At 73.8% G+C, this 57,105-nt stretch carries 47 protein-coding genes (1 of these 47 only partly in view); 23 read left to right on the forward strand and 24 right to left on the reverse strand.

The annotated features are described in order from the left end of the window. Both AB0P24_RS16225 and AB0P24_RS16230 read left to right on the forward strand, forming a co-directional pair. Positions 1–971: GTP-binding protein (locus tag AB0P24_RS16225; RefSeq protein ID WP_365794336.1), on the forward strand; the 971-nt coding region annotated here is incomplete at its 5' end. 242 nt (positions 972–1,213) lie between these two features. Beyond that, positions 1,214–1,666: an ATP-binding protein gene (locus tag AB0P24_RS16230; protein WP_365794338.1), complete on the forward strand. Its 453-nt coding sequence runs from the start codon at positions 1,214–1,216 to the stop codon at positions 1,664–1,666. 77 nt (positions 1,667–1,743) lie between these two features. Here the strand turns inward: AB0P24_RS16230 and argF are convergent, their stop codons facing one another. After that, positions 1,744–2,751 (reverse strand): ornithine carbamoyltransferase, encoded by a 1,008-nt coding sequence (gene argF / locus AB0P24_RS16235; RefSeq protein ID WP_365794340.1) that lies wholly within the window; start codon positions 2,749–2,751, stop codon positions 1,744–1,746. 161 nt (positions 2,752–2,912) lie between these two features. Then, positions 2,913–4,136: an arginine deiminase gene (locus AB0P24_RS16240; RefSeq protein ID WP_365794342.1), complete on the reverse strand. Its 1,224-nt coding sequence runs from the start codon at positions 4,134–4,136 to the stop codon at positions 2,913–2,915. A 153-nt stretch (positions 4,137–4,289) separates the two neighbouring features. Here AB0P24_RS16240 and AB0P24_RS16245 point away from each other — a divergent pair, with 153 nt between their 5' ends. Then, positions 4,290–5,423, forward strand: coding sequence for an SPFH domain-containing protein (locus AB0P24_RS16245; protein ID WP_365794344.1), 1,134 nt, complete (start codon positions 4,290–4,292; stop codon positions 5,421–5,423). Beyond that, the gene (locus AB0P24_RS16250; RefSeq protein WP_365794346.1) at positions 5,420–6,319 is read left to right on the forward strand and encodes a hypothetical protein; all 900 of its coding nucleotides are present in this window, start codon (positions 5,420–5,422) and stop codon (positions 6,317–6,319) included. The genes AB0P24_RS16245 and AB0P24_RS16250 overlap by 4 nt, the downstream gene beginning before the upstream one ends. Before the next feature lie 9 nt (positions 6,320–6,328). Here AB0P24_RS16250 and AB0P24_RS16255 read toward each other — a convergent pair whose 3' ends face one another. The 8 genes from AB0P24_RS16255 to AB0P24_RS16290 all read right to left on the reverse strand — a co-directional run bounded on the left by AB0P24_RS16255 (position 6,329) and on the right by AB0P24_RS16290 (position 15,138). Beyond that, positions 6,329–8,875, reverse strand: a complete 2,547-nt coding sequence (locus tag AB0P24_RS16255; protein WP_365794348.1) for a polynucleotide kinase-phosphatase — start codon at positions 8,873–8,875, stop codon at positions 6,329–6,331. Continuing rightward, positions 8,872–10,347 carry a 3' terminal RNA ribose 2'-O-methyltransferase Hen1 gene (locus AB0P24_RS16260; protein ID WP_365794350.1) on the reverse strand — a complete coding sequence of 492 codons (1,476 nt, stop codon included), beginning with the start codon at positions 10,345–10,347 and terminating at the stop codon, positions 8,872–8,874. The genes AB0P24_RS16255 and AB0P24_RS16260 overlap by 4 nt, the downstream gene beginning before the upstream one ends. A gap of 210 nt (positions 10,348–10,557) precedes the next feature. Continuing rightward, a complete protein-coding gene (locus AB0P24_RS16265) occupies positions 10,558–10,728 on the reverse strand; it encodes a hypothetical protein (RefSeq protein ID WP_365794352.1) in 171 nt (56 codons plus the stop codon). Positions 10,729–10,827: 99 nt separating this feature from the next. Continuing rightward, the gene (locus AB0P24_RS16270) at positions 10,828–11,751 is read right to left on the reverse strand and encodes an LLM class F420-dependent oxidoreductase (RefSeq protein ID WP_365794354.1); all 924 of its coding nucleotides are present in this window, start codon (positions 11,749–11,751) and stop codon (positions 10,828–10,830) included. Between the two features lie 406 nt (positions 11,752–12,157). Beyond that, positions 12,158–12,616 (reverse strand): DUF6099 family protein, encoded by a 459-nt coding sequence (locus tag AB0P24_RS16275; RefSeq protein ID WP_365794356.1) that lies wholly within the window; start codon positions 12,614–12,616, stop codon positions 12,158–12,160. Positions 12,617–12,810: 194 nt separating this feature from the next. After that, a complete protein-coding gene (locus tag AB0P24_RS16280) occupies positions 12,811–13,140 on the reverse strand; it encodes a nucleotide pyrophosphohydrolase (RefSeq protein WP_365794358.1) in 330 nt (109 codons plus the stop codon). Beyond that, positions 13,137–14,426: an ATP-binding protein gene (locus tag AB0P24_RS16285; protein ID WP_365794360.1), complete on the reverse strand. Its 1,290-nt coding sequence runs from the start codon at positions 14,424–14,426 to the stop codon at positions 13,137–13,139. The genes AB0P24_RS16280 and AB0P24_RS16285 overlap by 4 nt, the downstream gene beginning before the upstream one ends. Before the next feature lie 322 nt (positions 14,427–14,748). Further along, entirely contained in the window at positions 14,749–15,138 is a 390-nt protein-coding gene (locus tag AB0P24_RS16290; RefSeq protein ID WP_181807701.1) for a cell division protein SepF, read from the reverse strand. Between the two features lie 292 nt (positions 15,139–15,430). Between AB0P24_RS16290 and AB0P24_RS16295 the strand changes: the two genes are divergently transcribed. Beyond that, positions 15,431–17,128, forward strand: coding sequence for a hypothetical protein (locus tag AB0P24_RS16295; RefSeq protein ID WP_365794362.1), 1,698 nt, complete (start codon positions 15,431–15,433; stop codon positions 17,126–17,128). A 20-nt stretch (positions 17,129–17,148) separates the two neighbouring features. On the opposite strand, the gene AB0P24_RS16300 is transcribed toward AB0P24_RS16295, so the two are convergent. Then, a complete protein-coding gene (locus tag AB0P24_RS16300; RefSeq protein ID WP_365794364.1) occupies positions 17,149–17,664 on the reverse strand; it encodes a YceI family protein in 516 nt (171 codons plus the stop codon). A gap of 100 nt (positions 17,665–17,764) precedes the next feature. Between AB0P24_RS16300 and AB0P24_RS16305 the strand changes: the two genes are divergently transcribed. The 4 genes from AB0P24_RS16305 to meaB all read left to right on the forward strand — a co-directional run bounded on the left by AB0P24_RS16305 (position 17,765) and on the right by meaB (position 23,335). Beyond that, positions 17,765–18,262: a MarR family transcriptional regulator gene (locus tag AB0P24_RS16305; RefSeq protein WP_365794366.1), complete on the forward strand. Its 498-nt coding sequence runs from the start codon at positions 17,765–17,767 to the stop codon at positions 18,260–18,262. Between the two features lie 113 nt (positions 18,263–18,375). Further along, the gene (locus tag AB0P24_RS16310; RefSeq protein ID WP_365794368.1) at positions 18,376–20,181 is read left to right on the forward strand and encodes a methylmalonyl-CoA mutase family protein; all 1,806 of its coding nucleotides are present in this window, start codon (positions 18,376–18,378) and stop codon (positions 20,179–20,181) included. Continuing rightward, positions 20,181–22,340, forward strand: a complete 2,160-nt coding sequence (scpA, locus tag AB0P24_RS16315; RefSeq protein WP_365794370.1) for a methylmalonyl-CoA mutase — start codon at positions 20,181–20,183, stop codon at positions 22,338–22,340. The genes AB0P24_RS16310 and scpA overlap by 1 nt, the downstream gene beginning before the upstream one ends. Further along, complete coding sequence (meaB, locus tag AB0P24_RS16320) at positions 22,337–23,335, forward strand: methylmalonyl Co-A mutase-associated GTPase MeaB (RefSeq protein WP_365794372.1); 999 nt, start codon at positions 22,337–22,339, stop codon at positions 23,333–23,335. The genes scpA and meaB overlap by 4 nt, the downstream gene beginning before the upstream one ends. 230 nt (positions 23,336–23,565) lie before the next feature. Here the strand turns inward: meaB and AB0P24_RS16325 are convergent, their stop codons facing one another. From AB0P24_RS16325 to AB0P24_RS16345, 5 genes are all read right to left on the reverse strand, one after another. Continuing rightward, positions 23,566–24,324 (reverse strand): hypothetical protein, encoded by a 759-nt coding sequence (locus AB0P24_RS16325; RefSeq protein ID WP_365794374.1) that lies wholly within the window; start codon positions 24,322–24,324, stop codon positions 23,566–23,568. A gap of 84 nt (positions 24,325–24,408) precedes the next feature. Beyond that, entirely contained in the window at positions 24,409–25,134 is a 726-nt protein-coding gene (locus tag AB0P24_RS16330) for an alpha/beta hydrolase (protein WP_365794615.1), read from the reverse strand. 352 nt (positions 25,135–25,486) lie between these two features. Continuing rightward, positions 25,487–26,458 (reverse strand): alpha/beta hydrolase, encoded by a 972-nt coding sequence (locus tag AB0P24_RS16335; RefSeq protein ID WP_365794375.1) that lies wholly within the window; start codon positions 26,456–26,458, stop codon positions 25,487–25,489. Positions 26,459–27,104: 646 nt separating this feature from the next. Next, positions 27,105–28,847 (reverse strand): pyruvate dehydrogenase, encoded by a 1,743-nt coding sequence (locus tag AB0P24_RS16340; protein ID WP_365794377.1) that lies wholly within the window; start codon positions 28,845–28,847, stop codon positions 27,105–27,107. Between the two features lie 116 nt (positions 28,848–28,963). After that, the gene (locus AB0P24_RS16345) at positions 28,964–29,308 is read right to left on the reverse strand and encodes a GNAT family N-acetyltransferase (protein ID WP_365794379.1); all 345 of its coding nucleotides are present in this window, start codon (positions 29,306–29,308) and stop codon (positions 28,964–28,966) included. Positions 29,309–29,472: 164 nt separating this feature from the next. Here AB0P24_RS16345 and AB0P24_RS16350 point away from each other — a divergent pair, with 164 nt between their 5' ends. The 3 genes from AB0P24_RS16350 to AB0P24_RS16360 all read left to right on the forward strand — a co-directional run bounded on the left by AB0P24_RS16350 (position 29,473) and on the right by AB0P24_RS16360 (position 32,605). Beyond that, positions 29,473–30,708 carry an MFS transporter gene (locus AB0P24_RS16350; protein ID WP_365794380.1) on the forward strand — a complete coding sequence of 412 codons (1,236 nt, stop codon included), beginning with the start codon at positions 29,473–29,475 and terminating at the stop codon, positions 30,706–30,708. Between the two features lie 349 nt (positions 30,709–31,057). Further along, on the forward strand, positions 31,058–31,657 hold the full coding sequence (locus AB0P24_RS16355) for a DNA starvation/stationary phase protection protein (protein WP_365794382.1): 600 nt from the start codon (positions 31,058–31,060) through the stop codon (positions 31,655–31,657). A gap of 78 nt (positions 31,658–31,735) precedes the next feature. Next, complete coding sequence (locus AB0P24_RS16360) at positions 31,736–32,605, forward strand: LysR family transcriptional regulator (RefSeq protein WP_365794384.1); 870 nt, start codon at positions 31,736–31,738, stop codon at positions 32,603–32,605. 108 nt (positions 32,606–32,713) lie between these two features. Here AB0P24_RS16360 and AB0P24_RS16365 read toward each other — a convergent pair whose 3' ends face one another. From AB0P24_RS16365 to AB0P24_RS16385, 5 genes are all read right to left on the reverse strand, one after another. Further along, positions 32,714–33,178, reverse strand: coding sequence for a DUF5709 domain-containing protein (locus AB0P24_RS16365; protein ID WP_365794386.1), 465 nt, complete (start codon positions 33,176–33,178; stop codon positions 32,714–32,716). Positions 33,179–33,739: 561 nt separating this feature from the next. Further along, positions 33,740–34,699 carry a helix-turn-helix domain-containing protein gene (locus AB0P24_RS16370; protein ID WP_365794387.1) on the reverse strand — a complete coding sequence of 320 codons (960 nt, stop codon included), beginning with the start codon at positions 34,697–34,699 and terminating at the stop codon, positions 33,740–33,742. Beyond that, entirely contained in the window at positions 34,693–35,721 is a 1,029-nt protein-coding gene (locus tag AB0P24_RS16375; RefSeq protein WP_365794389.1) for a helix-turn-helix domain-containing protein, read from the reverse strand. Before AB0P24_RS16375 ends, AB0P24_RS16370 begins: the two co-directional genes overlap by 7 nt. A 75-nt stretch (positions 35,722–35,796) precedes the next feature. Beyond that, complete coding sequence (locus tag AB0P24_RS16380) at positions 35,797–36,765, reverse strand: alpha/beta hydrolase (protein WP_365794391.1); 969 nt, start codon at positions 36,763–36,765, stop codon at positions 35,797–35,799. Between the two features lie 31 nt (positions 36,766–36,796). Then, positions 36,797–39,559 carry an AAA family ATPase gene (locus AB0P24_RS16385; protein WP_365794393.1) on the reverse strand — a complete coding sequence of 921 codons (2,763 nt, stop codon included), beginning with the start codon at positions 39,557–39,559 and terminating at the stop codon, positions 36,797–36,799. Positions 39,560–40,149: 590 nt separating this feature from the next. Here AB0P24_RS16385 and AB0P24_RS16390 point away from each other — a divergent pair. From AB0P24_RS16390 to AB0P24_RS16400, 3 genes are all read left to right on the forward strand, one after another. After that, the gene (locus AB0P24_RS16390; RefSeq protein WP_365794395.1) at positions 40,150–42,927 is read left to right on the forward strand and encodes a LuxR family transcriptional regulator; all 2,778 of its coding nucleotides are present in this window, start codon (positions 40,150–40,152) and stop codon (positions 42,925–42,927) included. Between the two features lie 317 nt (positions 42,928–43,244). Continuing rightward, positions 43,245–44,582 (forward strand): GAF domain-containing SpoIIE family protein phosphatase, encoded by a 1,338-nt coding sequence (locus tag AB0P24_RS16395; protein ID WP_365794397.1) that lies wholly within the window; start codon positions 43,245–43,247, stop codon positions 44,580–44,582. A gap of 103 nt (positions 44,583–44,685) precedes the next feature. Beyond that, positions 44,686–45,708, forward strand: coding sequence for an MASE1 domain-containing protein (locus AB0P24_RS16400; RefSeq protein WP_365794399.1), 1,023 nt, complete (start codon positions 44,686–44,688; stop codon positions 45,706–45,708). A 42-nt stretch (positions 45,709–45,750) separates the two neighbouring features. Here the strand turns inward: AB0P24_RS16400 and AB0P24_RS16405 are convergent, their stop codons facing one another. Further along, on the reverse strand, positions 45,751–47,349 hold the full coding sequence (locus AB0P24_RS16405; protein ID WP_365794617.1) for an SDR family oxidoreductase: 1,599 nt from the start codon (positions 47,347–47,349) through the stop codon (positions 45,751–45,753). Positions 47,350–47,819: 470 nt separating this feature from the next. Then, positions 47,820–48,452, reverse strand: a complete 633-nt coding sequence (locus AB0P24_RS16410; protein WP_365794401.1) for a type III effector protein — start codon at positions 48,450–48,452, stop codon at positions 47,820–47,822. A gap of 126 nt (positions 48,453–48,578) precedes the next feature. On the opposite strand from AB0P24_RS16410, the gene AB0P24_RS16415 reads away from it, so the two are divergent. The 3 genes from AB0P24_RS16415 to AB0P24_RS16425 all read left to right on the forward strand — a co-directional run bounded on the left by AB0P24_RS16415 (position 48,579) and on the right by AB0P24_RS16425 (position 51,595). After that, the gene (locus AB0P24_RS16415) at positions 48,579–49,010 is read left to right on the forward strand and encodes an Hsp20/alpha crystallin family protein (protein ID WP_365794403.1); all 432 of its coding nucleotides are present in this window, start codon (positions 48,579–48,581) and stop codon (positions 49,008–49,010) included. 425 nt (positions 49,011–49,435) lie between these two features. Further along, positions 49,436–49,873, forward strand: coding sequence for a DUF2267 domain-containing protein (locus AB0P24_RS16420; protein WP_365794405.1), 438 nt, complete (start codon positions 49,436–49,438; stop codon positions 49,871–49,873). Positions 49,874–50,326: 453 nt separating this feature from the next. Continuing rightward, positions 50,327–51,595, forward strand: a complete 1,269-nt coding sequence (locus AB0P24_RS16425; protein ID WP_365794407.1) for an MFS transporter — start codon at positions 50,327–50,329, stop codon at positions 51,593–51,595. A 49-nt stretch (positions 51,596–51,644) separates the two neighbouring features. Here the strand turns inward: AB0P24_RS16425 and AB0P24_RS16430 are convergent, their stop codons facing one another. After that, the gene (locus tag AB0P24_RS16430; RefSeq protein WP_365794409.1) at positions 51,645–52,553 is read right to left on the reverse strand and encodes a LysR family transcriptional regulator; all 909 of its coding nucleotides are present in this window, start codon (positions 52,551–52,553) and stop codon (positions 51,645–51,647) included. A gap of 120 nt (positions 52,554–52,673) precedes the next feature. Here AB0P24_RS16430 and AB0P24_RS16435 point away from each other — a divergent pair, with 120 nt between their 5' ends. The 5 genes from AB0P24_RS16435 to AB0P24_RS16455 all read left to right on the forward strand — a co-directional run. After that, the gene (locus tag AB0P24_RS16435; protein WP_365794411.1) at positions 52,674–53,657 is read left to right on the forward strand and encodes a fumarylacetoacetate hydrolase family protein; all 984 of its coding nucleotides are present in this window, start codon (positions 52,674–52,676) and stop codon (positions 53,655–53,657) included. Further along, the gene (locus AB0P24_RS16440; RefSeq protein WP_365794413.1) at positions 53,654–54,616 is read left to right on the forward strand and encodes a cyclase family protein; all 963 of its coding nucleotides are present in this window, start codon (positions 53,654–53,656) and stop codon (positions 54,614–54,616) included. The genes AB0P24_RS16435 and AB0P24_RS16440 overlap by 4 nt, the downstream gene beginning before the upstream one ends. A 144-nt stretch (positions 54,617–54,760) precedes the next feature. Next, positions 54,761–55,933 carry an FAD-dependent oxidoreductase gene (locus AB0P24_RS16445; protein WP_365794415.1) on the forward strand — a complete coding sequence of 391 codons (1,173 nt, stop codon included), beginning with the start codon at positions 54,761–54,763 and terminating at the stop codon, positions 55,931–55,933. Further along, complete coding sequence (locus AB0P24_RS16450) at positions 55,930–56,937, forward strand: amidohydrolase family protein (protein WP_365794417.1); 1,008 nt, start codon at positions 55,930–55,932, stop codon at positions 56,935–56,937. Before AB0P24_RS16445 ends, AB0P24_RS16450 begins: the two co-directional genes overlap by 4 nt. A 13-nt stretch (positions 56,938–56,950) precedes the next feature. Next, a protein-coding gene (locus AB0P24_RS16455; RefSeq protein ID WP_365794419.1) for a VOC family protein crosses the window boundary here: on the forward strand, positions 56,951–57,105 show its 5' end (the start). 784 nt of this gene lie beyond the right edge of the window; only the first 155 of its 939 coding nucleotides appear in the window; its start codon is at positions 56,951–56,953; the stop codon falls past the right edge of the window.

Consider the following 57,105-nt stretch of genomic DNA (forward strand, 5'->3'; position numbering starts at 1 on the left):
TCGCCACCCCGAAGCGCCGCTTCATCCTCGCCGACACCCCCGGCCACGTGCAGTACACCCGCAACATGGTCACCGGCGCCTCCACCGCCGAGCTGGCGATCGTCCTGATCGACGCCCGCAACGGGGTCGTCGAGCAGACCCGCCGGCACGCGGCCGTGGCCGCCCTGCTCCGGGTCCCGCACGTCGTCCTCGCCGTCAACAAGATGGACCTGGTCGGCTACGAGCGGGCCGAGTTCGAGCGGATCGTCGCCGACTTCACCGCCCAGACCGCCGAGCTGGGGCTCCCCGAGGTCACCGCGATCCCGGTCTCGGCGCTGGTGGGCGACAACGTCGTCGACCGTTCCGCGCACATGGACTGGTACGACGGCCCGGCGCTCCTGGAGTTCCTGGAGAACGTCCCGGTGGCCGCGGACGCGGCCGACGCCCCGGCCCGCTTCCCGGTCCAGTACGTCATCCGGCACGGGGACATCCGGCACTACGCGGGCCAGCTGGTCTCCGGCTCGCTGCGGGTCGGCGACCGGGTCACCGTCCACCCGTCCGGGGAGACCTCCACGATCGCGGCGATCGACGTGCTCGGCACCGGGGTCGAGACGGCCCACGCCCCGCAGTCCGTCGGGGTGCGCCTGGCCGACCAGCGGGACGTCTCGCGCGGCGACATGATGACGGCGGGTCCCGAGGCGCCCGTGCTCACCAAGGACGTGACGGCGGCCGTGTGCCATCTGGCCGACCGGCCGCTCAGGGTGGGCGACCGGGTGCTGCTCAAGCACGCGACCCGGACCGTCAAGGCGATCGTCCGGGACCTGGCGGGCGCCACCTCGCTGATCGCCAACGACCTGGGCCGGATCACCCTGCGCAGCGCCGAGCCGCTGCCCCTGGACGCCTACGCGGTCTCCCGCCGTACCGGCGCGTTCATCCTGATCGACCCGGCGGACGGCGCGACGCTGACGGCGGGGATGGTCGAGTTCGGCTGACCCCCGCCGCCGCGAAAGAGCCCCCGGACACCGGGGGCTCTTTTGTATGTGCCGTGTCACAAGGTCACAGCGCGTCAATAGCGCGGTAACAACGGAGCCGGATGTGCGAGCGGGGCCCAGGGCCGGGGTAAGCCACCCGTTACCGGGACGAAGGTCCCGCCAGGGGGGCGCCGATGGCCTCTGGGACGGGACCCGTACCATTCCTACAGTTGAAAGCAGGACAAGCAGTGATCGCCTGCGCCATGAACGGAATCGCCGTGTACGAACCACCTTCCGCAGCCGCCTCCTGGCGTATCGCGCTGCCGCACACCGTCGCGGCCGTGCCGGTCGCGCGTGCTCTGGTGCGTTCGGCGATGGAGGAGACCGACCACGCGGCCGATGCCGACACCGCCGAGCTGCTCACCGCGGAGCTGGTCGCCAACGCCGTGGAGCACACCGCCGGCCGGGGGACGATAGAGCTGGTCGTCGAGCTGATGCCGGGGGGCTGCAAGGTCGAGGTGCACGACCCGGACCCGGCGCCGCCCGGCCATCTCACCCGTCCGGTGATCGAGGAGCCCGACCCCATGCAGGAGGGCGGGCGCGGCCTGCTGCTGATCCGCGCCCTGAGCTCGTCGTGCGGGCACCGCCCCACCGAGTCCGGCAAGGCGGTGTGGTTCAGGCTTCCCGTGGTACCGCGTCAGTGGCGTCCGGCGTGACCGCGTCGTTCCCGGCCACGGCCGGCGTGGAGTTCCGGCGCCCGTGACCGACGTAGCGGGGCAATGACCGGGGCTGGTCAGGCGAGCGTGGCCACCAGGACCGCCTTGATGGTGTGCATCCGGTTCTCGGCCTCGTCGAAGACGACCGAGTGCTCGGACTCGAACACCTCGTCGGTGACCTCCAGCTCGGTCAGCCCGTGCCGTTCGTGGATCTCGCGGCCGACGACGGTGCCGAGGTCGTGGAAGGCCGGCAGGCAGTGCAGGAACTTGACGTCGGCGTTGCCGGTGGCGCGCAGCACGTCCATGGTGACGGCGTAGGGCCCGAGCAGCGCGATGCGCTCGTCCCAGACCTCCTTGGGCTCCCCCATCGACACCCAGACGTCGGTGGCGACGAAGTCGGTGTCGCGCACGCCGTCCTTCACGTCCTCGGTGAGGGTGATCCGGGCGCCGGACGCGTCGGCGAGTTGCTGGGCCAGCTCGACGATGGTCTCGTCCGGCCACAGCAGCCGGGGCGCGACGATCCGGACGTCCATGCCGAGCAGGGCGCCGGTGACGAGGTAGGAGTTGCCCATGTTGTAACGGGCGTCGCCGAGGTAGGCGAAGGCGATCTCCGCGAGCGGCTTGTCGCAGTGCTCGGTCATGGTGAGCACGTCGGCGAGCATCTGGGTGGGGTGCCACTCGTCGGTGAGGCCGTTGTAGACGGGCACCCCGGCGAACGCGGCCAGCTCCTCGACGACGCCCTGGCCGTGCCCGCGGTACTCGATCGCGTCGTACATCCGGCCGAGGACCCGGGCGGTGTCCTTCACCGACTCCTTGTGCCCGAGCTGCGAGCCGGCCGGGTCGAGGTAGGTGGTGGAAGCGCCCTGGTCGGCGGCGGCGACCTCGAAGGCGCAGCGGGTGCGGGTGGAGGTCTTCTCGAAGACCAGGGCGATGTTCTTCCCGCGCAGGTACTGCGTCTCGGTCCCGGCCTTCTTGGCCGCCTTCAGCTCGGCGGCCAGCTCGACCAGCCCGCGGAACTCCTCCTGGGTGAAGTCCAGCTCCTTGAGGAAGTGGCGGCCGGCGAGGGCGGTCGGGACAGTCGCCATGGGGCGCTCCAGCGGTAGGGGTCATCAGCTTCAGGGACTTTGGAAGTATATACGATGCTTCACATTTCTATACAGGCACTTCCCTGGGGTGGCCCTGTGGAATGTCACACGTCACGCGTCACACGACACGCGTCACACGACACACAACACCCCGTCTCGCGTCACACGGCATCCCGCTGCACCGGACAGCTCATGCACCGCGGTCCGCCCCTCCCCCGCCCCAGCTCGCTGCCCGGGATCTCGATCACCTCGATGCCCTGCTTGCGCAGATGGGTGTTGGTGGTGGAGTTGCGTTCGTAGGCGACGACCACACCGGGTTCGACGGCGAGGACGTTGCAGCCGTCGTCCCACTGTTCGCGCTCGGCCGCGTGCACGTCCTGGGTGGCGGTCAGGACCCGGATCTCACTGAGGCCGAGGGCGGCGGCGATCGCCCGGTGCATGTGCTCCGGCGGATGGTCGGTGACCTTGAGCTCCTTGTCGTCGGTACCCGGTTCGATGGTGTACGACCGGAGCATGCCGAGCCCGGCGTACTGGGTGAAGGTGTCGCCGTCGACCATCGTCATCACCGTGTCGAGGTGCATGAAGGCGCGCCGCTTCGGCATGTCCAGGGCGACGATGCTCCGCGCCGAGCCGGCCGCGAACAGTTCGTGCGCGAGCATCTCGACGGCCTGCGGGGTGGTGCGCTCGCTCATCCCGATCAGGACCGCGCCGTTGCCGATCACCAGGACGTCGCCGCCCTCGATGGTGGAGGGGTAGGCGGCCTGCCCCTCCGACCAGACATGGAACGTTTCGCCGCGGAAGAGCGGGTGGTGCCGGTAGATCGCCTCGAAGTGCACGGTCTCGCGCTGCCGGGCGGGCCAGCGCATGGCGTTGATGGAGACGCCGTCGTAGACCCAGGCGGAGGTGTCGCGGGTGAAGAGGTGGTTGGGGAGCGGCTGGAGGAGGAAGTCGTCGAGGTCCATGACGTGGAAGCGGACCGAGGTGGGCTCCTCGTGGGCGGCCAGGAACTCCCGCTTGGTCATGCCGCCGACCAGCGCCTCGGCCAGCTCGCGCGCCGGCATTTTCTCGAAGGCGGCGCGCAGGTGGTCGGTGGCGAGCGGGCCGTACTCCTTCTCATCGAAGACCCGGTCCAGGATGAGGGTGCGGGCGGCCGGGATCGCCAGCGCCTCCTCGAGCAGGTCGCCGAAGAGATGGACGGCGACGCCGCGGTCGCGCAGCACGTCGGCGAACCCGTCGTGCTCGGCCCGGGCCCGGCGCACCCAGAGGACGTCGTCGAAGAGGAGGGCGTCCTTGTTGCTCGGGGTGAGCCTTTTGAGCTCCAGATCCGGCCGGTGCAGGATGACGCGGCGCAGCCGCCCGGCCTCGGAGTCGACATGGAATCCCATGCCTCCATCCTGACCACCGCGGCCCGTGTTCACCCCCTGCTCGGCCGTTTCTTGTCCCGGCCGCCGGGCCGATTCCTCTTCTCGTCCTCTTGACGACAAACGATGCGGGCGCGATTATTGTCATACTGACTCTAAATCCCGAGGGGGGACTCCATGGCCGACATCACCCGGCGCCTGGGCTGGCGGCATCTGCGCGGCGCGCCGACGGCGCACGTCAGACACCACCGGGGCGAGAAGCTGCTGCACGACGGTCCGGGGCTCAGTTTCTGGTTCCGCGCGCTGACCGCGGCCATCTCCGAGGTGCCGGTGGACGACCGCGAGCTGACGATGACGTTCCACGCCCGCACGGCCGACTTCCAGGACGTGGCGGTCCAGGCGACCGTCACCTACCGCGTCGGCGACCCGGCCGTCGCGGCCGCCCGCCTCGACTTCTCCATCGACCCGGACACCGGTGTCTGGCGCGGCACCCCCCTCGAACAGCTCGGCACCCTGCTGACCGAGACGGCCCAGCAGCACGCGCTGGACGTGCTGGCCCGCACTCCGCTGGCGCGGGCGCTGGTGGACGGGGTGGCGGTGGTCCGGGAGCGGATCGCGGCCGGCCTGGCGGCGGAACCGCGGCTGCCCGCCACCGGCATCGAGGTGGTGGCCGTCCGGGTGATGGCGCTGCGGCCGGAGCCCGAGGTGGAGCGGGCGCTGCGCACCCCGGCCCGCGAGCAGATCCAGCAGGAGGCCGACCGGGCGACGTACGAGCGGCGCGCGGTGGCCGTCGAGCGGGAGCGGGCGATCGCCGAGAACGAACTGGAGAGCCAGATCGAACTGGCCCGCCGCGAGGAGCAGCTGGTCGAGCAGCGGGGCACCAACGCGCGGCGCGAGGCCGAGGAGCACGCGGCGGCGGACTCCGTCCGGGCCGCGGCGGAGGCGACCCGGACGGTGAAGCTGGCGGAGGCGGAGGCGGCCAGATCCGTGAAGCTGGCGGACGCCGAAGCGGCCCGCACCCTGCGGCTGGCGGAGGCGGAGGCGGCCCGGTCCGTGAAGCTGGGCGAGGCGGAGGCGGCCCGGGCGGTCACGCTCGCGCGGGCCGAGGCCGCGGGGGCGCGGGAGGTCGGCGAGGCGCGGGCCGCGGCGCAGGCGGCCTGGCTGCGGGTGCACGGCGAGGCGGACGTGGCCACGCTGCACGCCCTCACCGGCGCGCGGCTCGCCGAAAACCTGCCGCGCATCGACAGCGTGACCGTGTCGCCGGACGTGCTGACCGGGCTGCTGGCCAGGCTGGGCGGGGAGCGGGAGTGAGCCTCGCGCCACGTGCCGTGCTGGTCCACCGGACCACGGAGTACGAGGAGTTGGTGGCCCGGCACGGCACGCACGGCCAGGCCGCCTTCTTCCTCGCCTCCCGCGGCCGGGACATGGCCGAGGTCGCCGAACGGCACCGCCGCACCCGGCGGGCGCTCGCCGAGGTGACCTCGGCGGTGCCGCCGGCCTGGCGCCAGGCCCGGGTCGAGCGGGCCGACCTGGACCGCTTCCTGTTCGCGCCGGAGGACGTGGTCGTGGTGGTCGGCCAGGACGGGCTGGTGGCGAACGTGGCCAAGTACCTGGACGGCCAGCCGGTGATCGGCATCGACACCGACCCCGGCCGCAACCCGGGGGTGCTGGTACGGCACCGGCCGCGGCGGGCGGCCGTACTGCTGGCCTCGGTCACCGCCGCGGCCACGGGTGCCGACGAGCTGACGATGGTCGAGGCGGTCGCCGACGACACGCAGCGGCTCGTGGCGCTCAACGAGATCTACCTGGGTTCCGCCGGTCATCAGACCGCCCGATACCGCCTGGGCCTCGAGGACGACGGGGGTGCCGTCGAGGCCCAGGCCTCCTCCGGGGTGCTGGTGGGCACCGGCACCGGGGCCACCGGATGGCTGCGCTCGGTGTGGCAGGAACGCGGCGCCCGGCTGCCGCTGCCCGCCCCCACGGAGGACCGCCTCCTCTGGTTCGTCCGGGAGGCCTGGCCCTCGCCGGCCACCGGGACCGCCCTGGTCGCCGGCGAGCTGACGGCCTCGGCGGCGCTGACCCTCACGGTCGAGTCGGACCGCCTGATCGCCTTCGGCGACGGCATCGAGACCGATGCCCTGGAGCTGACCTGGGGGCAGACGGTCCGGGTGGGGGCGTGCGCGCGGCGGCTCCGGCTGGTCGGCTGACGCCGCGGCTCACAGCCGCGGGTCGACCGGCTCCGACTCCAGGGCCAGGACCGCGAAGACCGCCTCGTGCACCCGCCACAGCGGCTCGCCGTCCGCGAGGCGGTCCAGGGCCTCCAGGCCGAGGGCGTACTCGCGGATCGCCAGGGACCGCTTGTGGTTGAGGAAGCGGCCCCGCAGGCGGGTGAGGTTGTCGGGGCGGGTGTACTCGGGGCCGTAGATGATCCGCAGGTACTCCCGGCCGCGGCACTTGATGCCGGGCTGGACGAGCCGGCCCTGCGCGTCGCGGACCACCGCGCCGGCCGGCTTGACGACCATGCCCTCGCCGCCCCGGCCGGTCATCTCCAGCCACCAGTCGACGCCGGCCCGCACCGACTCCGGGTCGCCGGTGTCGACGTGCAGGCGGCGGGTGGTCTGCAGCAGGCCGGTGGGGTCGTGCTCCACCAGCCGGTCCAGGAGGGCGAGTTGCTCGTCGTGCGGGAGCGCGGCGAGGCTGCGGCCCTGGACCGCGAGGATCTGGAAGGGGGCGAGGCGCACCCCGTCCAGGCCCTCGGTGGTCCAGCAGTAGCGGCGGTAGGCGTCGGTGAACGCGGCCGCGTCGGCGGCGCGTTCACGCTGCCGGGTCAGCAGTCCGGTGACGTCGACGCCGCGTGCCGCCGCGCCCTCCAGCGCGGCCAGCGCGCCCGGGAAGACCGCGCCGGAGGCGGCGCCCACGGCCGCGTACTGGGTGCGCAGCAGCCCGGAGGCCTTGAGCGACCAGGGCAGCAGCTCGGCGTCGAGGAGCAGCCAGTCGGTGCCGAGTTCGTCCCAGAGGCCGGCCGCGTCGGCCGAGGCGCGGATCCGGGCGAGGATCTCCTCGGTCACCGGCTCGTCGGCGAAGAACGGGCGTCCGGTGCGGGTGTAGAGGGAGCCGGTGGGGCCGGGCGCGACGCCGAAGCGCTTGTGCGCGACCTCCGCGTCCCGGCACACCAGCGCCACCGCCCGCGAGCCCATGTGCTTCTCCTCGCAGACCACCCGGGCGACCCCGTCCGCGGCGTACTGGGCGAAGGCCTCCGCCGGGTGTTCGAGATAGCCGTCCACCCGCGAGGTCCCCGTCGGGGCCATGGTCGGCGGCAGGTACGGCAGCAGCCGCGGGTCGATCGCGAAGCGGCTCATCACCTCGAGGGCGGCGGCCGCGTTCTCCTCGCGGACCGCGATCCGGCCCTGGTGGCGCGTCTCCACGACCCGCCGGCCCTGCACGTCCGCCAGGTCCAGCGGGCGTCCGTCCTGACCGCCGGGCGCCTCGGTGCGCAGCGGCCGGGCCGGCTCGTACCAGACCCGCTCGGCCGGTACGTCGACCAGCTCCCGCTCCGGCCAGCGCAGCGCGGTCAGCTTGCCGCCGAAGACGGCACCGGTGTCCAGGCAGACGGTGTTGTTGAGCCAGGTGGCCTCCGGGACCGGGGTGTGGCCGTAGACGACGGCCGCCCGGCCCCGGTAGTCCTCGGCCCACGGGTAGCGCACCGGCAGGCCGAACTCGTCGGTCTCGCCGGTGGTCTCGCCGTACAGCGCGTGCGAGCGGACCCGGCCGGAGGTGCGGCCGTGGTACTTCTCGGGCAGCCCGGCGTGGCAGACGACCAGCTTCCCGCCGTCGAGGACGTAGTGGCTGACCAGTCCGTCGATGAACTCCCGTACCTGTGCCCGGAACTCCTCGCTCTCGCCGTCCATCTGCTCGATGGTCTCGGCGAGTCCGTGGGTGTGCTGGACCTTGCGGCCCTTGAGGTACCGGCCGTACTTGTTCTCGTGGTTGCCCGGCACGCACAGGGCGTTACCGGATCCGACCATCGACATGACCCTGCGCAGCACACCGGGGCTGTCCGGGCCGCGGTCGACGAGGTCGCCGACGAAGACGGCGGTACGGCCCTCGGGGTGCACGCCGTCGGTGTAGCCGAGCTTGGCGAGCAGGGTCTCCAGTTCGCTCGAGCACCCGTGGATGTCGCCGACGATGTCGAAGGGGCCGGTGAGGTGGGTCAGGTCGTTGAACCGCTTCTCGGTGACGACGGTCGCCGACTCGGCCTCCTCGACACCGCGCAGGACGTGCACCTTGCGGAAGCCCTCGCGCTCCAGGTGGCGCAGCGAGCGCCGCAGTTCGCGGATGTGGCGCTGGATGACCCGGCGCGGCATGTCGGCACGGTCGGTGCGGGCCGCGTTGCGTTCGGCGCACACCTCCTCGGGCACGTCGAGGACGACGGCGATGGGCAGCACGTCGTACTGCCTGGCCAGGTCGATCAGCTGGCGCCTGGACTCCTGCTGCACGCTGGTCGCGTCGACGACCGTGCGGCGGCCGGCGGCGAGCCGCTTGCCGGCGATGTAGTGCAGGACGTCGAAGGCGTCCTTCGTGGCGCCCTGGTCGTTCTCGTCGTCGGAGACCAGGCCCCGGCAGAAGTCGGAGGAGATGATCTCGGTCGGCTTGAAGTGGCGCCGGGCGAAGGTGGACTTGCCGGAGCCGGAGGCGCCGACGAGGACGACCAGGGAGAGGTCGGTGACGGGGAGGACCCGGCCGGTGCGCTGTGTCTCGGTCATGCCGCCTTCTCCTCCTTCGCGACGACGGTGGCTGTGCCGGTGTGGAAAACGGCCATCTGGGTGGGTGGGCCGACCTCGGGGTCGTCCGGGCCGATGGAGATGAACTCGACGTCGTAGCCGTGGAGTTCGGCGACCCGGTGGGCCCAGGCGCGGAACTGGACGCGGGTCCACTCGAAGCGGTGGTCGCCGTGCCGGGTGTGGCCGGCGGGGAGGGTCTCCCAGCGGACGTTGTACTCGACGTTCGGGGTGGTGACGAGGACCGTGCGCGGGCGGGCGGCGCCGAACACGGCGTACTCCAGGGCGGGCAGCCTCGGCGGGTCGAGGTGTTCGATCACCTCGCTGAGCACGGCCGCGTCGTACCCCTTGAGCCGCCGGTCGGTGTAGGCCAGCGAGCCCTGGAAGAGCTTGACGCGGGCGGCCTGCCGCTCCCCCATGCGGTCCAGCTTGAGCCGCCGGGAGGCGATGGTGAGCGCCCGCATCGACACGTCGACGCCGACGATCTCGGTGAAGGACGGGTCCTTCAGCAGCGCCTGCACCAACTGGCCCTGGCCGCAGCCGAGATCGAGGACGCGGGACGCGCCGGACCGGCGCAGCGCCTCGATGATCGCGTCCCGTCGCCGCACGGCGAGCGGGGTCGGCTTCTCCTCCGCCTCCGTCTCCTCCTCGACCGCGTTGTCGATCTCCTCGACCTCGCTGTCGTCGGCCTCGGCGAGGCGTACCAGCTCCAGCCGTTCCATCGCCTGCCGGGTCAGCGACCAGCGGCGGGAGAGGTAGCGGCTGGTGATGAGTTTCTGCTCGGGGTGGCCGGGCAGCCAGCCCTCGCCGGCGCGCAGCAGCTTGTCGACCTCCTCGGAGGAGACCCAGTAGTGCTTGGCGTCGTCGAGGACGGGGAGCAGGACGTAGAGGTGGCGCAGCGCCTCGGAGAGGGTCAGGGCCTCGGACTCCAGGACCAGGCCGACATAGCGCGAGTCGCCCCACTCCGGGAACTCGGTGTCCAGCGCGACCGGTTCGGCGGTCACCGTCCAGCCGAGCGGCTCGAAGAGGTGCCGTACGAGGCCGGGGCCGCCGCGGGCGGGCAGCGCGGGCACCTCGACCCGCAACGGCCTCGGCTGGGCCGGGGCTTCGGGGCGGGCCTTGCAGACGCCGCGCATCGCGCTGGAGAAGACGTTGCCGATGGCCACGGCGAGCAGTGAGGAGGCCGCGTAGGGGCGGTCGTTGACGTACTGCGCGAGCGCCGCGTCGGGTGCGCCGCCGCGTCCCTTGCCCTTGCCGCGCCGCACCAGCGCGACCGCGTCCACCTCCAGGAGCAGCGCCGCCGTGCAGCGCTCGGCGTCCGCCTGGGGGTAGAAGACGTGCGCGACGCCGTAGGACGTCGTGAACGACTGCGCGTTGCCGGGGTGCTTGTGCAGCAGGAACCCGAGGTCGGTGGCCGGGGAGGCGGCGGTGCCGCTCGTGGAGATCGTCAGGAACACCCGTCCGATTCTTCCCGGCCCGCCCCGCCGCGACCAACGGTTTTCCCGGGTGCGCTCCTGTGGCGCCTCCGCGGTCCGGACCGGCCCCGGCCCGTGGCCCCGCGGGCCGGGGCCACGGTGGAGGTCGCTTGCGAAAGCGCTGGTCGTGCGCTTGTGCGCGGTTCCGGTGTGCGGAGGGCCGCCGAGCGGGGCCGGGGAGTGCTTCCCGCGTCACCGGTCGGCCCGCTTCCAGGCGCCGACGCCGAGTCTCCCCGTGGTCCCGAGGGGTGCCGGCCCGGCCGCGCCCACGCCACCGCTCGGGTCCGCGTGCTCCGTGCCGCAGGCCGTGGCCGGCAGAACGACGACGGCAGGGGCGAGGAGACGGGGGTGTGGTCTGCGCATCCGGTCACCTCATCGGGGCGAGCCCCCAACGACCGCGACGGAAGCCATAGTTCCGGTCACAGCCCGGTCACGGCCGACCGGATGCGCGACCCTGCCCGGTTACGGCAGCTGCGACTTGACCCGGTCGGAGATCAGCTCCAGGTGGTCCAGGTCGGAGAGGTCGAGGATCTGGAGGTAGAGGCGCCGGGAGCCGATCTCGGCGTACCGGCCGATCTTCTCGACGACCTCGGCGGGGGTGCCGGCCAGGCCGTTGGCCTTCAGCTCGTCGACCTCGCGGCCGATCGCGGCGGCGCGGCGGGCGACCTCCTGGTCGTCCTTGCCGACGCAGACCACGAGGGCGTTGGAGTACGTCAGCTCGTCCGGGCCCCGGCCGGCCGCCTCGGCGGCGGCGCGCACCCGGCCGAACTGCCGCTCGCTGTCCTCGACCGAGGCGAACGGCATGTTGAACTCGTCGGCGTAGCGGGCGGTCAGCTCGGGGGTGCGGGTGGCGCCGTGGCCACCGATCAGCACCGGGATCCGCGCCTGGGCGGGCTTGGGCAGCGCGGGCGAGCCGGTGAGGTCGTAGTAGGTGCCGTGGAAGTCGAAGGTGTCGCCGGGCTTGGTCCCCCAGAGCCCGGTGACGATCGCCAGCTGCTCCTCCAGGCGGCCGAACTTCTCCTTCGGGAAGGGGATGCCGTACGCCTTGTGCTCCTCCTCGAACCAGCCCGCGCCGAGGCCGAGTTCGACCCGGCCGCCGGACATCTGGTCGACCTGGGCGACCTGGATGGCGAGTACGCCGGGCAGCCGGAAGGTTCCCGCGGTCATGAGGGTGCCGAGGCGGATCCGCTTGGTCTCGCGGGCGAGTCCGGCGAGGGTGATCCAGGCGTCGGTGGGGCCGGGCAGGCCGTCCACGTCGCCCATCTTCAGGTAGTGGTCGGACCGGAAGAAGGCGTCGAAACCGAGGTCCTCGGTGGCCTTGGCGACGGTGAGGAGGGTGTCGTAGCTCGCGCCCTGCTGGGGTTCGGTGAAGATACGAAGGTCCATGCACCCATCCTGCACGGCCCCCGCCCCGTCAGCCGCATCGGCACCGCCCGCCACGGGCCTCCGCCCTCGGGTGACTGCCGTCACCGGCGGGTCCGCGGGGCGCTGACCGGCCTCCGCGGTGATCGCCGGGTGGGAGGGAGCCGGACCGTCCGGCACCCGCGCCGAGCGGTCTTCGTCGCGGCGCGTCGTTCGTGGCCCGCCGCAGACGGCGGGCCGGGGGGGCCGAGGAGGCCGTATTGTCCGGAGAGTCCGTTCCACGGGAGGGTGGCCCCGCATCCGGTCCGCCGAAGGGGCTGCTCCAGCAGACGGAGGAACTCATGGCGGCGTCGAACGCGGACCTCTCCGCCCCGGACGCGGGTGCGCAACGGCCCCCGGGAAGAGGCGACCTCGGCCGGACGGCACCTCCCTAGCCGTCGCGGACCTCCTCCCGGGCCGCCAGCTTGCGGAGCATCTCCAGCACCCTGTCCCGGGACTCGTCGGCCGCGTCGATGGCCTCCATGCACTGCCAGTACACCCCTTCGTCGGCCGCCGCGCTGGCCATGCCGACCAGCGCGATGCCGACCTCGCCCAGGAGGCCGCCGAGGCCCAGCAGGGTCCGGCGGGCGTCGTCCAGTTCGGTGAGCTGGGCGGCGCGCAGGGCGCCGGGGTCCAGGTCGGGGGTGCCGAGCACGCCGCAGCCCCGGCCCGCCAGCTCGGTCAGGCCGAGGGCCTCGCCGCGCAGCTCGGGCGGGCCGGAGACGGCCAGCCTGCTGCCGATCGCCTGGGCCAGGGCCTGGGCCTGCCACACCTCGGTCATCATCTCCGTGGCGCCCGCGCCACGCGCCAGCGCCCGTCTGCTCACCCCTATGAGCCGCATCGCGTCCATCCGTCGCCCCGTCCCCGTCCGTTCGAACTGCCTTGCCGCGCTCAGTAGTTCACTACCCAGAGTGAGTGTTCCTGAGACGTCGAGCCAGAGGAAGACGGAAATCTGTGGACAACAATTCGGATTCGGGCGGCATTTTGGCTACACAGCGTTAATCCGGAGGGCCGCGCTCCCCGCCCGGGTCCGCCCCCGGGCCGTCAGGCGGGCGGAAAGCGCTTCTCGTTGCGGTCGATCTTGGCGTCCAGCGCGGCCAGCGGATCGATGCCCAGGACGTCACAGAGCTGGAGGAGATAGGCGAGGACGTCGGCGACCTCGTCCGTGACCCGGTGCGCGGTGCCGGGGTCGGCCATCACCCGGGACGACTCCTCCGGGGTCAACCACTGGAAGATCTCCACCAGTTCGGAGGCCTCCACACTCAGGGCGGCCACCAGGTTCTTGGGGGTGTGGTACTGCCGCCAGTCGCGGGCGGCGGCGAACTCGGCCAGCCGGCGCTGGAGTTTTACCACGTCGAGGGGTTCGTCGGTCACGCGTCCAGGTGTACCACCGTGACCGCCTCCGCTCCGCCCGCCCACGAGGCGTCGCTCACCGCGCCGACGAGGCGGATGTGGCCGCGCTCGCCCATCTGGACGGCCGTGCGCAGGAGTTCGGCGCGCTGGCGCGGGTCGAGGCAGCGGTCGAAGCCGTCGGCGAGGACGGTGAGACCGCGCATGGCGTCGGGAACCTCGCCGGGCGCGTCGACCGCGAGGACACCGGGGCCGGTGAAGAGGACCAGGGCGAGGGCGAGGTAGCGCAGTTCGCCGTCGCCGAGCCGCTCCAGCTCGGTGCGGTGGCCGTCGCCGCGGTCCAGCAGCGCCCGCACCGTGCCGTCGCCGAGCGGCTCGGCGAGCAGGTCCGTCACGGGGCCGGCGCAGCCGGTGCGCACCGCGTCGACGAGCCGGGCGTGCCGGCGGCCGCACTCGGAGCGGGTGCGCCACACGACGTCGGCGAGGTTGTCGCAGCCGCGCAGCAGCCGTCCGGAGCCGGTGAGAACGGGGGTGCGCATCCCCTCGGGCCGCGGGTCGCAGGGGAAGACCGACCGCAGGGCGACGACCATCTGCTCGGCGGCGGCGAGGACCTGCCGCTGGCCGTCCGTCTTCCCGGCGACGCGCAGCGGCAGCAGGGCGGTGCCGAGGCGGTCGTCGGGAAGCGGGGCCCGGGTCACCGGCGCGGAGCCCGCGGTATGCCAGGCGGCCTGTACGGAGGGCCGGCTCGGGTCGCGCAGCGCGGTCTCCAGGAGCACCAGCCCGCCCGCGGTCAACCGCTCGCCGACGACGCGCAGTTCGGGTTCGGCCTGCACGGCGACGTCGAGCCGCACCGGGCCCTCGGCGCCGTCCGCCGTACACCCGATACGGAAGCCCCGCCGCCGTTGCGCGTCGGGCCGGGCCCGCTCCGGCACCAGCGCGCCCGGGTCCGGGAACACCTCCGCGAGCGCGGCCCCGCCCCCGAGCCGCGCGAGCGCCTCGTAGGCCGCGAGCGCCGCGCTCTTCCCGCTCCCGCTGGGCCCGGCGAACAGCGTGACCCGCCCGACGGGGAAGTTCGCGCCACGGTGCCGGGCGAACGCGGAGAGCCGCAGCTCGGTGACGCGGGGACGGGGGTCCCGACGGTGCGCGGGGGCGGGGGCCGGTGCGTCGGCCGGCGGTCCTGCCCGGCTGCCCGAGCGGGCGGGCGGAACGGTCTCCGGCGGCCGGGCCGGCGTGCCGGAGCCTGACGGGCGGGGCCGTCCGGGTGGCGGGCCGCCGGTTCCCGGCGGCGCGCTCGCCGTCCCCGACGGCATCCCGTCCTCGGGCGACGGCGACGGGACCGGCGCATCGCCCGAAGCGGAACGGGCGGAAGGGGAAGGGCGGGACGGGGACGAGGCGAAGGGCACGGCCATATGCGGACCGTAGGCCTCCGGCCGCCCGGCGAACCGTTCCGCCGTGGGGACCTTCCTACGATCGGGGGACGGACTCTCGACCGCCCGCGATCGGCGCCAAGGCCGCGACGCGGCCGCAGACGCCCGCCTCTGCGCCACAGAGCCCGCCCCGGACCGCCGAAACGCCCGCTCGCCGCCGGTCGCCGGGCCGGCGAAGGCACCCGCCCGCGGGTCGACCGGGCCCTCAGCCCCCTGACACCCCCGCCCCCTCCATCAGCCCGCTGACCTCCGTGCCCGGCGGGGTGAGCAGGAAGACGTTGCGGTCGACTCGGTGCATTCCGCTGGCCAGGCCGAAGACCACGCCCGTACTGAAGTCGAGGACGCGCTTGGCGACCTCCGTCTCGGCGCCGGTCAGGTCGAGCAGGACCGGTATCCCGGCCATCAGCGTCTCGGCGACGTCACGGGCGTCGGCGAAGACATTGACCCGCAGGACGACGAAACGGCGGCGCGTCTCGGTCTCCGCGTCCGGCAGCGCACGGTGGCCCACCGCCGACGGCCACGCGTCGCGGCCCCGCAGCGGTACGACCTGGGCGAGCCCCTCCCACTGTTCATCGGTGACGTCGTAACGGCTCACCGGCTCCCCCCGACCTGACTCGCACTCGTTGCCTGCACCGGCCAATTCTTACGCCAAGTCACCCGTTCGGCCCAACAGCGACACGATGCGCGAACGTTTCCGGACGCCCGCACGCGAAAGAAGTAATCTTGTCGACATTCAGTCGATTGACGCGCATTAGGGGCTTCTTACCACCCTCACACCGGACTCTTCTCCTTCCGTGACGCCTCGCTCACCGTCCGCGAATACCGTCCGATCCGTGCACTTGGCAGAAACACAACAGGTGACACCCGGCCGGCGGACACAGTCGGCGGTGTCCGCCGCTCCCGGCGATGCCGGAGCCCCCCTCCCCTGGCACCGCGTCCTGACCCTCCTCGCCGACATCGGCCTGTTCATCGGGACCCGGTCGGTGTGGACCCAGGCGGCGACGCACCACCTGGTCCTGGCGGCCCTGATCTCCCTCTGCTACGTCTCGATCCTGGTGACCGGCGTACTGACGCTGACGGTCCGCAGCACCCGCTCGCTGGCCCGCCTCGACCTGGTGGTCCTGGTCACGGCGGTGACGCTCGCGCTGTGCGCCTGGGCCCTGAACCACAGCGGCGGCGACGAGGGCGCCCTCACCACCCAGGCCGCCACGGAACTGGTCGCCGGCCACCCCGTCTACGGCCAGGCCTGGCCGTGGCTGTTCCACAACACGGGCATCGCCGTCACGCCGACCATAGGCGGCGGGTACGACTACACCTACGGCTATCCCCCGCTGGCCCCGCTGCTGACCACCCCGCTGCTGTGGCTCGGCCACCACGGCGCCCCGGCGACGGCGGCGTGCACCGGCGCCCTGATCGCCGGCACGGTCGCGCTGTGGCGGATGCTCCCGGTGCCGTGGCGGTCGGCGGCGACGCTGGCCTGCCTGGGCTTCGGCTTCCTGCCGACGTACGCCCGGGTCGGCTACCCGGCGGTCATCGCCCTGGCGCTGCTGATCCCGGTGGTGGTGCGCTGGCCGCGGATCGGGCAGGGCGGCCGGCTGGGCGCGGCCGGGATCGCGCGGGCGGCGTGCCTGGGGGCCGCGTGCGCGGCGCAGCAGCTGCCGTGGTTCGTCACGCCGTTCCTGCTGGCCGGGATCTACGCGGTGCGGCGCGGGGAACTCGGCGGCCGGGCCGCCGCCCTGGTGGTCCTGCGGGTGGCCGGCGTGGCCGTCACGGTCTGGCTGCTGATCAACACCTACTTCATCGTGTCCGAGGGGGGCCGCTGGCTCCGCGGGATCGCGCTGCCGCTGATCCAGGGCGCCGTGGTGCACGGTCAGGGCCTGGTGGACATCACCCTCTACTACACGAACGGCAGCGACCGGATCGACTGGTACTCGCACGCGAGCATGCTCCTGGCGGCGGCCCTGCTGGCCCTGTTCGTGCTGTTCGTACGCCGCCTCGGGCCGGCCGCGACCGTGCTGCCGTGGCTCGCCTTCTTCCTTGCGACCCGTTCCCAGGACGGCTACTACCTGCTGATGACCCCGCTGTGGCTGGCGGCGGCCGTCACCGTTCCGCTGTCGGAGTTCGAGCGGGCCTGGCAGCCGCGCCCGGCCCCGCTGACCGGCCCCCGCCGCCGTCCCGCCCTGATCGCGACGGTCGTCCTGCTGCTCACCCCGGCGCTGGTGAGCGCGGGGCTCGCGGTGTCCGGCAAGCCGCCGCTGCGGATGGAGATCACCGCTGTGCGGCGCGCCAGGCATCAGGCCATGGTGGTCCGGGAGATGACGCTGAAGGTGGTCAACACGGGGAGCGTGCCGCTCACTCCGCACTACACGCTGACCACCGGCCAGGGCATGAGCATGTACTGGCTGCGGGTGCGGGGTCCGGCGACGATTCCCGGGCACGGCACGGCGAGTGTCGAGCTCAAACCGGCCAACGGCCGGTTCGGCATCCCCGCCAAGCCGAGCACCCGGATCCGGCTGCGCGCCTTCACGGCGGATCCGCAGACGCTGTCCAGCCAGGACGTCGAACTCCGCCGGACGGTCCGCTAGGCCGCCGGACGGTCCGTCCGTCAGGCCGCCGCGCGGGTGAAGCGCAGGGTGGCGGTCACGGTGGTCGGGCCGCCCATCATGCCCATCTGGTTGAACGTGATGCCGAACTCCTCGCGCACCACCGTGAACTCCGCCTCCAGCGTCAGCCCGTCGGCGTCCGCCGAGACCAGCTTCGCGGTGACCTGCTGCGGCCTGCTGACGCCCCGGACGGTCAGCTGGCCGTCGACCTGCACGGCGTCCCCCGCGCCCCGCTCGGCACCGCGCACCGCGAAGGTGATCTCCGGGTGGTTGGCGGCGTCGAAGAAGTCGGCCGAACGCAGGTGCTCGTCGCGCTTCTTGTTCTTCGTGTCCAGCGAGGCCGCGTCGAGCACCAGGGTGCCGGTGGCGGTGCCGTCGGCGGACACCTCGCCCCGGCCGGTGACCCCCGCGAAGGTGCCCTTGACGGCGACCAGGCCCCAGAAGGTCTTGTGCCGGACGGCGACGGCGGAAGCGGTCGGGTCGAGCTGCCAGAGGCCGGTTTCCACGGTGACGGTCATGGCCGTGCTCCGATCCATTGATGGTCCAAATTTGGATGACTGCGGTACGGCTGCACGCTAGCCCACTATCCAAATTTGGACAACAGGTAGACTCGATGCCATGGCCGCCGCCCAGGAACAACCCGCCGAGCTGCCCGAATGCCCCTCCCTGAAGGGCGCCGGGCTGCTCCCGGCCGAGCTGCGCGCCTGGATGCTGCTGCTGGCCGCGACCGGTGCGGTGGAGCAGCGGCTGCGGTCGGTCGTGAAGGAGACGCTGGCCGTCTCGCACGACGAGTTCCTGATCCTGTGCCTGCTGGCCGAACAGCCGCGCGAAGGCCTGCGCATGACCCGGATCGCCGAGCTGCTGGGCCGCCCCAAGACCCGCCTCACCTACCAGATCGCCTGCCTCCAGCACGCCGGCCTGGTCACCCGCAGGGCCGCCTGCGGCGACAAGCGGGGCATCGAGGTCGCCCTCACCGACAAGGCCCGCCGGCAGATCCAGGACGCCTCCGACACCCTCGCCGGGACCGTCGCGCAGGCGGTCGGCCACGTCATCGGACCGGAGCAGCGCGAGGCGCTGTGCGCGCTCGTCCCCAAGCTCGCCGACGACACGCCCTGACCGTACGAATCCGGCCACTCCACCACCGGGAGGCGCAGGTCACAGCCACGGAGAGGGCAAGGTCACAGCCCTGCCAACGGTGCGGTTCAAGCGGTCTGCCCTAGCATCCGAGCATGACGGTCCTGCCTGACGACGGGCTCTCACTGGCCGCCGAGTTCCCTGACGCGACGCACGAGCAGTGGCAACGCCTGGTAGAGGGTGTGCTGCGCAAGTCGGGCAAGGAAGTCTCGGGCGAGGCCGCCGAGGACGCTCTGTCCACGACGCTGGAGGACGGGCTGCGCACCCGTCCCCTGTACACCGCGCGCGACACCGCGCCCGACCCCGGCCTGCCCGGCTTCGCGCCGTATGTGCGCGGCGGCCGTCCGGAGGGCGGCGTCACCGGCGGCTGGGACGTACGGCAGCGGCACGCGGCGGCTCCCGACGGCGCGGTCCTGACCGACCTGGAGAACGGCGTCACCTCGCTCTGGCTGCTCGTGGGCCGGGGCGGCATCCCGGTGCCCGGCCTCGCCCGCGCCCTCGACGGCGTCTACCTCGACCTGGCCCCGGTGGTCCTGGACGCGGGCCGGGACACCGAGGCGGCGGCGGCCGAACTGTTCCGGCTGTACGACGAGAAGGGCGTCGACCCCAAGGCCGTACGCGGCAACCTGGGCGCCGACCCGCTCGGGTACCAGGCGCGCACGGGTGAGTCCCTGGACTTCGCCGCCTTCGCCGCGCTCACCCGGCGCGTGGCCGACGAGTTCCCGGGGCTGCGCGCGCTGACCGTGGACGCGCTGCCGTACCACGAGGCCGGCGGCTCGGCCGCACAGGAGCTGGGTGCCTCGCTGGCCACCGGAGTGGCCTACCTGCGCGAGCTCACCGAGGCCGGCCTCGGTGTCGAACAGGCCCTCGGGCAGCTGGAGTTCAGGTACGCCGCGACTGCCGACCAGTTCCTGACCATCGCCAAGCTGCGCGCGGCCCGACGGCTGTGGGCGCGGGTCGCCGAGGTCAGCGGGGCGGCCGACGCGGGCGCCCAGGTGCAGCACGCCGTCACCTCGCCGGTGATGATGAGCCGCCGCGACCCGTGGGTGAACATGCTCCGCACGACGGTCGCGACGCTGGCCGCCGGGGTGGGCGGCGCGGACTCCGTCACGGTGCTGCCGTTCGACCACGCGATCGGTCTGCCGGACGCCTTCGCCCGCCGGATCGCCCGCAACACCTCGACGATCCTGGTCGAGGAGTCGCACCTGGCCCGGGTGATCGACCCGGCCGGCGGTTCCTGGTACGTGGAGAAACTGACCGACGAACTCGCCCACGCGGGCTGGGAGTTCTTCCGGACCATCGAGCGGGACGGCGGCCAGGCGGCCGTACTCCGCTCCGGCCGGCTGCGCACCGACCTCGCGACCACCTGGGCCGAGCGCTCCAAGAAGCTCGCCAAGCGCCGCGAACCCATCACCGGGGTCAGCGAGTTCCCGCTGCTCGCCGAGAAGCCGGTGGAGCGCGAGCCCGCGCCCGAGCCGCCGTCGGGGGGCCTGCCCCGGGTGCGGCGGGACGAGGCGTACGAGGAGCTGCGCGCCCGCTCGGACGCCCACCTCGCGGCGACGGGCAGCCGCCCCCGGATCTACCTGGCGACGCTCGGCCCGGCCGCCGCCCACACCGCGCGCGCCGCCTTCGCCGCCAACCTCTTCCAGGCCGGCGGCATCGAACCCGTCACCGGGGGCGGTTTCGAGGAGAGCGGCGCCACCGAGGCGGTGCTCTGCTCCAGCGACGCGCTCTACGCCGAACAGGCCGAGCAGGCCGCCGAGTCGCTCAAGGCGGCCGGTGCCCGGCACGTGGCCCTCGCGGGCCGGGGCGGGTTCGCCGGTGTCGACTCGTACGTCTTCGCAGGCTGCGACGCCGTGGCCGTGCTGTCCGAGACCCTCGACCGCATGGGAGTGTCCTGATGGGAATCCCCGACTTCTCCGGCATCGAACTGGGGACCCCCCGCACCGAGGGCAGTGCCGATCAGTGGCGGGCGGCCGGCGGTGACCTGCCGCTGTGGGAGACCCCGGAGGGCATCGGGGTCAAGCCGCTCTACACCGGCCGTGACCTGGAGGGCCTCGACTTCCTCGGGACCTACCCGGGCATCGCGCCGTACCTGCGCGGCCCGTACCCGACGATGTACGTCAACCAGCCCTGGACCATCCGCCAGTACGCGGGCTTCTCCACCGCCGAGGAGTCCAACGCGTTCTACCGGCGCAACCTGGCGGCCGGCCAGAAGGGCCTGTCGGTCGCCTTCGACCTGCCCACGCACCGGGGTTACGACAGCGACCACCCGCGGGTGACCGGTGACGTCGGCATGGCGGGCGTGGCCATCGACTCGATCCTCGACATGCGCCAGCTGTTCGACGGCATCCCGCTGGACAGGATGACGGTGTCGATGACGATGAACGGCGCGGTGCTCCCCGTCCTCGCCCTCTACATCGTGGCGGCGGAGGAACAGGGCGTACCGCCCGAGAAGCTGGCCGGGACCATCCAGAACGACATCCTCAAGGAGTTCATGGTCCGCAACACCTACATCTATCCGCCGAAGCCGTCGATGCGGATCATCTCCGACATCTTCGCGTACACCTCGCAGCGGATGCCCCGCTACAACTCGATCTCCATCTCCGGCTACCACATCCAGGAGGCGGGCGCGACAGCCGACCTGGAGCTGGCGTACACGCTCGCGGACGGCGTCGAGTACATCCGGGCGGGCCGGGAGGTGGGCCTGGACGTGGACGCGTTCGCGCCCCGGCTCTCCTTCTTCTGGGCGATCGGCATGAACTTCTTCATGGAGATCGCCAAGTTGCGGGCGGCCAGGCTCCTGTGGGCCAAGCTGGTCTCCCAGTTCGAGCCGAAGAACACCAAGTCCCTCTCCCTGCGCACCCATTCGCAGACCTCGGGCTGGTCGCTGACTGCGCAGGACGTCTTCAACAACGTCACCCGCACCTGCGTCGAGGCGATGGCGGCGACCCAGGGCCACACCCAGTCGCTGCACACCAACGCCCTCGACGAGGCCCTCGCCCTGCCCACCGACTTCTCGGCGCGCATCGCCCGCAACACCCAGCTGCTCATCCAGCAGGAGTCCGGCACGACCAGGGTCATCGACCCGTGGGGCGGCAGCGCCTACGTGGAACGCCTGACGTACGACCTCGCCCGCAAGGCCTGGGCGCACATCCAGGAGGTCGAGCAGGCGGGCGGCATGGCACAGGCCATCGACGCCGGCATCCCGAAGCTGCGCGTGGAGGAGGCGGCGGCCCGCACCCAGGCCCGGATCGACTCCGGACGGCAGCCGGTGATCGGCGTCAACAAGTACCGGGTGGACAGCGACGAGGCGATCGAGGTCCTCAAGGTCGACAACTCCTCGGTGCGCGCCCAGCAGATCGAGAAGCTGCGGCGGCTGCGGGCCGAGCGCGACGAGACGGCGTGCCGGGACGCGCTCGACGCGCTGACCCGGGCGGCGGACGGCGACGGCAACCTGCTGGAGCTGGCGGTGCACGCGGCCCGCGCCAAGGCGACCGTCGGCGAGATCTCCGACGCCCTGGAGAAGGTGTACGGCCGGCACGCCGGCCAGATCCGTACGATCTCCGGTGTGTACCGCAACGAAGCAGGCGAGTCCCCGGACGTGGACCGCACCCGGGCCCTGGTCGACGCCTTCGACGAGGCCGAGGGGCGCCGCCCGCGCATCCTGGTCGCCAAGATGGGCCAGGACGGCCACGACCGCGGTCAGAAGGTGATCGCCACCGCCTTCGCCGACCTCGGCTTCGACGTCGACGTCGGCCCGCTGTTCCAGACCCCCGAGGAGGTCGCCCGCCAGGCGGTGGAGGCGGACGTCCACGTGGTCGGCGTGTCCTCGCTGGCGGCCGGCCACCTCACCCTCGTACCGGCGCTGCGCGAGCAGCTCGCCGAGGAGGGCCGGGCGGACATCATGATCGTGGTCGGCGGGGTCATCCCGCCGCAGGACGTGCCGACCCTCCTGGAGATGGGCGCCACGGCCGTGTTCCCGCCCGGGACGGTGATCCCCGACGCGGCCTACGACCTGGTGAAGCGGCTGTCGGCGGAACTCGGGCACGACCTGTGATCGATGTCGACGCCTATGTGAAGGGTGTGCTCGACGGGAGGCGCGCGGTCATCGCCCGCGCCATCACCCTCGTCGAGTCCACCCGGCCACAGCACCGGGAACTGGCACAGGAGTTGCTCACCGAGCTGCTCCCGCACAGCGGCCGGGCGCGGCGGATCGGCATCAGCGGCGTGCCGGGCGTGGGCAAGTCGACGTTCATCGACGCGTTCGGCACCCTGCTGACGGGGCTGGGGCACCGGGTGGCGGTCCTGGCCGTGGACCCGTCGTCCACCCGCACCGGCGGCTCCATCCTCGGCGACAAGACGCGCATGGAGCGGCTGGCGGTCGACCCGAACGCCTTCGTCCGCCCCTCCCCCAGCGCGGGCACGCTCGGCGGGGTCGCCAAGGCGACCCGCGAGTCGATGGTGGTCATGGAGGCGGCCGGCTACGACGTGGTCCTGGTCGAGACGGTCGGTGTCGGCCAGTCCGAGACCGCGGTCGCCGACATGGTCGACTCCTTCCTGCTGCTCAGCCTGGCCCGCACCGGCGACCAGCTCCAGGGCATCAAGAAGGGCGTCCTGGAACTCGCCGACGTGATCGCCGTCAACAAGGCGGACGGCCCGCACGAACGCGACGCCCGGTCCGCGGCACGGGAGTTGGCGGGCGCCCTGCGCCTGATGCACGGCAAGGACGCGTTCTGGACTCCCCCGGTGCTCAGTTGCAGCGCGCGGGAGTCGACGGGGCTGGATGTCGTCTGGGAACGCCTTGAGCAGCACCGGGCGCTGCTGGACTCCACCGGGCGGCTCACCGGCAAGCGCCGGGAGCAGCAGGTGGGATGGACCTGGTCGATGGTCCGGGACGAACTGCTCGGCCGGCTGTCCGCCCACCCGGCGGTGCGCGCGGCCGCCCCCGGCCTCGAACAGCAGGTCAGGGACGGCACGTTGACGGCGACGCTGGCTGCCGAGCGCATCCTGAAGGCGTTCGGCGAGCCGGCCGGGGACCCTCAGGCCGGCTGATCCTGGAGCACCTCGCGGGCCCGGGCCACCCGGGAGCGGACCGCGCCGACGGGGCAGTCGCCGGCCTCGGCGGCCTCCGCGTGGGAGGTGGGCGGCGAACATGCCGGTGGAGGCGGTGCCGCCGGTGCCGAAGCCCAGGTGTTCGACAGGGTCGGTATGGGCGGGTGCCTGGTTCCCCTCTGAGGGCGGCACCCTGCCAGGGCCGGTGAGCGTACCCGCCCCGGCCCCGCTCACCCCCTCGCCCACGGTCCCTCCGGCACCGCCGTCCCTACCCTCTCCCCCGTCACGTCCACCAGGATCGTCCGGTCGTCGTCCAGGTCCTCCCTGACCCGGCGCAGCCGCCCCGCCCCGTCGATCCAGTACCGCAGCGGCGCGTCACCGGCGGACGAGACGACGTCGTAGCGCCGGCCGTCGATCCGGTCCGTCCCCAGATGACGCCGGCCCGACCGGGCGATCCGCCGCGCGTCGTCCGGGCGGTCGGCGGCCAGGGACAGCGTCAGCCGCAGCGCCGTGTCCAGCGAAGCGGGCCCGTACCGGCGGCGGATCCACGCCGTCGGCCTCAGCCGCGCGGCATCCCGTACCGCCTCCGCCGTGGACGCCGGTCTCGCCAGCGGGCCCGCGCTGCCGTCGGCCCTGGGGCGGGCCACCGCCAGCCCGGCACCGTCCCACGCCAGCAGCCCCCGCTCCGCCGCGTCCCCCGTGTCGAACCAGCCCACCCCCCGGCGCCGGCGCTCGTCGACCACCGCGCGGATCACGGCCGTGCCGCCGGGCAGCGGCGCCCGTACCGTCACCTCGGCCGGGCTGTCCTGGTACGCGCGGAGCGGGGTGAGGGCCAGGCGCCGGGCCTCGTCGGCCGAGAGGGGACGGGGTCCGCCGCCGCCGGCCGGGAGGAAAGGCAGTGCCGCGCACACTGCGGTGACGGCGGCGAGGGCCGCCCAGGTCCAGGGGGATCGCAGCCGTGCTCGTCCGCGCGCCGGTGTCATCCGCATGGCACGTACCTACACGCGGACGGGCCGCGCCCGGTCGACACCGGTGCGCGGCCCGCTCGGCATCACCCTTGCGGGGTGCGCCGTTTACTCCGTACCGAGGCTCCGGACGGCCTCGCGGATCAGGTCCGCGACCTTCTTCGGGTGCGCGAGCATGACGAGGTGGGACGAGTCGACCTCGACCGTGGTCATGCCGGCGCGCTCGTAGCCGTACCGCTCGACGTCGGGATTGATGGTGTGGTCCGAGGACGACACCAGGCCCCAGGACGGCTTGGTCTTCCAGGCCGCGACGGGGGCCGCCTCGGCGAAGGCCGCGCCGGCCAGCGGCCGCTGGGAGACGGCGAGCACCCGGGCGAGGTCGGGGTCCACGTCGGCGGCGAAGATCGCGGGGAACCTGTCGATCTCGACGGTCACGTCGGTGCCGGGCTCGTCCGAGCCCTCGACCGGGAACGGCGTGTACACCAGGGCCGAGGCCAGCTCGGAGTCGGGGAACCGGCCCTGCAGCTCACCGAGGCTCTCGCCCTCCTCCAGGGCGTAGCCGGCCAGGTAGACCAGGGCCCGCACGTTGTCCTCGGCGCCCGCGACGGTGATGACGGCACCGCCGTAGGAGTGCCCCACCAGGACGACCGGGCCGGGGACGGCGCGGACGACCGAGGCGATGTAGGCGGCGTCGCCGGTGAGGCTGCGGTTGGGCACGGCCGGGGCGAGCACCTTCAGGCCGTCGGCCAGCAGTTCCGGGATGACCCGGGCGAAGCTGGAGGCGTCGGCGAAGGCCCCGTGCACGAGGACGACGGTGGGTGTGGAGTCGGTCATGAGAGTTCCTTGTCGGCTGTCCGGGTGGGGCAGGGCTGACGGCGTCGGCCATTGCGGGTCGACGCCGATGTCCGTGTCGATGTCGTAGGCGGCTTCCGCGTGGTTCGGGGCGGGGTGCGCGATGTCGGCGCCCAGGTCGAAGGCCGCCGCGCCGACGGCCTCCGCCAGCTCGGCTTCCTCGCGCTCGGCCCGGCTCCGGCGGTGGTGCTCGGTGAGCTGTTCCTTGAGGTGCCTCAGAAGCGGGTGGCCGTCGTGGGCGGACGGCTCCGCGGGTTCCGGCGGTCCGGACGACGACTGCGACGGCTCGGGCGACGGCTCGGACGGCTCGTTCGTGGTCACGTCGGCTCCCGGGTCAGCCGGTGTACAGGGCCGCGTGCAGCGTGTGCACGGCCAGGGAGATCGCGGCCTCCGCGGCGCGGGTCCCGCGCAGGGCGTCGAGCATCACGAAGTCGTGGATGATGCCCTGGAAGCGGACCGCGGTGACGGCTACGCCGGCCTCACGGAGCTTGTTGGCGTACGCCTCGCCCTCGTCGCGCAGGACGTCGGCCTCGCCGGTGATGACCAGGGCCGGGGGCAGGTCCTTGAGCTGCTCGGTGGTGGCGCGCAGCGGGGACGCGGTGATCTGGGCACGCTCGGCCTCGTCGGTCGTGTACTGGTCCCAGAACCAGGACATGCCGTCGCGGCGCAGGAAGTAGCCCTCGGCGAACTGGTGGTAGGAGCCGGTGTCGAAGCTCGCGTCGGTCACCGGGTAGAACAGGACCTGCTGGAGCAGTGGGAGGCCGCCGCGCTGCTTGGCCATCAGGGTGAGGGCGGCGGTCATGTTGCCGCCGACCGAGTCACCGGCCACCGCGATCCGGGCGGGGTCCAGGTCCTTGGTGGCGCCCTGCTCCACGACCCACTGGGCGACGGTCCAGTTCTGCTCGACGGCGACCGGGTAGCGGACCTCGGGCGAGAGGTCGTACTCCGGGAAGACGACGGCGGCGTTCGCGCCGACGGCGAGTTCGCGGACCAGGCGGTCGTGGGTGTGGGCGTTGCCGAAGACCCAGCCGGCGCCGTGGATGTAGACGATCACCGGCAGGGTGCCGGTGGCGCCGGCGGGCTTGACGATCCGGGCCCGGACGGTGCCGGTGGGGCCGCCGGAGACCGTGATCCACTCCTCGTCCACGGCCGGCTTGGCGATCTCGCCGGACTGCACCTCGTCGACGGCCTTGCGGCCCTGAGCGGGGTCGAGGTCGAAGAGGTAGGGCGGGTTGGCGGTGGCCTCGACGAAGGCCTGGGCGGCGGGTTCGAGCACCGGCGTGACAGGCGAGAAGGCTTCGGACATGCGAGTCTCCTGGGATTGCCTACGGCGACAGCGGTCGCTCCGGCGCCGCCGCGGCTCACCGTAGGAGCCCCGGGCGCCGGGCAGTTGCCCCCGAGAGCACACCCGTCCACCCCGCAGCGCACGCGCGGACCGGGTGCGCTGCGGGGCGGATGCGAGTGCGCGCACGGGACACACCGCGGCCGGGAGCAGCCCCAGCGTGACGGTGCGGCGGTCGTGCTTCCCCTCCGATTCGACGGCCACCTCGTACGCCGGCACCGCGATTCCGTCCCGGAAGGGGTCCTGCAAGCGTGTCCGCCATGCCGGTGGGCGGTCTGTGGTACCCCAGGCCTCCCACGACGCAGCCGAGTTCGTCGTGCGCACCGCGAAGACCCACACCGCGGCCCCGGACCGCCCGCGGGCCGGGGCGATCGCCGTCCGGGACGGTGTGCGCACCGTCGTGGGCGACGGCAGGGACGGCCCCGCACGCCGGTCCGGCCACGTGGCCGGCCCCGCCGGCGGGTTCCTCACCCGCGCGGTGCCGCACCGCGCGTCCACCGCGGCGGAGGGGGCCCGCGCGCCGCTCACCCCGGGGCACCGCGCCCGAGGTGGCGCACGTCTTCGACACGACGGCGGGACCGGTGCTACGGCCCTGAGCCTCAGGGCGGGCTCAAGGGCGGGGGATGTTGCGGAGGTTGGCCCGCGCGAGGTGGACCATGCGGCCGACCCCGCCGCTCAGGACCGTGCGGCTCGCGGAGAGCGCGAAGCCGCTGACCTGCTCGGCGGTGATCTTCGGCGGGACGGCCAGGGCGGCGGGGTCGGTGACGACGTCGACCAGCGCGGGCCCGTCATGGGCGAACGCCTCGCGCAGCGCGCCGCGCACGTCGGCGGGCCGCTCCACCCGGATGCCCCGTGCTCCGGCCGCGGTGGCGATGGCCGCGTAGTCGGTGTGCGGGTAGGAGGTGGCGTGCGGGGGCAGGCCGTCGACCATCATCTCCAGGTCGACCATGCCGAGCGAGGAGTTGTTGAAGACGACGACCTTCACCGGCAGGCCGTACTGGACGAGGGTGAGGAAGTCGCCCATCAGCATGGAGAAGCCGCCGTCGCCGGAGAGCGAGACGACCTGGCGGCCGCGGTCCAGGAACTGGGCGCCGATCGCCTGGGGCAGTGCGTTGGCCATCGAACCGTGCACGAACGAGCCGAGGATGCGGCGGCGGCCGTTCGGCGTGAGGTAACGCGCCGCCCACACACAGCACATGCCGGTGTCCACGGTGAACACGGCGTCGGCGGCGGCCTCTTCGTCGAGCACCGCGGCCACGAACTCGGGGTGGATCGGGGTCTGCTTCTCGACATCGCGGGTGTAGGCGTTCACGGCGCCTTCAAGGGCGCGGGCGTGCCGCTCCAGCATGCGGTCGAGGAACCGGCGCGACCGCTTCTCCCGCACGGCGGGGGTCAGGCACCGCAGGGTCTCGCCCACGTCACCCCAGACGGCCAGGTCCAGCTGGGTGCGGCGGCCGAGCCGCTCGGGCTGGACGTCGACCTGGACCGTGCGCACGTGGCGGGGCAGGAAGTCGGTGTACGGGAAGTCCGTGCCGAGGAGCAGCAGCAGGTCCGCCTCGTGCATCGCCTCGTGGGCGGCGCCGTAGCCGAGCAGTCCGCTCATCCCGACGTCGTACGGGTTGTCGTACTGGATGTGCTCCTTGCCGCGCAGCGCGTGCCCGACGGGGGCCTTGACCTTCTCGGCGAAGGCCATCACCTCGGCGTGGGCGCCGGCGACGCCCCGGCCGCAGAACACCATCACGCGTTCGGCGGAGTCCACGAGCTCGGTGAGGCGGGCGACTTCGCGGTCGCCCGGGCGGATGGCGGGCAGGTCCAGGGGCAGGGCGGGTCCGGGGGCCGTGACCGGGGTGTGCTCGCCGGCGGTGTCGCCGGAGAGGGCCACGACCGAGACTCCGCGGCGGCCGACAGCGTGCTGGATGGCGGTCTGGACGACACGGGGCATCTGGTGCGGGGAGGAGATCAGCTCCGAGTAGTGGCTGCACTCGGCGAACAGCCGGTCGGGGTGGGTCTCCTGGAAGTAGCCGGTACCGATCTGGCCGCTCGGTATCTGGGCGGCGAGGGCCAGCACGGGCGCCATCGAGCGATGGGCGTCGTACAGACCGTTGATCAGATGCAGGTTGCCGGGGCCGCAGGAGCCGGCGCAGGCGGCGAGGCGGCCGGTGAGCTGGGCCTCCGCGCCGGCCGCGAACGCCGCGACCTCCTCGTGGCGGACCTGGACCCACTCCACCGCCTCATGCCGTCTGACCGCGTCGACGACCGGGTTCAGGCTGTCCCCGACCACCCCGTAGACGCGGCGCACACCCGCGCGCGCGACGAGGTCGACGTACTGTTCCGCGATGGTCTGCTTGGCCATGGCACTCCTCGGACTCCGGCGGCGCGGCGGGGGCCGCCCCGCCGGCGGTCACGGTAAACGCCCGGGACGAGCCGGAGTTGACCATCAGCGCATCGGATCGCTTCCGTCAGCGCATGTCACGCCCGGTCGAGTTCGCCGCGCAGCCACCGCAGGACGTCGGGGCTCACCGGATCGGCCAGACCGGCGAACTCCCGGTGCCTGTGCAGGAACTCGGCCACGTACCGGCACACGGGTACGACCCGCTTCCCGCCGGTGCGGACATCGGTGAGCGCCGCCTCGACCAGCCGGCCGGCCAGGCCCTGTCCGGCGAAGGCGTCGTCGACCTCGGTGTGGTAGAAGACGCGCTGGTCACCGTGGTCGCGGTAGGCGGTGAGGCCGACGCGTTCGCCGTCGACCAGGATCTCGTAGCGGTGGTGGGCGTGGTTGTGCACGACGACCGGGGCGGTCTCGGGGTGGCTCATCGGGTTCCTTTCGGCGGGGCGTGGCGACGGCCGTCTCCCGTCGAGGCGGCCATCTCTCGTCGAGATGACTGACATCCCGGATCATCGCCGGGAAGAGGGAAGCATCGGGGGTGGTCAGGCGCTGGTGGAGGGTGAGAGAAACGCCTCCTGTGAAGAAGGTCCCCGTGTCCCAGTCGTCGTCGTCCGAAGTCCACTCCCCGCGCGGGGAGGCAGCCGCCGAGGCAGCCCACGGGGTGCCGGGCTGGCTGATCGCACTGTTCGCCGTCGCCTCCGGCATGACGGTCGCGAACCTGTACTACGCCCAGCCCCTGCTGTCCGAGCTGCGCGGTGTCTTCCACATCAGCGAGGCCACCGCGGGCGCGCTGATCACGCTCACCCAGGTCGGCTATGTGATCGGCATGATCTTCCTGGTGCCGCTCGGCGACCGGCTGGAGAAGCGGAGCCTGGTCACCGCGCTGCTGACGGTCACCACGCTCGCCCTGGTGGCGGCCGGTCTCGCGACCGGCTTCCCGATGCTGCTGGTCGCCTCGCTGGTCAGCGGTGCCACCTCGGTGGTGGCCCAGATACTCGTCCCGTTCGCCGCGAGCCTGGCGCCCGACCATGCCCGGGGCCGGGTGGTGGGCCGGGTGATGAGCGGTCTGCTCACCGGCATCCTGCTGTCCCGCACGCTCAGCAGCCTGGTCTCCAGTGTCGCCGGCTGGCGGGTCGTCTACCTCGGCTCGGCCGTCCTGATGGCCCTGCTGGGCGTGGCCCTGCGGCTGGCCCTGCCGCGGCACGCGCCGACCACCTCCGTGCCGTACCACCACGTGCTGCGCTCCACGGCGGCGCTGGTGCGCACGCACCCCGCGCTGGTGCGCCGCGGCCTCTACCAGGCGGCGATGTTCGGTGCCTTCAGCGCCTTCTGGACCACCGTCTCCTACGTCCTGACCGGACCGCACTTCCACTACTCCGCGGTCGGCATCGGGGTGTTCGCGCTGGTCGGCGCGGCCGGTGCGGCCGTCGCCCCGTTCGCCGGGCGCTGGGCCGACCATGGGCTGACCCGCCGGATGACCGGTGTGGCGTTCGGCGTCGCCGCGCTGGCCTTCGCGACGGCCGGCTTCGGCCGGCACAGCGTCATCCTGATCGGGCTCGCGGCCGTCGCCCTCGACATGGCCGTGCAGACCACTCTGATCCTCGGCCAGCACACCGTCTACCAACTCGACCCCCTCGCCCGGGCCCGCCTCAACAGCGCCTTCATCGCGATCTTCTTCATCGGCGGCGCCCTCGGCTCGCAGCTCGGCTCGATCGCCTTCCGGGCCGGCGGCTGGAGCGCGGTCAGCCTCTTCGGGGCCGCCCTGCCGGTGCTGGGGCTGCTGTACTGGCTGACCGAGCGCCGGACCGGCGCGAAGCGCTCGGCGTAGGGCGGCGCGGGCGACGCGGGCGGCTTCCATCGCGCGGCGCGAAGGCCGGGGTGCGGGCGCCCGTCGCGCCCCGCGTCGGCGAGGCGCCCGCCAGGTGCTCCCCGCCCGGCCCGAGGCCGACGACGACCACGTCCGCCCGCTGGTTCACACGTCCCTCGTTTCGTACGGCTGCCGGCCACCGACGGTAGGGCGGTACGGCGGGCGGCCCCTGTCCGTGCGTGCACGGCGGCCGGTCCCGGAGCGCACCGGGTGCGCTCCGGGGCACCACCACGGGCGCTGGGGGACAACGCCCGCCCCGCCCATGCGCCTAGCGTCAGCACCGCACATCTCATCCACCAGGAGGCGCACCATGACCACCAGCTCCGAGCCCGGCAAGACCTCGGGGAACGCCCTGGGGCACAGCCAGCCGTGGCTGCACCAGAAGGGCGAGGTCATCCAGGAGTTCGGGACCGTCAAGCAGTTCCCGCTGGGCCTCTCGCACGACGCCCGCATGTACTCGTGCCAGCGCCTGAACCGGGTCCTGGCGGACACCCAGATCCTGTACGGCCTCTACAAGAAGCACCACTGGCTGCTGCGCGGCGCGACCTTCTACCAGCTGCACCTGCTGCTGGACAAGCACGCGGACGACCAGCTGACCCTCGTCGACACGATCGCCGAGCGGGTCCAGACCCTGGGCGGCGTCGCGGTGGGCGACCCCCGGCACGTCGCCGAGATCACCTCGATCCCGCGCCCGCCGGACGGTGTCGAGGAGGTCCCGGCGATGCTCTCGCGGCTCCTCGCGGCCCACGAGACCATCCTGGTGGACGCCCATGACGCGGCCGCCCGCACCGCCGAGCTCGGCGACGACGGCACCAACGACCTGCTGGTCTCCCAGGTGATCCGCACCGGGGAGCTGCAGGCCTGGTTCCTCGCGGAGCATCTCGTCGACACTCCCCTGGTCCGCTCCTGAGGGCGGACGGCGCCTGCCTAGGATGCAGCGGAGATCGCCGCCCGGCCGAGGCGGGCGCTGCGTCACCGGGAGCGGATGATGGACCTGCGGCAGATGGAAGTCGTCGTCGCCGTGGCGGACGCGGGCGGGTTCACGGCGGCGGCGCGGCGGCTGCACGTGGTCCAGTCCGCCGTCTCCGGCACGGTCCGCGCCCTCGAACGCGAGCTGGGCACGGCGCTGTTCACCCGGACCACGCACCGGGTCCGGCTCACCCCCGCCGGTGAGGCGTTCGTCCCGGCGGCCCGGCAGGCCCTGCGCGCCGCCGCGCTGGCCCGCGAGGCGGTCGACGCGGCGAAGGGGGAGCTGCGCGGCCGGGTGACGGTCGGCACGATGCAGGGGGTCTGGGCCGACCTGCACCTCGCGCTGGCCGCGCTGCGGGCGGAACACCCGTGCGTGGTCGTGCAGTTGCGGCAGGCGGCGGTCACCGACCTGCGGCAGGCGCTGCGCGAGGGCACGGTGGACCTGGCGGTGGTGGCGCTGGACCGGCAGCAGCAGCGCGGGCTGGTGACCAGGCTGCTGTCCCGGGAGGAGATGGTCCTGGTGGCCTCGCCCCGCCGGAGTCTCACCACGAGCGGCCCCGAAGGCACCGTCGACCTGGCGGACATCGCCGAACTGCCGCAGGTGGAGTTCACCCCCGGCTGGGCCATCCGGGACGCGGCCGACCGCTCGTTCCGGGCGGCCGGCGTCGAACGCGCCACGGCCTTCGAGGTCAACGACATCGTGGCCGCGTCCGAACTGGTCCGGGGCGACCTCGGGGTCTGCATCATGCCGCCGACCATCGCCGGCCGTTTCCCGGACCTGACGACCTACCGGATCGCCCGGCACGCACCGACCTGGAAGGTGATGGTGGTACGGCCGCCGGGCGAGCCCTCGGCGGCCGTCGCCGCGCTGTTGCGCCACATCACCTGAGACGAACCTTGGTCCGGCCCCGGCGTGCCCCGGCACATCGCGGTGCGCCACGAGGCAGGTCGCCGGGCCGGTCCGGAAGCCGTCCGGAAGCCGCCGGGGTCCGGTTCGTCAGAAGTCGCCGGACTCGGGGATCACGTGCATCGCGGCCTCCTCCGCCGACGCCCCGGCGCCGTCCAGGCCGCGGTCGGAGGCGAACAGGTCGGAGTCGGTGACCTCGTGCGCGCCCTCGTCCAGGGCGAGGAGCCGTCCGGCGCGGCCGTCGCCGACCTCGTCGTCCAGGAGTTCGCCGTCCGTGTCCCAGACGTCGCCGAGGCCGTCGCCCTCGGGGACGCCGAGGTCCGGCACCTCCTCGGCGAGACGCTCGTCCAGGGTCTCCCCGCGCCGTCCCTCCGCCGCGGTCACGCCGGTGTGCTCCACCGCCCAGGGCCGCTCCGGCGGCGAGTAGCCCTCGTCCAGAGCCTCCTCACCGGCCCGGTAGTCCAGGGTGTCCGAGGCGTCCAGCAGGCCCGCGTCGTCCTGCACCTCGGAACCGTCCGGCTGGTAGACCTCGTCACCCATCGCCTCATCGGTCATGTGCGCTCCATCGTCACTCTGTTCATCGGTTCGATCCGGCCGCCAAGCGGAAAGGGTAGAGGCCGTGGTCGCGGCCGCGTGGCGCGACCACGAAAACACCGGCGTCCACGCGCGGGCGAGCGCCGACCGCCCAGTGCGGGCGAGCGCCGACCGCCCATGTACGGACGCAGGCCGTGGTGGGGCCCCGAGGCCGCGGCGACGGCGGTGGCGGTGGCGGTCCGCCGTGGTGCGGCCACGCGACCCCCGGGCGCCGGAACAGCACGCGCGTGCCGCCTCCGCCCTGCGCCGGGTGACCGTCAGGTCCTCGACCGCGGAGCCGGAGTTCGTGCCCTGTTCCGCTCGCCCCTCCTCGCCCGCCCCTGTTGTCCGCCCGCCCCTCCTCTTCGCTCACCCCTCGTCGCTCGCCTCTTTCCGCACAAGCCCGGTGATCCGGACGGTAGGCGGGGGAAGCGGGGGCGATCGTTCCCTGCGTGCCACGGGTGCCGCCCGGCAGCGAACAAGCGGGCAGGCACGCGCGCGTGCAGGCAGGCAGGCAGGCAGGCAGGCAGGCAGGCGAGGGTGTCAGCCGCACCGGCCGGACTCGCCCGCCGCCCGCCGCCACTGTGCCGGGGACATGCCGTACGCCTCGCGGAAGGCCCGGCTGAAGTGGGAAGGGCTGGTGAACCCCCAGCGGGCGGCCACCGCGGCGATCGACCGGTGGGCGGCGCCGGGCGCCGCCAGCTCCTCGTGGGCCGCCTCCAGCCGGCGGGCGCGGATCCAGGCGCCCACGGTGGTGCCCTGGCGCTGGAAGAGCCGGTGCAGGTAGCGCAGCGAGATGGCGTGCTGGTCGGCGATGTCCCGCGGGGCGAGTCCGGGCTCGCCGAGCCGGGCCCGGACGGACGCGGTGATCCGTTCCCACAGGGCCGACTCGGGCTGCCCGCCGGTCCGTTCCAGGGCCAGCGTGGCGAGGATGTCCACGACGGTCCGGGCGAGCTGTTCACGTCGGCTCGGCTCGGGCCGGGACACCTCCTCGGTGAGCCCGTCGAGCAGGGGCAGCAGCAGGCCGGCCGCTCCCCCGTCGGCGCCGTCCACCACGGTGGCGGTGAGGGCGCGCAGCTGCCGTTCCTCCAGGCGCAGCAGGGCGCGGGGCACCATGAAGACCCGGGCCCGCTGCCGCTCGGGCAGCACGATCCGGAACGGCCGCCGGGCGTCGTGGAAGGCCAGTCGGCCGGGGTGGAGTTCGGCGGTGCGGCCGTCCTGGAGGAGCAGGGCGGTGCCGGTCAGCTGGCGGCGGACCAGGATGTGGCCGCGGGGATCGGCGGCGGCCGTGCGGGCGCCGCGCAGGATCGTGCCGGGGCCGAAGTCCTCGGTGGCGATCTGGAGGGCGCCGAGCCGTTCGGCGGCCAGTTCGCCGGTCCAGGAGCGGTCGTGCTCCACGGTGACCTCGACGTCCACGAAGGTCCGCGAGAGGGCGCGCTGCCAGGCGGCGAGGCGGTCGCCGGGTGCCAGGTCCCGGGTGGCGCAGGACACCGCGGTCAGCATGGCGGGCCGTCCGCCCTGACCCGGTCCAGCCAGTCCGTCGGGGACAGCCCGTAGGAGCTGCGGAAGGCCTTGCCGAATCCGGCCGCGCTGGTGAACCCCCAGCGCCGGGCGACCTGGCCCAGGCTGACCGAGCCCGTCGGCCGCGCGGTGAGCTCCCGGCGGCACTCGCCGAGGCGCAGGTCGCGGATCCACTGGCAGACGGTGGTGTCCTCGGCTTCGAACAGCCGGTGCAGATAGCGCACCGAGATGCCGTGCGCGCGGGCGATGACGGACGGGGTCAGCCCGGGGTCGGACAGGTGCCAGCGGATGTACGTCCTGACGCGCAGCAGCAGCACGTCGTCGGCGCCCGGCAGGTCGGCCGGGTCCGCGCCCAGCTGGTCCGCCGCCGTGGCCGCCACCAGGTCGACGACGCTCTCGGCCAGCCGCTCGGCCGTCGGTGTGGTGTACGACGCGGAGGTGTCCGCCAGCCGTTCCAGCAGCGGCCCGAGCAGCGCGGGGAGCCCGCCGCCCGGGTGGACCGCGCGGCCGGTGAGCTGCCGTACGTCGGCCTCCGAGAGCCCCAGCAGCGGGCGCGGTATGGCGAAGATCTTCAGCTGGAAGCGGTCCGGGAAGATGGTGCGGAAGGGGCGCCGGGTCTCGAAGAAACCGATGTCGCCGGGGAGAAACTCGGTGGCGCGGCCGTCCTGTTCGGCCCGGGCGCGGCCGGTGCTCTGGACGGTCACGAAGATCTCCCGTCCGTCGCCGCGGGCGATGAACCGCGGCGACCGGTGGACGCGGCCGGGGTCGGCCTCCACCGTGGTGATCCGCAGGTCTCCGAGGCGGTCGGTGCGCAGGGTGGCGTCGTAGGTACGGCCCTCGGTGGCGATGTCCATCCCCACCAGGGTGTCGAGAACGGCGTCGTGCCAGTACTCCAGGCTCTCGTCGGGCGGAACCGAGCACGTGGTCAGCACCCTGGTCCGCTCGCTCGCCGCGCCGGCCGGACGCCGGCTCATCTCCTCGTAGGAGCCGATCGCGGTTGGCATGCTCGCAGTCTCACCGGGCGACGGGTGCCCACGCATCAGTCGGCCGACTGGTCCTCGGTGCTGTTCCCGTGCCCGTCACACCAGTCGGGCGCGCAGGAAGGCGCAGCCCGTCAGCAGCGCGGCCCGGGTGGGCGCGCTGTCGGCGAGGGCGTGCAGCGCCACGAAGTCGTGGATGGTCCCGAGGAACCGCGCGGACAGCACCTCGACGCCGGCCTCGGACAGCCGCCGCGCGTACTGCTCGCCCTCGTCGCGGGCCACGTCGGCCTCGGCGGTGACGACCAGGGCCGGCGGCAGTCCCGCCAGCTCCGCCGGGCGCGCCCGCAACGGTGCCGCGGTGGGCTCGCCGCGGCGGGCCGGGTCGGCGACGTACCGCTCCCAGTAGGCGCGCAGCGCCCGGCGGGTGAGCAGGTAGCCGGTGGCGAACTGGTGTTGCGAGGGGCTGTCGCAGCGGGCGTCGGTGAGCGGGTAGTAGAGGAGCTGTGCGCGGATCCGCGGTCCGTGCCGCGCTTTGGCCAGCATGGTCACCGCGGCCGCCAGCGTGGCACCGGCGCAGTCGCCGCCTACCGCCAGCCTGCCGGGGTCCAGCGCGAGCGCGTCGGCCCGGGAGACCACCCAGTCCAGCAGGGCGTAGCACTCCTCCAGCGCCACCGGGTAGCGGGCCTCGGGTGCGCGGCTGTACTCGGGGACGACGGCGCACACGCCGGCGCCGGTGACGAGTTCGCTGATGAGCCGGGCGTGGGTCTGCGCGTCGCCGAGCGCCCACCGGCCGCCGTGCAGGTACAGCAGGGCCGGGAGCGGCCCCGTCGCACCGGCCGGGCGTACGGTCCAGAAGCCGAGCAGCCGCGCGGGGCCGACCGGTGCCACCTGGAAGACCGCGTCCACGTCGAAGTCCTCGAACCGGTCGGCCTGGGTCTCCCGCAGCGCCTGCCGTGCCGCGTCCGGGCCGAGGTCGTCGAGGGCGGGCGGCACGGCGGCGGCGCTGACCAGGCGCTGCACCACCGGATCGAGGACGACGGCACCCGGACCCGGTGCTCCGGGAGTCATGGGCGTCCCTCCGACCGTCCCTCGGACGCCGTCACCGGCCCTGCACCAGGTCTCGGAGCTGATGGCGGCTGCTGATGCCGAGCTTGGGATACACGTTGTACAGGTGCGAGCCGACGGTGCGCGGCGAGAGGAAGAGCCGTTCACCGATCTCACGGTTGGACAGGCCGCGCGCGACCAGCTGGACGATCTGCTGCTGCTGCGCGGTCAGTTGCTCCAGCAGACCCGCGTCCGCCGGGGCGGGGGCCGCGCCGCTGGCGCGCAGTTCGGTGCCGGCGGCGGCCGCGAGGGCGCCGGCGCCGAGGCGTTCGGCGGTCTCCAGGACCGTGGTCAGCTGCTGGCGCGCCTCCAGGGTACGGCGGCAGCGGCGCAGCCAGATGGCGTAGTTGAGGCGGACGTGGGCGCACTCCCACGGCCAGCGGTTCGCTCCGTGGTTGACGAGCGCGAGCTGGAAGTGCTGCTCGGCCTCGCGGTCCGGGCCGACCAGGGCGGTGGCGTGGTGCAGCAGCAGCGTCATCCGGGTGCTGGGGCGGTCGCCCTGCTCCGCCAGGACCCGTTCCAGGATCGGCAGCGCCTCGGCCGACCGGCCGGTGCGCTGGGCGGTGACGGCGAGTTCGGCGACGGCCCGCGCGGACAGGCAGGGGTGCAGGGGCGCGCCGTCGGCGGTGAACAAGTCGCGCAGCTGCCGCCAGGCGTCCTCCATGTCCCCGCGCGTGAGGGAGGCGAGGCCGCGGGCGCGCAGCAGCCGGGCGTGGGTGGCCCGGTTCTCGTCCAGGGAGACGGCCCGCCATACGGAGGGGGTGAACCAGGGCTCGGACGGCAGGGTGCCGCGCAGCGCCCGTACGGTCAGGGCCTGCGTCTCCAGATCGGCCCGCAGCCGTGGCAGGCGCAGCACCGTGGCCTCCGTGAGGGCGTCCTCGATCACGCTCCCGGCCTCGGCGAACCGCCCGGAGGCCAGCAGCGTGTCCACCAGCGGCGGCACCGACCAGCCGCGCAGCCCGAAGGCGCGGGCGCCGCGCAGCCGCTCGTCGGCGGTACGGGTCTGCCCCAGGTCCACGTCCGCCTCGTCCGCCTGGTGGGCGACCGCGGCGAGGACGGCGCGGGCGGCCGACGCGTCGGGGGCGCCGGGCGTCGGGCCGGGGCCTGGCGGGGCGCCGGTGGACGGGGCGGACCGCGGCCGGGTGACCGCGGTGACCAGTGCGGCCAGGGTCCGGGGGTGCGGGGTGTCCAGCCGGGCCAGTGGTCCGGCCGTGGCGGGCCGCCACCGCCCGGAAGCGTCGGCGTGCCGGGCCCGGTCGAGCAGCGTGGGCAGGGCCGCCGTGTGCTCCGGCAGCCCGGACTGGACGGCGATGCCCGTCGCCAGGCCGGCCAGGGCGAGCGCGAGGGTCCGGTCGACGACGGGAAAGTGCTCAGCGGCGTCGACGAGCAGCTCGAAGGCCTGGCGCTGGGCGGACTCGTGGGACAGGACGGAGGCCAGGGCACCGGCCGCGGCACAGACGAACTCGGGTTCGCCGCCTTCCTGGACGAGCCGTTCGTGCAGCTCACGGACCCAGCCCGGGTCGCCCGCAGCATGGGCCGCCGCCAGGGCCTCGGCCAGCCGGCGGGCGCGCTCCGGCGGCTGCGGGCTGAGCCGGGCCGCCTGCTCCAGGGCGCGTGCGGCCTCCACCGCGTCCCCGCGCCGCCAGGCGGAGGCCTCCAGGGCGGCGGCGACCGACGCGTCGGCGCCCACGGTGGCGGCGGCCAGGTGCCGGGCCCGGACCTCGGGCAGCACGGCGACCCTGGCGAGCTCCCGGTGCGCCTGCTGCCGCTCGCCGGCCGGGCGCCTGAGGTAGGCGGCCGAGCGGGCCAGCGGATGCCGGAAGTCGAAGCGGTCCTCGGCCAGCGCGATCAGCCCGGCCGCCTCCGCGGGCGCCCACACCGCCAGCTCGTCGGTGCCGAGGGCGGCCATCACGGTGGCGACGGTCTCCCCGGGTCCGGCGGCCGCCGCGTACAGCAGGGCCCGGCGGGTGGCGGCGGGAAGGGCGTCGACCCGTACGCCGAAGACGTGCGCGTGCCGTACCGCTTCGGCGGGGCCCGGCGCACCGCGGCCCAGTTCCACGAGGGCCAGCGGGTTGCCCTCGGCCTCGGCGAGGATCTCCAGCCGGTGCCGGCCGGTGGGCGCGGCCGGCTGACGGTCGAGGAGGGCGGCGGCCGAGGTGGCGCTCAGCGGGCCCAGCCGCAGGGGTTCGGTGCCCGGCGGCGGAGTGGGCAGGGCGGTCTCGTGGCGTGCGGCGAGCAGCACGGTCAGGGCGCGGCCGGTCAGCTGGCGGACCGCGGCGAACAGCGCCTCCGGGAAGGCCCGGCCGCACAGGTCGGCGTCGTCCACGCACACCAGCACCGGCCGGGACGCGGCGAGCCGGTCCAGCAGCGCCGTCACTGCCGTGTGCAGCTCGGCCTCGTCCGCCGGGTCGTCCGCTCCCGGTACGGCCGTCAGCGCCCGTTGCTGCGCGGCGGGCAGGGCGGCCAGCTCGTCCCGCACCGGCGGCGTCAGCAGTTGGCGCAGACAGGCGTGCGCATGCCGCGGGTCCTCGGCCCAGCCCTGGGCGGCCAGTACCAGCACGCCGTCGACGGCGGCCCGCTCCCGGACGTGCCGGAGCAGCGTGGTACGCCCGGTCCCCTCCTCACCGAGGAGCAGCAGGGTCTGGGCGGCGCCGGGCTCCCGCGCCACGCACCGCAGAATCCGCCCGATCTCGCCGTCCCGGCCCAGAACTCCGACGCCGTCGCCGGTCGTGGACTGCTGGGATGGGTGGACCGTCATGCACGTACTCCCCGGGCGGTGCGCTTTTTGCCTGGCCAGGGCCATCATCGCGGAGACCGGGGAGGCCCGCTTCTGTCACATGACCAGTCACCGCCGCTTATGGCCCGGCCCGTTCGCCTCCGGTCCTGTCACGCCGGCCCCCGCGGACTCCGGCCCGGTGGCTCCGCCTCCGGCGCCGCTTCTGACAGTTCGCCGACGGCACCGGTCCCGTCGGCTCGCACGTGGCCGGCCCGCGGTTCTGCCCGGTGGGCTCGGCCACGGCTCCCAGCCCCCCGGCACACCCACGGCCCTGCCCCCTCGGCACACCCATGGCCCCCCTCTCGGCCCCATCTGGGGTTCTGCCCCCTCGGCACACCCATGGCCCCCTCTCGCTCCACCCGGGGCCCTGCCCCCTCGGCACACCCATGGCCTCCCTCTCGGCCCCATCTGGGGTTCTGCCCCCGGCACACCCACGGCCCCCCTCTCGCCCCACCCGGGGCCCTGCCCCACCGGCCCGACCGCGGCCCCCTCTCGCCCCGGCTGCGGTTCTCGTCCTGCCGTAGACCACTGGCAGGATTGTCGTATCAGCGGCTCGACGACAAGGACGGTTCATGCGCGCCGGCACCACCGACCACCCCTTCGATCCGGGCATCCTGGGACGGGCCGCCGAGCTGGGGCGCCTGGACCGGCTGCTCGGGGCGGTGGACGGCGGCGGCCCGCAGGTGCTGGTGCTGAGCGGGGAGCCGGGGGCGGGCAAGAGCACCCTCGTCGACTGGGCGGCCGAGCGGGGCCGGGCCCGGGGGCTCGGGATCCTGCGGGTGCGCGGCAGCGAGGGCGAGGCGGGGCTGGGGCTGTCGGGTGTGCACCAGTTGCTGCATCCGCTGCTGCCCGGCGAGGGCCTGCCCGCAGGGCAACGGGAGGCCCTGGACCGCGCCTTCGGACCGGAGGCGGCGCAGTACGAGCTGAAACTCGATCAGCTGTCCCTGTGCGTCAGCGTGCTCGGGCTCATCACCGAGGCCGCCGCGCGCCGGCCGCTGCTCCTGCTGGTGGACGACGCCCAGTGGCTGGACCTCGGCTCGGTGGACGTGCTGGCCTTCCTCGCCCGGCGTGTCGAGGGCCGGCCGGTGGTGCTGCTGCTGGCCGCCCGCGAGGACGGCGTACCAGCCCGCTTCGACCGGGTCTTCCCGCAGGTCACCGTGGGTCCGCTGAGCCGCACCGCGGCCGGGCAGCTGCTGGACGCGCAGCCGGATCCGCCGCGCGGCAAGGCACGGGCCGAGATCCTCCAGCAGGCGGCCGGCAATCCGCTGGCCCTGATCGAGCTGCCCCGCGCCCTGGCCCGGGGCCGGACCGGCGACATGGGGGTCGGCGGGGCGGGGGGCGCCACACTGCCGCTCACCGCACGCCTGGAGAACCTGTTCGCCGCCGACCTGCCAGGCCTGCCGGCGCCCACCAGGGCGGCGCTGCTCCTGGTGGCCGCGGCCGGCCCGGCCCGGCTGACCGATCTCATACGGGCCGCCCCCGAGCTGGACGTCGTATCGGCGCTGGACCCCGCCGAACGCGCCGGCCTGGTGCGGGTGGCGGACGGCGCGGTGCAGCTGCGGCACCCGCTGGTGCGCTCGGCCGTCTACCACGCGGCCTCCTTCCACGAGCGTCGGCAGGCCCATCTCGCCCTGGCCGCCGCGCTGGCCGAGGAGCCGGACCGCCGGGCCTGGCATCTGGCCGCCGCCGCGACCGGCCAGGACGCGGAGGTGGCCGACGCCCTGGCGGAGAGCGCCGAACGGGCCCGGGGCCGGGGCGGCTACGCGGCGGCCGCGACCGCGCTGGAACGCGCCGCCGAGCTGACCCCGGCGCCGGAGCTGCGAGCCCGGCGCCTGCTGACGGCCGCGCAGGCGGCGATGTTCGCCGGTCATCCGCAGTGGGTGAGCGAGCTGAGCGGCCGGGTCGGCCAGCTGACCGAGGATCCCCGGCTGCGCGCCGAGGCCTCGCTGCTGGGCGGCTGGGCGCTCGGCGTGACGCTCCGTCACGAGGACGCGCTGACACTCCTGTTGGGCGTCGCCGAAGCCACCGCCGCCTCGGCTCCCGGCCTCGCCCTCGGCGCCCTGAGCACCGCCGCGACGTCCGTCTACAACTCCGGCACACCGCACTACCGCGCCGAACTCGACCGGATCGGCGGCCTGATCGACAGCGACGGGGAGCCCGCCGCCCGTGCCTGGGTGCGGGCGGTCGCTGATCCCGTTCACGAACGGCCGCTTCTGTCACGGCACTTGGCGGAGGGGATGGCCACCCTGGCGCAGGACGAGTCCCTCGGCAACCTCACGGCGCTGGGCGGCACGGCGTGGATCCTGGACGAGACCGAGCAGGCCGTGCGTGTCCTCGGGCGGACCATGGACCTCCTGCGGCGGTCCGGCAGCGCGGGCACGAACGCGACCGTGACCCAGGCGCTCGCCCTCGCCCTGTTCGAGAACGGCTCGTGGACGGCCGCCGGGAAAGCGGCGGACGAGGCGTTCTGGATGGCGACGGAGGCGGGAGCGGACAACGTGACCGTGGGCGCCGGCATCCTGCGGGCCACCCTGTGCGCGCTCCAGGGCGACCCCGCGGCCGCCCGGACGCAGGCGATGCGGGCCGTACGCGGCATGGACCCGCGCAAGTCGCTGAGTCTCCAGGTCCGCCACCGGCATGCCATGGGCATGGCCGCGTTCGTCGCCGGCGACCACGTGGACGCGTACGAGCAGTTGCGCGCGACCTTCACCCGGGACTTCGGCCCGGCCCCCGTCCACTACCACGCCTCGCTCTACTACCTGGGCGACCTGGCGGCCGCGGCGGTCCGGGCCGGGCGGGCGGACGACGCGCGCACGGTGGTCGACGCCGTCGAGCGGGACCTGCGGCCCGACCCCTCCCCCCGCCTGGCGGCCGTGCTCCACCGGGCCACCGCCCTGCTGACGGACACCGACGACGCCGAGCGGCACTTCCACGCCGCCCTCGCCGACTCGGCCACCGACTGCTGGCCCTTCGAGAAGGCCCTCGCCCATCTCGACTTCGGCGAGTGGCTGCGCCGGCGCCGGCGCAGCGCGGAGGCCCGCCCGCACCTGAGCGCAGCCCTGGAGTGCTTCGAGCGCCTGGACGCCCGCCCCTGGACCGAGCGCGCGGCGGCGGAGCTACGGGCGGCGGGCGCGGCGACGGCCCCCGCCGCCCCCGCGGGCGAACTCACGCCGCAGGAACGCCAGATCGCCGAACTGGCCGCCCAGGGCCTGACCAACCGCGACATCGCGGCCCGCCTGTACCTCTCCCCCCGAACGGTCGGCTACCACCTGCACAAGATCTTCCCCAAGCTCGGCATCACGGCCAGAGCCCAGCTCCGGGACGCCCTCACGCAGGAGGAGCAGGGCTGACCCGGCCCTGCGGGAAGCCCGTGCTCGACCGGTCGCACAGGGCGTGGTGGTGCTCACCACTGCGGAGTCGGCGGTGTGCCGGAAGCTGTCCCCGGTGACGTCGCGCATGCGGTGAGGACGGAACGTTTTAGGATCCGATAAATACCCTTTATCCTGTTTATTCGTTCTCGCTGCGGCCACGGTGGTGGAGCAGGCACGCGCCAGGAGGCCGGAATGCACCGCTCGATCGTGTGGGCGGACCCGACGACGTCGACGCGCGGTGACGGTCGTCGGCCGAAGGGGCCCGCGACCCGGCCTCGCGCCGCCGGACCGTCGTGATGACGGGAATCGGAGGAGGAGAGCACGCGGGGGAGCCCCACCTCTCCGACCTGCACCTGCGCCTGCGCGCCGAGCTGGGCCGGATCGACGAGCAGCTGCGCTCCCTGCTGACCGCCATGGACCGGCTGCAGAGCCTGCTGGAAGCGGTGGTGGCCATCAGCCGGGAGGTCGAGCTCCCGGCGGTGCTGCACCGTATCGTGACCACCGCCATGGAGCTGGTGGGCGCCCGTTACGGGGCGCTGGGAGTGCTCGACGAGTCAGGAGACCGCCTGGCGCAGTTCATCACCGCCGGTCTGTCCGAACACCAACGCGCCGCTCTGGCCGAGACCGGCTTCCCTCGCGGCCTGGGGGTCCTCGGGCACCTGATCCACCACCCCGAGCCGCTGCGGGTGGCTCACATCCAGACTCATCCGGCGTCCGTCGGATTCCCGCCCGGTCACCCGCGCATGCACACCCTGCTCGGCGTCGCCATCAGCGTGCGCGGCGAGGTCTACGGCGACCTCTACCTCACCGAGCGGCGCGACGGAAAGCCCTTCGACGCCCACGACGAGGGCGTGCTCGTCGCCCTCGCAGGCGCGGCCGGCATCGCGATCGAGAACGTCCGCCTGTTCGAGCGGGTGCGCGCCGGAGCCGAGCAGTTCCAGCGCCTGCTGCTGCCCAAGCTGCCCGACCTGCGGCCCTTCACGGCCGCAGCCGTCTACCGGCCCGCCGCCGAGCCCAGTCGGCTCGGCGGGGACTGGTACGACGCCGTCCCGCTGCCCGGCAACGTCGTGGCGGTCGTCATCGGCGACGTGGTGGGGCACGACATCAGGGCCGCGGCCGCCATGGCCTCCGTCCGCAACATGCTGCGCGCGTTGCTGTTCGAAGGCGGCGGCCCGCCCGGCGCGGTTCTCGCCCAGCTCGATCGCACCCTGCACGCCATCACCGACAATCCCGTCACCACCACGACCCTGGCCCGCATCGAACCGGACGGGCCGGGCTGGCGGCTGAGATGGAGCAGCGCGGGGCACGTCCCGCCGCTGCTCATCACCCCCGGGCACGGAGCGGAGTACCTGTTCGTCGAGCCCGGGCTGCCGCTCGGGGTCGACTGCGAACAACCACGCCCCGACCACTCCCGGTTCGTGCCCCCGGGCGCCACCCTGGTCTTCTTCACGGACGGGCTGATCGAGCGCCCGGACCGGTCCATCGACGCGAGCCTCGACGACCTCACCGGCCTCGCCACCGCGTACGCCGATCTGCCCCTGCCGGAGTTCGTCCAGGCACTGGCCGACCACCACCCGAGCGACGGTCACGACGACATGGCCGTGCTCGCCCTGCGCGTCCCGCCCGCCGGATGACCCCGGCGGCTCGGCCGAACGCCCAGCTCATCGGTGCCGTGGAGGATTCGGGGGATCCGGCGGATGATGGACCGAGGGGCGATGTCGATGCGGAGGTCGCCCGATGACTGTCGCGCGGCGTGCCCGGCTCCGGCGCGGTGGTGTGGCTGTCCTGGACGTCTGTGTCGTCGCCGCGCTCTACTACGGCTCGGCCAGACTGGGGCTCCTGCAGCCACTGGTGCGCCGCCAGGTCACTCCTCTGTGGCCGCCCACCGGTGTCGCGGTTGCGGGCCTGCTGCTGCGCGGCCCACGGGTCTGGCCCGGGATCGCGCTCGGCGCGCTCCTGACCAACGTCTCCCTCGGGCCGTCGGGCTGGGCCGTACTCGTGATCGCGACGGGAAACACAGCCGCGCCCGTCTGCTCGTACCTGCTGCTCCGCCGTACGGGATTCCGTTCGGAACTGGACCGTCGGCGCGACGTGCTCGCGCTGATCTTCCTCGGCGCGTTCGCCGGGACGCTGATCAGCGCGACGACGGGCACCGCGACCCTGGCTCTCTCGGGTGCGCTGACCGTCGGCCGCTTCTGGCCCACCTGGTGGGTCTGGTGGACCGGCGACGCGATGGGCGTCCTGGTGGTGACGCCGGTCCTGCTCATGCTGCGCTCGGCACGATGGCCGAAGAACGCTCCGGCGGCCCGCTGGGCGGAGGCGCTGCTGCTCGTCGTGGCCACCTACGGCGTGGGTCTCCTGGAGACCAGCAGGACACCCCTCCTGTTCCTCGGCTTCCCCTTGCTGATCTGGGCGGCCTTCCGCTTCCAGCTGGCCGGGGCGGCGCCCTGCGCGCTGGCCGTGTCGACCTTCGCGGTCCTCTCCGCCATCCGGGGCGCCGGCCCGTTCGCCGGTCACGACCTGCTGACCCAGATGATCACCCTGCAGGCGTTCAACGGTTCCTCCTCGCTCACCGCGCTGCTCGTCGCGGCGGCCGTCAGCGAGCGCAACGCGACCCAGAAAGAGATCGCGCGAGCCTGCGCCCAGCTCGCCGGCATGGTGGCCAAGGTCACCGCGGTCGGCCACCACACCCTGCCCCCCGACGCCGCGCGCACCAGGAACGACGGGAAACCCGGCGAACGCCCCAGCAGCCCACCGTGACCAGCCGCCGCCCTGGCCCCCGGGCCGTTCAGGCAGTCGGTCTCAGCTGCCCGCCGGGGGAGGACGGCGGTCGGCCCGGACGGCACTGTCGTCCGCGGCCGGGACGGGCCCGGAGGGGCTGCCGGGTCCGCCCGCGGTGTCCCGCTGCCGCGTGCGTTCGGCGGCGCGGACGATGTTGCGGGCCATGCCGCCGAAGACGATCGCGTGAAGGGGCGACACGCTCCACCAGTAGAGCTGGCCGAACAGCCCGCGCGGGTGGAACAGGGCCCGCTGCCGGTAACGCGCGCCGCCGGCCCCCTCCTCCTCGACGCTCATCTCCAGCCAGGCCAGGCCCGGCAGCCGCATCTCGGCGCGCAGCCGCAGCAGCCGCCCGCGCTCGATCTCCTCCACCCGCCAGAAGTCCAGTGAGTCACCGACCCGCAGCCGCCGGGCGTCCCGTCGTCCCCGGCGCAGGCCCACCCCGCCGACGAGGCGGTCGAGCCAGCCGCGTACCGCCCAGGCCAGCGGGAAGGAGTACCAGCCGTTCTCACCGCCGATGCCCTCGACCACCTCCCACAGTGCGTCGGGAGCCACCTCGGCGTGGCGTTCGCGTACGTCGGTGTAGAGGCTGCCGCCGGCCCACTCCGGGTCGGTGGGCAGCGGGTCGCTGGGAGCACCCGGCACGGAGGCGGAGGACCAGCGGGTGACGACCTGGGCGTCCCGCACGCGCTGGAGCGCGAGGGAGACGGCGCGGTCGAATCCGACCGGGTGGCCCGGCGGACTGGGCACGTACCGCTCGATGTCCCGCTCCCGGCACACCACCTCGTGGCGCAGCGACTCCGTCAGCGGGCGGGCGACGGCGGCGGGCACGGGGGTCACCAGGCCGACCCAGTGACTGGACAGGCCGGGCGTGAGCACCGGCACGGGCACGATGAGCCGCCGGGGCAGCCCGGCGACGGCGGCGTACCGCCGCATCATCTCCAGGTAGGTGAGCACCTCGGGGCCGCCGATGTCGAAGGCGCGGCTGACGTCGGGCGGCAGGTCGGCGCACCCCACCAGGATGCGCAGCACGTCCCGTACGGCGATCGGCTGGATGCGGGTGTGCACCCAGCGCGGCGTGACCATCACCGGCAGCCGCTCGGTCAGGTAGCGCAGCATCTCGAAGCTGACCGAGCCGGAGCCGATGATGACAGCGGCCCGCAGGACGGCCGTCGGCACACCCGAGCCGAGGAGGATACGCCCCACTTCGGCACGGGAGCGCAGGTGCGGCGACAGTTCCCGCTCGGGCACGCCGGCCGGGGTCAGCCCGCCCAGGTAGATCAGGCGGCCGACGCCGGCCCTGCGGGCCTGCTCGCCGAAGACCCGGGCCGCCTGCCGGTCGGTGCGCTCGAAGTCGCCGCCGGCGCCGAGCGCGTGCACCAGGTAGTAGGCGACATCGACGCCCTCCATCGCCGCCGCCACCGAGCCCGCGTCGGCGACGTCGCCCCGGACGACCTCGACCCGCCCGGCCCACGGCAGGTCACGCAGCTTGCGGGGGGTGCGCACCAGGCAGCGCACCCGGTATCCGGCGTCCAGCAGTTCCGGCACCAGCCGCCCGCCGATGTACCCGCTGGCACCGGTCACCAGACAGGTCCTCGGATCCGTGGCAGCGGTTCCGTCCACGTTCGCCGTCCCGGCCGTCTCGTCCGCCACGCCAACCGCCTCAGTCGTCGTCCGTGCGCCCCGGCGCTCCTCGCCTCACTACCTCTACGGTGCGGTCCGCCCGTCCGGATGCGCCGGGTGACTGCGGCATCCGGGTTACGCAGAGCACTTCGCGGATCGCGGGGCGGCCGGCGCGAACGCCTGACGCCGCGGCCCGGAACGGCTGCGCACGGTACTTGTACCGGGGGCTTGAAGGGGGGCTTGTACGGGGGTTTGGACGGGGGCTTGTGGGGGCGGCGCCGCGCAGGTGGCCGAGGGCACCGGGACGGCCTTCGACGCGATGCGCTCCGGCCGGGCGGCGAGCGGCGGAGCCGGCTGCGCGCCTGCTCCGCCCAAGGCCGGCACGGCGTCGTCCGCGCACCCCACCGACCAGCCCCACCGACCAGCCCCGCCGCCCTGCGGCGGTGTCCCCGGCGATGCCCGTGGGCGGGTCAGGGGGCGATGAGCGTGTCGAGTTGTGCGGCGAGGTCGGGGTGGGTGGCGGTGAGGTGGGGGCGGGTGGCGTGGAGGGGGTGGATGAGGTCGGCGGGGTCGTCGTGGGCGAGGGCCGCGTGGAGATGGCTGAGGGGGAGGCGGGCGGCGTCCGGCAGGTCGGTGAGGGCGGTGATCTGGCCGGCGATGCGGCGCAGGTCGGCCGCGTTGCGGCGGGCCCGGACGGCGGTGGTGCGTTCGGCGGCGCGGCGTTCCCGGGTGGCCTGGACGCGCTGTTCGCCGGTGGTTCCGGCCGGGCCGGGACGGCCGCGCAGGTAGCGGCGTTCGGCGGCCTGGCGGCTGGCGACGCCGAGGGGGTGGGCGAGGTCGGCCCAGCTGGCTCCGGCGTCCCGGGCCGTCTCGATCAGGCCGGTCTCCCATCCGGCGAGCCGCTCGCGCACCTGCCGCAGCAGGAGGAGGGAGGCCAGTGCCCGGTCCGGGCCGACCTCGTGATCCTCGGCAGTGGCGGGGACCTCGTGGCGGGCGGCGCGCAGGGCGTCGTCGATGGCCTCCAGGGCTGTCGCGGCGGCGAAGAACGACGCCGGGCTGTTCGCGTCGGCGCTGGGTGAAGCCGGCTGGTCGGCCGGGGTCATGGGCACCTCCCTCGGGTTGTCATCCTTTTGACGACACCGTGTTTGTCATCCATTGGATGACATGTTACAACGGTTTCAGTGAGGCGCATTGGCAGTCACTGCCCGAACTCCTGGAGGTGTTTTCCGATGTTGATGCGCACTGACCCCTTCCGCGAGCTCGACCGGCTGGCGCAGCAGCTGATGGTCCCCGGCACCTGGTCGCGGCCGTCCCCGATGCCCATGGACGCCTACCGCGAGGGTGACCAGTACGTGGTGGCCTTCGACATCCCCGGCGTCACCCCGGACGCGATCGACATCGACGTCGAGCGGAACATGCTGACCGTCAAGGCCGAGCGCAGGCCGGCGGCGAAGGCCGAGGGCACGCAGATGGAGCTGTCGGAGCGGCCGCTGGGCGTCTTCTCCCGCCAGCTGGTGCTGGCCGACACGCTCGACACCGAGCACATCGAGGCCGACTACGACGCGGGAGTGCTCACCCTGCGCATTCCGATCGCCGAGCGCGCCAAGCCTCGCAAGATCGCCATCGGCGTCGGCTCCGACCGCAAGGAGATCTCCGGCTGAGCCGGACGGACAGGGGCTGAACAGCGGCGGAGGGCGGGAAACCGATCTCCCCCTCGCCCGCCCTCCGCGCCCCGAGGACCGCGGCAGGCCGGCGGCGGCCGACCCCGGCAGGGAGCTGAGCGCGTGGCCCGCAGGACGGCCGCCCTGCCGGGTGCGGACCCGGTCGGCGAGGCAGGCCCCCACCGGACGGCGCACCTGCCGGAAGGCACCGCCCGTCGCGGGGCGCCGAGCCGCTGACCCCGGAGCGGTTCTGCGGGCCGCCGCAGGACCCGCATCGAGGACGCGACCGAGCAGACCGCCCACGGGCCGGGCCGCCGGCGCCGTCCTCCTGCTGCTCTTCGGCCGCCCCCGGCCCACCCGACCACCCACCCCCGGTGACCGCACACCGGCACCACGACCCTGGTGACAGAAAGGCAACCACCGCAGTGATGTCCGAACGCCGCGCACCGTTCCAGCAGTCCCACGGGACGGCGTACGAGCAGATGCTGGAGAAGGTCCGCTACGAAGGCGCCTACCCCACCCGCGAGAAGGCCGAGGAAGCCGTCCGCCTGGTCCTCGCAGGGCTGGGACGCCAGCTGACCGGCGACGTACGCGCCGAACTGGCCGCCCGCCTGCCCTTCGAAGCCGCACGCATCCTCACCACCCAGATCCCCGACTCCCAGCCGCTCACCGGCTGGGCCTTCGTCAAGGACCTCGCCGCCCGCACCGGCGCCTCGCAGGCCACGACCCGCTGGGACACCGGTTCCGTCCTGTCCGCCGTCGCGACCTGTGCCGGCCCCGACCTGATCACCCGCGTCCTTCACCAGCTCCCCGCCGGCTACGCGCTGCTGTTCGGCCGCGCCGAACTCACCCCCGCCGCGTAGACGGCGACGACGCGCGGGCGCGGGGCGGACGCGAGACGGCCTCGGCGTCACCGCCCGCCCCGCACCCCTCCCCCAACGCGTCGGCATCCGCAGGCCCGTGTTCACTCACCGTCCCTCACGGTCGCTCCCACGGCGACGGCCTGCAACAGTCGGGTGAGGCGCGGTTCGACGTCGGGGGCGACGGGCTCCCACCGGAAGCTCAGGGCGTGGAGCTTCGCGAGCGTGGGGTCCCGGGACGCGCGGGTCCGCGCTCATCAACGGCGTGGATGACGCGGATACGCGATTCGGATCGCGCCGAGGATGGCGGCACGCGACATGACCGCCCATAGTCGTCCCTACCCGCCCGCCGACGTCCGGACGAGCCCCCGGCGCGCGGCCGCCCCCGGCATGCCGTGCGCCCACTCGCGCCGGTGACAGGCATGCCCGCTCCGTACCCCGCCCTCTGGAGTCGTCATGCCCGGTTCCGTTCCGCCGCCGTCCGCCACCGAGGTCGACGCCGCCGCCCCGCCCCCCGTGGCCGTCTCCGGCCCGGCCCATCTCCTGCGGGTCACCCTGCTGATGGCGGGCAGTTGCCTGCCGATCCTCGGGGCGGTGCTGATCGCCCCCGTGCTGCCGAAGATGCAGGACCACTTCGCCTCCGTGCCGGGCGCCAAGGCGCTGGTGCCGCTCGCGCTGACCGTGCCGGCCCTGGCGCTGGCCGTGCTGGCCCCGTTCGCCGGGGTGATCGTGGACCGGCTGGGCCGCAAGCGGCTGCTGGTCGTGGCGACCCTGCTGTACGCCGTGTTCGGCACGGCCCCGCTCTGGCTGGACTCGCTCGGCGCGATCATCGCCAGCCGCGCCCTGGTCGGGGTGGCCGAGGCCGCGATCATGACGTGCTGCACCACGCTGATCGGCGACTACTACTCGGGGCAGCGGCGGGTGCGGTACCTCTCCCTGCAAACCATGTGCGCGTCCGCGTCGGCCACGGCCTTCTTCGTGCTCGGCGGCGCGGCCGGATCGGCCGGCTGGCGTGTGCCGTTCTTCGTGTATGCCGTGAGTCTGGTGCTGGCCCCGCTGATGGCGACGGCGCTGCCGAGCCCGGCCCCCCGCGCGGCGGCGGTCCGGACGCCGCGCGAAGGGGCCCGACGCCCCTTCCCCTGGCGGCAGTTGGGCGGGATCTGCGCCCTGACCTTCTTCGGGGCGATGGTCTTCTACACGGTCCCGGTCGAGATGTCGTACCTGCTCGACGACCTCGGGGTGAAGAACTCCGGGGTGATCGGACTGGCCACGGCGATCGCCAGCGCGGCGACGGTGGGCGGGGCGGTCGCCTTCGCCCGCCTGGGGCGCTCGCCGGACCCGCTGGTACCGGCGGTCCTGGCGGTGTGCGCGGTGGGCTTCGGGCTGATGTTCCTGGCGGGCAACGCGCCGCTGCTGGTCGCCGGGGCGGTCGTCAACTGCGTCGGCACGGGGATGCTGCTGCCCGCTCTGCTGACCAGCGCGATGTCCCGACTCGCCTTCGCGGACCGCGGCCGCGGCACCGGGCTGTGGATGGCGGCCTTCTTCGGCGGTGAGTTCGCGTGCCCGCTGGTGCTGCTCGCGGGAGAGGCCGCGGTGGGGAGTCTGGCGGGGGCGGTGGGGGTGCTCGGGCTGGCCGCGGCCCTGGTCGCCGGCGGGTTGTGGACGGCCGCCCGGCGGCGGGGAGAGGCGGTCGGTCCGCGGCCTTCGCCGGAACAGGTGGCGTGACCGCTGCTCTGACTGCCGACGGCGCCCACCCGCGCCCACCCAGGGGGTGTCACTTCTCCGCGAGCGACGCCCCCACCTCCGCCGCCTTCTGCCGCAGCCAGATGTGGGCCGCGTCCTGCGCATGCACCGGATGCCACCACATGGCCTCCTGCACGGGTACGGCCTCGAAGGGACACGGCAGGACCCGCACCGCCGCCGAGCGCACCGCCCTGCGTGCCAGCCGTTCCTGGATCATCGCCACCCGCCGCGTGCCCTCCACCATGTGGGGCAGGAGCTGGAAGGTCTGCACCGAGACCTCCACCCGGGGGCTGATGCCGATCATGCTGAGCTGGCGGGCGACCGGGGCGTCGTAGGGGCGCTGGTAGACCGCCCAGGGCAGCCGGGCCAACTGGTCGAGGCTGAGTTCGTCGCCTGCGTCGGGGTGGTCGTCGGCGACCATGCACAGCCAGCGGTCGCTGAAGAGGTCGACGGCGGGCAGGCCGTCGATGACGCCGTGCGGCATCAGCAGTCCGTCGACGGTGCTCAGCACGGTCGCCGTGTTCTCCACCACCGAGGGTGCCGGGTGCTGAAAGGTGAGCCGGATACCGGGCGCCTCCTCATGCAGCGCACGGGCGAGTGCCGCCCCGAAGACAGCCGCGCCGTAGTCGGAGGCGAGCAGCGTGAACTCGCGGGTCTCGGCGGCCGGGTCGAAGTCGGCCTGGCTGGAGAAGACCCGTTCCAGCAGGTCGCACGCGGTGGCACTGCGGTCGCGCAGGGCCACGCCGAGCGGGGTCAGTTCGTAGACGTTGCCGGTGCGGGCGAGCAGTTCGTCGTCGAAGTGGCGGCGCAGCCGTGCCAGCGCGGCGCTCATGGCGGGCTGGCTCAGCCCGACCCGCTCCCCGGCCCGCGTGACGTTGCGTTCCTCCAGCAGCGCGCGCAGGGCGAGGACCAGATTGAGGTCGAGTCGGGACAGGTTCACCGGGCACCACCTGGCAGGTCAGAGATATCCATCGGATGGATTCACAGCATCCACAGGATCTATTTCCGTGATCAGTCGACGAGGGCCAGAGTAGACCGCAACCCAGCAGGAGGAAATCTCATGGCAACGCTCGCGCAACCTGCCGGCCCGTTCGCGCTCGGCACGTTCTCCGCTCCGGAGGGGCCCCGCTTCCCCGGCCTGGTGGCCGCGGACCGGGTGCTCGACCTGAGCAGAGCCCTGGACGGGGCGCCTGCCGACGTACGGGCCGTGCTGGACCGGTGGGAGGAGTTCCTGCCCGTCCTGCACGCGCTGGCGGACGACCCCGGTCTCGACCGGTACCCCCTGGACGGCCTGCGGGTGCATGCGCCCGTCGAGCCGCGGCAGATCTTCCAGTCCGGCGCCAACTACCGGCAGCACGTGATCGATCTGGAGGTCGCCCACCGCACCCCCGACGACCCGCGCACGGCCGAGGAGGCGCGCGCGGAGATCGCCGCCGTCATGGACCGCCGGGCGGCCGAGGACCTTCCGTACGTGTTCATCGGGCTGCCGACCACCGTTGCCGGGCCCTACGACGACGTCGTGCTCCCTTCCTGGGCCGAACAGCCGGACTGGGAGCTGGAGTTGGCCGCCGTCATCGCCAAGCCCGCGTACCGGGTGCCCGAAGCGGAGGCGCTGGGGTACGTCGCCGGGTACACGATCGCCAACGACCTGACCGACCGGGCCACGGTATTCCGGCGGGACATGAAGGCCATCGGAACCGACTGGCTGCGCTGCAAGAACGCGCCGGGCTTCACGCCGCTCGGGCCGTGGCTCGTGCCGGCCGAGTCGATCGCCGACCCGGGCGATCTGCGGGTCACGCTGAAGCTGAACGGCGACACCATGCAGGACGAGTCGACCAAGGACATGCTCTTCGGCATCGCCCGGCTGGTGTCGTACATCTCGCAGACCGCTCGGCTGCTGCCCGGCGACCTGGTGCTGACCGGCAGCCCGGCAGGCAACGGCATCCACTGGGGGCGGCTGCTGCGCGACGGCGACGTGCTGGAGGGCTCTATCACCGGCCTTGGGGTGCAGCGCACCCGCTGCGTCGCGGAGGCAGCGGCATGAGCCTGGACCGCCTCGACCCCGAGGGCGCGATCGCCGAGGCCGCCAAGGCGTACTCCAACTGGGGGCGCTGGGGCTCGGACGACGTGCTCGGCACCCTGAACTTCCTCGACGCGGCCAAGCGTCGCGAGGGCGCCGCGCTGGTACGGCGGGGCGTGAGCTTCTCGCTCTCCCAGCGGTTCGACATGAACGGGCCGCAGAAGGGCTGGCGGCGGCGCACCAACCCGGTGCACACCATGCTGGACACCGGCGCCGACGCCGCCCTCGGCAACCAGGGCTTTCCGCACGGCATCGGGGGCGCGGACGACGTGATCGCGATGCCGCTCCAGTGCTCCACCCAGTGGGACGGGCTCGGGCACATCTTCGACCACGGCAAGGCGTGGAACGGCCGCGACGCGGCGACCACGGTCACCTCCGACGGAGACCTCGTCACCGGCATCGAGCACATGGCACCCTACGTCGCCGGACGCGGAGTCCTCCTGGATGTCGGCCAAGTCATCGGTGAGAAGGGCGAGTTGCCGGACGGCTTCGCCATCACCGAGGCGCACCTGACCGCGACCGCCGAGGCCCACGGCGTGCGCGTCGGCCGCGGCGACATCGTCCTCGTGCGCACCGGCCACCTCGCCCGCGCCAAGCGCGACGGCTGGGGCGACTACGCCGGCGGGCCCGCGCCCGGACTGTCCTTCACCACCGCCGGCTGGCTGCACCGCACCGAGATCGCCGCGCTCGCCACCGACACCTGGGGCTTCGAGGTACGGCCCAACGAGTTCGAGCACGCCTTCCAGCCCCTGCACCAGGTCGCCATTCCCCACATCGGCCTGCTGATCGGCGAGATGTGGGACCTCGACACGCTCGCCGCGGACTGCGCCGAGGACGGCGTCCACGAGTTCTGGCTCACCGCCGCACCCCTCCCCATCACCGGAGCCGTCGGCTCCCCCGTCAACCCCGTCGCCGTCAAGTAGCCCCGCACAGCCGCCGGATGCGCCGTCCCCGGACAGCGGCGGCGCATCCGGCCCCGCACGCCCCTGGCCCGCGTCCCCCGCGGGCGAGAGCCGCATCCCCGCCGCCCGAAGCCGCGCGGCCCGATCCCGGGAGGTAGCCCCGAGATGACACCCACCCCCGCCCTTCCCCACTCTCCACTCCGTTCGAGCGGGAGAACCCCGCTCGTCCTCGTCATAGGCGGCGGTACCTCCGGAAACGCTCTGACCGTGCTGTTGCGCCGGGCCGGGATCGCCGTCGACCTGGTCGAGGCCAGCCCGGACTGGAAGGCCTCCCTCGGCTCCGGCATCACCCTCCAGGGCAACGCCCTGCGCGTCCTGCGCGAGGTCGGCGTCCTCGACGCGATCGAGAAGGACGGCTACACCGCCGACGGACTCGCCATCCTCACCCCCGACGGCACCGTCCTGGCCGCCCACGAGGAGCTGCGCACCGGCGGCGACGACCTGCCCGCCCACATCGGCATGCAGCGTCCGCGCCTCCAGCAGCTCCTCATCGAGCAGGTCCGGGCCTCGGGCGCCGACATCCGCCTCGGCACCACGGCCACCGCCTTCGACCAGCACGAGGACCGCGTGGACGTCGCGTTCTCGGACGGGACGAGCCGCCGCTACGACCTGGTGGTCGGTGCCGACGGCCTGCACTCCGCCACCCGCCGGATGATCGGCATCACCGACGAACCCGTCCCCACCGGCATGGGCATCTGGCGTGCCCCCGCGCCCCGTCCGGCCGGGATCACCCGCACCGAGATGGTCTACGGCGGCCCGTGCTTCATCGCCGGGTACTGCCCGACCAGCGAGGACACGGTCTACACGTATCTCGTCGAACCGGCCCGCGACCGGGCCTCGCTCGACCCCGGCTCGTATGCCGACGAGATGCGCCGGCTCAGCGAGGGCTACGGGGGTGTGTGGCCGCAGCTGCGGGCCGCGTTCACCGACCCGAAGGCCGTGAACTACGCGTGGTTCGACCGGCACCTGGTGACGGGCCCCTGGCACCGCGGCCGCGTCGTGCTGGTCGGCGACGCCGCCCACTGCTGCCCGCCCACCTTCGCCCAGGGCGCCGCGATGTCCCTGGAGGACGCCCTGGTCCTCGCCGAACTGCTGGCCGGCCCCGGCGACTGGGACGACCGCCTCCTCACCGCCTATCACTCCCGTCGGCTGCCTCGTGTGCGCATGGTCGTCGACGCCTCGGTGCAGCTCGCCCAGTGGCTGCTCGACGGGGAGCGCGACGCGGACATACCCGGCCTGGTGCACCGCACCTTGACCGCGCTGCAGGAACGCCCGTGACCGAGCCCGAGCCGATCCCCACGATCGACGTGCACGCCCACCTCCTGGTCCCGGAGGCCGAGGAGGCCGTGGCCGGCCGGCCCGGTCTCGCCGAGGCCCGCGCCCTGGACGCCCGCCGCAACGGACCGGCCGCCCTGAGGGTGAACGGCCCGATGGTCGGCTCGCGCGTGCCGATGCTGACGGACGCGGCCGTGCGACTGGCGGCCATGGACGAGCAGGGCGTGGACGTCCAGCTGGTCAGCCCCTCCCCGTCGCACTACCACTACTGGGCGGAGCCCGAACTGGCCGCGCGCGTCTGCCGGCTGGCCAACGAGTCGACGGCCGCCCACTGCGCCAAGGCCCCCGGGCGCCTGTACGGCCTGGGTCTGGTCCCCCTCCAGCACCCCGCCCTCGCGGCCGGCTTGCTCGACCACGCGCTGGAGCAGGGGCTGCGAGGCGTGGAGATCTCCTCGCACGCGCCCGGCCACGAGCTGTCGGACCCCGCGTACGAGCCCCTGTGGGCGCGGGCCGAGGAGACGGGCGCGCTCCTCTTCCTGCACCCCTTCGGGTGCACGCTCGACGAACGGCTGGACCGCTGGTACCTCTCCAACACCGTCGGCCAGCCGACGGAGAACGCGGTCGCGCTCTCCCATCTGATCTTCTCGGGCGTCCTGGACCGCCACCCGGGACTGAAGCTGATAGCCGCGCACGGGGGCGGCTATCTCCCCACCCACATCGGCCGTTCCGACCACGCCTGGCGGGTGCGCCCCGACGCCCGGACGTGCACGCGGGAGCCGAGCAGCTATCTGCGGCAGCTCTACTTCGACTCCCTCGTCCACGACCCGGCCGTCCTGCGGGAGCTGGTCCGGGCCGCCGGCGCCGACCGGGTGCTGCTGGGCTCCGACTTCCCCTTCGACATGGGCGCCGACGATCCGCTCGGCGCCCTGCGCGCCGCGGGCCTGTCCGACCCCGACTTCCAGTCCGTGCGCGGGGCGAACGCCGCCGCACTGCTCCACCTCTCCTAGGAGGAATCCCCCCATGGGCAACCGCCTGCTCACCCACCTCAGGCACGTCGACCTCGCCGTGCCCGACTACGACAAGCAACTCGACTTCTACGGCGGGGTCTGGGGCCTGACCAAGGTCGCCGAGGACTCCGGGATCTCCTTCCTGGCCGCCGAGGGCTCGCCCGAGAA

Source organism: Streptomyces sp. NPDC086519 (assembly GCF_040686075.1).
Classification (GTDB): domain Bacteria; phylum Actinomycetota; class Actinomycetes; order Streptomycetales; family Streptomycetaceae; genus Streptomyces; species Streptomyces shenzhenensis.

Excerpts from the sequence above, each read along its gene's own strand:
- AB0P24_RS16345 (WP_365794379.1), bottom strand. The coding sequence starts at position 29,308 with ATGAGCCACCCCGAGACCGCCCCGGTCGTCGTGCACAACCACGCCCAC.
- AB0P24_RS16375 (WP_365794389.1), bottom strand. The coding sequence starts at position 35,721 with ATGCCAACCGCGATCGGCTCCTACGAGGAGATGAGCCGGCGTCCGGCC.
- AB0P24_RS16385 (WP_365794393.1), bottom strand. The coding sequence starts at position 39,559 with ATGACGGTCCACCCATCCCAGCAGTCCACGACCGGCGACGGCGTCGGA.
- AB0P24_RS16410 (WP_365794401.1), bottom strand. The coding sequence starts at position 48,452 with ATGACCCCGGCCGACCAGCCGGCTTCACCCAGCGCCGACGCGAACAGC.
- AB0P24_RS16245 (WP_365794344.1), top strand. The coding sequence starts at position 4,290 with ATGGCCGACATCACCCGGCGCCTGGGCTGGCGGCATCTGCGCGGCGCG.
- AB0P24_RS16230 (WP_365794338.1), top strand. The coding sequence starts at position 1,214 with ATGAACGGAATCGCCGTGTACGAACCACCTTCCGCAGCCGCCTCCTGG.
- AB0P24_RS16415 (WP_365794403.1), top strand. The coding sequence starts at position 48,579 with ATGTTGATGCGCACTGACCCCTTCCGCGAGCTCGACCGGCTGGCGCAG.
- AB0P24_RS16330 (WP_365794615.1), bottom strand. The coding sequence starts at position 25,134 with ATGACCGACTCCACACCCACCGTCGTCCTCGTGCACGGGGCCTTCGCC.
- AB0P24_RS16380 (WP_365794391.1), bottom strand. The coding sequence starts at position 36,765 with ATGACTCCCGGAGCACCGGGTCCGGGTGCCGTCGTCCTCGATCCGGTG.
- AB0P24_RS16365 (WP_365794386.1), bottom strand. The coding sequence starts at position 33,178 with ATGACCGATGAGGCGATGGGTGACGAGGTCTACCAGCCGGACGGTTCC.
- AB0P24_RS16360 (WP_365794384.1), top strand. The coding sequence starts at position 31,736 with ATGGACCTGCGGCAGATGGAAGTCGTCGTCGCCGTGGCGGACGCGGGC.
- AB0P24_RS16355 (WP_365794382.1), top strand. The coding sequence starts at position 31,058 with ATGACCACCAGCTCCGAGCCCGGCAAGACCTCGGGGAACGCCCTGGGG.
- AB0P24_RS16400 (WP_365794399.1), top strand. The coding sequence starts at position 44,686 with ATGACTGTCGCGCGGCGTGCCCGGCTCCGGCGCGGTGGTGTGGCTGTC.
- AB0P24_RS16325 (WP_365794374.1), bottom strand. The coding sequence starts at position 24,324 with ATGCGGATGACACCGGCGCGCGGACGAGCACGGCTGCGATCCCCCTGG.
- AB0P24_RS16265 (WP_365794352.1), bottom strand. The coding sequence starts at position 10,728 with ATGCGCAGACCACACCCCCGTCTCCTCGCCCCTGCCGTCGTCGTTCTG.
- AB0P24_RS16270 (WP_365794354.1), bottom strand. The coding sequence starts at position 11,751 with ATGGACCTTCGTATCTTCACCGAACCCCAGCAGGGCGCGAGCTACGAC.
- AB0P24_RS16305 (WP_365794366.1), top strand. The coding sequence starts at position 17,765 with ATGGCCGCCGCCCAGGAACAACCCGCCGAGCTGCCCGAATGCCCCTCC.
- AB0P24_RS16300 (WP_365794364.1), bottom strand. The coding sequence starts at position 17,664 with ATGACCGTCACCGTGGAAACCGGCCTCTGGCAGCTCGACCCGACCGCT.
- AB0P24_RS16275 (WP_365794356.1), bottom strand. The coding sequence starts at position 12,616 with ATGGACGCGATGCGGCTCATAGGGGTGAGCAGACGGGCGCTGGCGCGT.
- AB0P24_RS16310 (WP_365794368.1), top strand. The coding sequence starts at position 18,376 with ATGACGGTCCTGCCTGACGACGGGCTCTCACTGGCCGCCGAGTTCCCT.
- scpA (WP_365794370.1), top strand. The coding sequence starts at position 20,181 with ATGGGAATCCCCGACTTCTCCGGCATCGAACTGGGGACCCCCCGCACC.
- AB0P24_RS16340 (WP_365794377.1), bottom strand. The coding sequence starts at position 28,847 with ATGGCCAAGCAGACCATCGCGGAACAGTACGTCGACCTCGTCGCGCGC.
- argF (WP_365794340.1), bottom strand. The coding sequence starts at position 2,751 with ATGGCGACTGTCCCGACCGCCCTCGCCGGCCGCCACTTCCTCAAGGAG.
- AB0P24_RS16335 (WP_365794375.1), bottom strand. The coding sequence starts at position 26,458 with ATGTCCGAAGCCTTCTCGCCTGTCACGCCGGTGCTCGAACCCGCCGCC.
- AB0P24_RS16435 (WP_365794411.1), top strand. The coding sequence starts at position 52,674 with ATGGCAACGCTCGCGCAACCTGCCGGCCCGTTCGCGCTCGGCACGTTC.
- AB0P24_RS16370 (WP_365794387.1), bottom strand. The coding sequence starts at position 34,699 with ATGCTGACCGCGGTGTCCTGCGCCACCCGGGACCTGGCACCCGGCGAC.
- AB0P24_RS16425 (WP_365794407.1), top strand. The coding sequence starts at position 50,327 with ATGCCCGGTTCCGTTCCGCCGCCGTCCGCCACCGAGGTCGACGCCGCC.
- AB0P24_RS16440 (WP_365794413.1), top strand. The coding sequence starts at position 53,654 with ATGAGCCTGGACCGCCTCGACCCCGAGGGCGCGATCGCCGAGGCCGCC.
- AB0P24_RS16255 (WP_365794348.1), bottom strand. The coding sequence starts at position 8,875 with ATGACCGAGACACAGCGCACCGGCCGGGTCCTCCCCGTCACCGACCTC.
- AB0P24_RS16390 (WP_365794395.1), top strand. The coding sequence starts at position 40,150 with ATGCGCGCCGGCACCACCGACCACCCCTTCGATCCGGGCATCCTGGGA.
- AB0P24_RS16285 (WP_365794360.1), bottom strand. The coding sequence starts at position 14,426 with ATGCCGTCGGGGACGGCGAGCGCGCCGCCGGGAACCGGCGGCCCGCCA.
- AB0P24_RS16240 (WP_365794342.1), bottom strand. The coding sequence starts at position 4,136 with ATGGGATTCCATGTCGACTCCGAGGCCGGGCGGCTGCGCCGCGTCATC.
- AB0P24_RS16445 (WP_365794415.1), top strand. The coding sequence starts at position 54,761 with ATGACACCCACCCCCGCCCTTCCCCACTCTCCACTCCGTTCGAGCGGG.
- AB0P24_RS16395 (WP_365794397.1), top strand. The coding sequence starts at position 43,245 with ATGACGGGAATCGGAGGAGGAGAGCACGCGGGGGAGCCCCACCTCTCC.